55 protein-coding genes and 2 pseudogenes (1 of these 57 cut by a window edge) are annotated in these 54092 nt (G+C 71.6%); 33 read left to right on the top strand and 24 right to left on the bottom strand.

What is annotated here, in order from left to right; all coding sequences use genetic code 11:
• Positions 1 to 634, top strand: the 3' portion of a protein-coding gene (locus EAO75_RS31050; RefSeq protein WP_147998468.1) for a PIG-L deacetylase family protein. Its footprint begins 110 nt before the window's first position; only the last 634 of its 744 coding nucleotides appear in the window; its start codon lies off the left edge, out of view; it ends in the stop codon at positions 632 to 634.
• Positions 635 to 685: 51 nt separating this feature from the next.
• On the top strand, positions 686 to 1579 hold the full coding sequence (sigJ, locus tag EAO75_RS31045) for an RNA polymerase sigma factor SigJ (protein WP_147998681.1): 894 nt from the start codon (positions 686 to 688) through the stop codon (positions 1577 to 1579).
• 1 nt (position 1580) lies between these two features.
• Here the strand turns inward: sigJ and EAO75_RS31040 are convergent, their stop codons facing one another.
• Positions 1581 to 1781 carry a DUF5999 family protein gene (locus EAO75_RS31040; protein ID WP_147998467.1) on the bottom strand — a complete coding sequence of 67 codons (201 nt, stop codon included), beginning with the start codon at positions 1779 to 1781 and terminating at the stop codon, positions 1581 to 1583.
• 159 nt (positions 1782 to 1940) lie between these two features.
• Here EAO75_RS31040 and EAO75_RS31035 point away from each other — a divergent pair, with 159 nt between their 5' ends.
• On the top strand, positions 1941 to 2771 hold the full coding sequence (locus EAO75_RS31035; RefSeq protein WP_147998466.1) for a pentapeptide repeat-containing protein: 831 nt from the start codon (positions 1941 to 1943) through the stop codon (positions 2769 to 2771).
• Here EAO75_RS31035 and EAO75_RS31030 read toward each other — a convergent pair.
• Complete coding sequence (locus tag EAO75_RS31030; RefSeq protein WP_147998465.1) at positions 2733 to 4256, bottom strand: cytochrome P450; 1524 nt, start codon at positions 4254 to 4256, stop codon at positions 2733 to 2735. The two genes, EAO75_RS31035 and EAO75_RS31030, sit on opposite strands and share 39 nt — an antisense overlap.
• Positions 4257 to 4372: 116 nt before the next feature.
• Here EAO75_RS31030 and EAO75_RS31025 point away from each other — a divergent pair, with 116 nt between their 5' ends.
• Together EAO75_RS31025 and EAO75_RS31020 are read left to right on the top strand one after the other, a co-directional pair.
• On the top strand, positions 4373 to 4981 hold the full coding sequence (locus EAO75_RS31025; protein WP_147998464.1) for a TetR/AcrR family transcriptional regulator: 609 nt from the start codon (positions 4373 to 4375) through the stop codon (positions 4979 to 4981).
• Between the two features lie 104 nt (positions 4982 to 5085).
• Complete coding sequence (locus EAO75_RS31020; protein WP_147998463.1) at positions 5086 to 5811, top strand: DUF2470 domain-containing protein; 726 nt, start codon at positions 5086 to 5088, stop codon at positions 5809 to 5811.
• Here the strand turns inward: EAO75_RS31020 and EAO75_RS31015 are convergent.
• The 3 genes from EAO75_RS31015 to EAO75_RS31005 all read right to left on the bottom strand — a co-directional run bounded on the left by EAO75_RS31015 (position 5779) and on the right by EAO75_RS31005 (position 9490).
• Entirely contained in the window at positions 5779 to 6999 is a 1221-nt protein-coding gene (locus EAO75_RS31015; RefSeq protein WP_147998462.1) for a lactonase family protein, read from the bottom strand. The two genes, EAO75_RS31020 and EAO75_RS31015, sit on opposite strands and share 33 nt — an antisense overlap.
• A gap of 133 nt (positions 7000 to 7132) precedes the next feature.
• Positions 7133 to 8191, bottom strand: coding sequence for a hypothetical protein (locus EAO75_RS31010; protein ID WP_147998461.1), 1059 nt, complete (start codon positions 8189 to 8191; stop codon positions 7133 to 7135).
• A 45-nt stretch (positions 8192 to 8236) separates the two neighbouring features.
• Complete coding sequence (locus tag EAO75_RS31005) at positions 8237 to 9490, bottom strand: FUSC family protein (protein WP_147998460.1); 1254 nt, start codon at positions 9488 to 9490, stop codon at positions 8237 to 8239.
• Positions 9491 to 9750: 260 nt separating this feature from the next.
• Between EAO75_RS31005 and EAO75_RS31000 the strand changes: the two genes are divergently transcribed.
• Positions 9751 to 11088, top strand: coding sequence for an erythromycin esterase family protein (locus tag EAO75_RS31000; protein WP_147998459.1), 1338 nt, complete (start codon positions 9751 to 9753; stop codon positions 11086 to 11088).
• 7 nt (positions 11089 to 11095) lie between these two features.
• On the opposite strand, the gene EAO75_RS30995 is transcribed toward EAO75_RS31000, so the two are convergent.
• The gene (locus EAO75_RS30995) at positions 11096 to 11590 is read right to left on the bottom strand and encodes an FBP domain-containing protein (RefSeq protein WP_147998458.1); all 495 of its coding nucleotides are present in this window, start codon (positions 11588 to 11590) and stop codon (positions 11096 to 11098) included.
• A gap of 84 nt (positions 11591 to 11674) precedes the next feature.
• On the opposite strand from EAO75_RS30995, the gene EAO75_RS30990 reads away from it, so the two are divergent.
• Entirely contained in the window at positions 11675 to 12598 is a 924-nt protein-coding gene (locus tag EAO75_RS30990) for a DUF3626 domain-containing protein (protein ID WP_147998457.1), read from the top strand.
• Here EAO75_RS30990 and EAO75_RS30985 read toward each other — a convergent pair.
• The gene (locus EAO75_RS30985) at positions 12529 to 13176 is read right to left on the bottom strand and encodes a PAS domain S-box protein (protein WP_147998456.1); all 648 of its coding nucleotides are present in this window, start codon (positions 13174 to 13176) and stop codon (positions 12529 to 12531) included. The two genes, EAO75_RS30990 and EAO75_RS30985, sit on opposite strands and share 70 nt — an antisense overlap.
• 141 nt (positions 13177 to 13317) lie before the next feature.
• Between EAO75_RS30985 and EAO75_RS30980 the strand changes: the two genes are divergently transcribed.
• The 3 genes from EAO75_RS30980 (at position 13318) to EAO75_RS30970 (ending at position 18114) form a co-directional block, all read left to right on the top strand.
• A complete protein-coding gene (locus tag EAO75_RS30980; RefSeq protein WP_147998455.1) occupies positions 13318 to 16476 on the top strand; it encodes a cytochrome P450 in 3159 nt (1052 codons plus the stop codon).
• 60 nt (positions 16477 to 16536) lie between these two features.
• Complete coding sequence (locus EAO75_RS30975; RefSeq protein WP_147998454.1) at positions 16537 to 17814, top strand: ROK family transcriptional regulator; 1278 nt, start codon at positions 16537 to 16539, stop codon at positions 17812 to 17814.
• A gap of 63 nt (positions 17815 to 17877) precedes the next feature.
• Positions 17878 to 18114 carry a hypothetical protein gene (locus tag EAO75_RS30970; RefSeq protein WP_147998453.1) on the top strand — a complete coding sequence of 79 codons (237 nt, stop codon included), beginning with the start codon at positions 17878 to 17880 and terminating at the stop codon, positions 18112 to 18114.
• 25 nt (positions 18115 to 18139) lie between these two features.
• Here EAO75_RS30970 and EAO75_RS30965 read toward each other — a convergent pair whose 3' ends face one another.
• Together EAO75_RS30965 and EAO75_RS30960 are read right to left on the bottom strand one after the other, a co-directional pair.
• Positions 18140 to 19102 (bottom strand): SDR family NAD(P)-dependent oxidoreductase, encoded by a 963-nt coding sequence (locus EAO75_RS30965; RefSeq protein WP_147998452.1) that lies wholly within the window; start codon positions 19100 to 19102, stop codon positions 18140 to 18142.
• Between the two features lie 309 nt (positions 19103 to 19411).
• Positions 19412 to 20419 (bottom strand): PHP domain-containing protein, encoded by a 1008-nt coding sequence (locus EAO75_RS30960; RefSeq protein ID WP_147998451.1) that lies wholly within the window; start codon positions 20417 to 20419, stop codon positions 19412 to 19414.
• A 136-nt stretch (positions 20420 to 20555) separates the two neighbouring features.
• Between EAO75_RS30960 and EAO75_RS30955 the strand changes: the two genes are divergently transcribed.
• Entirely contained in the window at positions 20556 to 20792 is a 237-nt protein-coding gene (locus EAO75_RS30955; RefSeq protein WP_147998450.1) for a hypothetical protein, read from the top strand.
• Between the two features lie 9 nt (positions 20793 to 20801).
• Here EAO75_RS30955 and EAO75_RS30950 read toward each other — a convergent pair whose 3' ends face one another.
• Positions 20802 to 22031: a ricin-type beta-trefoil lectin domain protein gene (locus EAO75_RS30950; RefSeq protein WP_147998449.1), complete on the bottom strand. Its 1230-nt coding sequence runs from the start codon at positions 22029 to 22031 to the stop codon at positions 20802 to 20804.
• Between the two features lie 279 nt (positions 22032 to 22310).
• Between EAO75_RS30950 and EAO75_RS30945 the strand changes: the two genes are divergently transcribed.
• A complete protein-coding gene (locus EAO75_RS30945; protein ID WP_147998448.1) occupies positions 22311 to 23087 on the top strand; it encodes a sulfite exporter TauE/SafE family protein in 777 nt (258 codons plus the stop codon).
• Here EAO75_RS30945 and EAO75_RS30940 read toward each other — a convergent pair.
• Both EAO75_RS30940 and EAO75_RS30935 read right to left on the bottom strand, forming a co-directional pair.
• Positions 23084 to 23770, bottom strand: a complete 687-nt coding sequence (locus EAO75_RS30940) for a VanZ family protein (protein ID WP_187284646.1) — start codon at positions 23768 to 23770, stop codon at positions 23084 to 23086. The two genes, EAO75_RS30945 and EAO75_RS30940, sit on opposite strands and share 4 nt — an antisense overlap.
• A gap of 125 nt (positions 23771 to 23895) precedes the next feature.
• Entirely contained in the window at positions 23896 to 24558 is a 663-nt protein-coding gene (locus tag EAO75_RS30935) for a DUF4230 domain-containing protein (protein ID WP_147998447.1), read from the bottom strand.
• Positions 24559 to 24783: 225 nt separating this feature from the next.
• Between EAO75_RS30935 and EAO75_RS30930 the strand changes: the two genes are divergently transcribed.
• A complete protein-coding gene (locus tag EAO75_RS30930; protein ID WP_147998446.1) occupies positions 24784 to 25737 on the top strand; it encodes a ribose-phosphate diphosphokinase in 954 nt (317 codons plus the stop codon).
• A gap of 49 nt (positions 25738 to 25786) precedes the next feature.
• Here EAO75_RS30930 and EAO75_RS30925 read toward each other — a convergent pair whose 3' ends face one another.
• On the bottom strand, positions 25787 to 26167 hold the full coding sequence (locus tag EAO75_RS30925) for an anti-sigma factor antagonist (protein ID WP_147998445.1): 381 nt from the start codon (positions 26165 to 26167) through the stop codon (positions 25787 to 25789).
• A gap of 153 nt (positions 26168 to 26320) precedes the next feature.
• Positions 26321 to 26758: a MarR family winged helix-turn-helix transcriptional regulator gene (locus EAO75_RS30920; RefSeq protein WP_147998444.1), complete on the bottom strand. Its 438-nt coding sequence runs from the start codon at positions 26756 to 26758 to the stop codon at positions 26321 to 26323.
• A 103-nt stretch (positions 26759 to 26861) separates the two neighbouring features.
• Here EAO75_RS30920 and EAO75_RS30915 point away from each other — a divergent pair, with 103 nt between their 5' ends.
• Both EAO75_RS30915 and EAO75_RS30910 read left to right on the top strand, forming a co-directional pair.
• A complete protein-coding gene (locus EAO75_RS30915; RefSeq protein ID WP_147998443.1) occupies positions 26862 to 28313 on the top strand; it encodes an aldehyde dehydrogenase family protein in 1452 nt (483 codons plus the stop codon).
• 24 nt (positions 28314 to 28337) lie between these two features.
• Complete coding sequence (locus tag EAO75_RS30910; RefSeq protein ID WP_147998442.1) at positions 28338 to 29444, top strand: NAD(P)-dependent alcohol dehydrogenase; 1107 nt, start codon at positions 28338 to 28340, stop codon at positions 29442 to 29444.
• Position 29445: 1 nt separating this feature from the next.
• Here the strand turns inward: EAO75_RS30910 and EAO75_RS30905 are convergent, their stop codons facing one another.
• A complete protein-coding gene (locus tag EAO75_RS30905; RefSeq protein WP_147998441.1) occupies positions 29446 to 30396 on the bottom strand; it encodes an NADP-dependent oxidoreductase in 951 nt (316 codons plus the stop codon).
• A gap of 71 nt (positions 30397 to 30467) precedes the next feature.
• Here EAO75_RS30905 and EAO75_RS30900 point away from each other — a divergent pair, with 71 nt between their 5' ends.
• The 6 genes from EAO75_RS30900 (at position 30468) to EAO75_RS30875 (ending at position 36060) form a co-directional block, all read left to right on the top strand.
• Complete coding sequence (locus EAO75_RS30900; protein WP_147998440.1) at positions 30468 to 31430, top strand: GlxA family transcriptional regulator; 963 nt, start codon at positions 30468 to 30470, stop codon at positions 31428 to 31430.
• Between the two features lie 265 nt (positions 31431 to 31695).
• Entirely contained in the window at positions 31696 to 33447 is a 1752-nt protein-coding gene (locus EAO75_RS30895; RefSeq protein WP_147998439.1) for an ATP-binding protein, read from the top strand.
• A gap of 4 nt (positions 33448 to 33451) precedes the next feature.
• Positions 33452 to 33862, top strand: a complete 411-nt coding sequence (locus tag EAO75_RS30890) for a roadblock/LC7 domain-containing protein (RefSeq protein WP_147998438.1) — start codon at positions 33452 to 33454, stop codon at positions 33860 to 33862.
• A complete protein-coding gene (locus EAO75_RS30885) occupies positions 33859 to 34230 on the top strand; it encodes a DUF742 domain-containing protein (protein ID WP_147998437.1) in 372 nt (123 codons plus the stop codon). The genes EAO75_RS30890 and EAO75_RS30885 overlap by 4 nt, the downstream gene beginning before the upstream one ends.
• Positions 34211 to 34816 (top strand): GTP-binding protein, encoded by a 606-nt coding sequence (locus tag EAO75_RS30880; RefSeq protein WP_147998436.1) that lies wholly within the window; start codon positions 34211 to 34213, stop codon positions 34814 to 34816. The genes EAO75_RS30885 and EAO75_RS30880 overlap by 20 nt, the downstream gene beginning before the upstream one ends.
• Positions 34813 to 36060, top strand: a complete 1248-nt coding sequence (locus EAO75_RS30875) for a cytochrome P450 (RefSeq protein WP_147998435.1) — start codon at positions 34813 to 34815, stop codon at positions 36058 to 36060. Before EAO75_RS30880 ends, EAO75_RS30875 begins: the two co-directional genes overlap by 4 nt.
• Positions 36061 to 36130: 70 nt before the next feature.
• Here the strand turns inward: EAO75_RS30875 and EAO75_RS30870 are convergent, their stop codons facing one another.
• The 3 genes from EAO75_RS30870 to EAO75_RS30860 all read right to left on the bottom strand — a co-directional run bounded on the left by EAO75_RS30870 (position 36131) and on the right by EAO75_RS30860 (position 40504).
• Positions 36131 to 37162 (bottom strand): 7-epi-alpha-eudesmol synthase, encoded by a 1032-nt coding sequence (locus EAO75_RS30870; protein ID WP_147998434.1) that lies wholly within the window; start codon positions 37160 to 37162, stop codon positions 36131 to 36133.
• 180 nt (positions 37163 to 37342) lie between these two features.
• The gene (locus tag EAO75_RS30865; protein ID WP_147998433.1) at positions 37343 to 38977 is read right to left on the bottom strand and encodes an amidohydrolase; all 1635 of its coding nucleotides are present in this window, start codon (positions 38975 to 38977) and stop codon (positions 37343 to 37345) included.
• Between the two features lie 21 nt (positions 38978 to 38998).
• Positions 38999 to 40504 carry an APC family permease gene (locus EAO75_RS30860; RefSeq protein WP_147998432.1) on the bottom strand — a complete coding sequence of 502 codons (1506 nt, stop codon included), beginning with the start codon at positions 40502 to 40504 and terminating at the stop codon, positions 38999 to 39001.
• A 124-nt stretch (positions 40505 to 40628) separates the two neighbouring features.
• On the opposite strand from EAO75_RS30860, the gene EAO75_RS30855 reads away from it, so the two are divergent.
• The 3 genes from EAO75_RS30855 to EAO75_RS30845 all read left to right on the top strand — a co-directional run bounded on the left by EAO75_RS30855 (position 40629) and on the right by EAO75_RS30845 (position 42340).
• Positions 40629 to 41387, top strand: coding sequence for a TetR/AcrR family transcriptional regulator (locus EAO75_RS30855; protein WP_147998431.1), 759 nt, complete (start codon positions 40629 to 40631; stop codon positions 41385 to 41387).
• Between the two features lie 15 nt (positions 41388 to 41402).
• The gene (locus EAO75_RS30850; RefSeq protein ID WP_147998430.1) at positions 41403 to 41867 is read left to right on the top strand and encodes a pyridoxamine 5'-phosphate oxidase family protein; all 465 of its coding nucleotides are present in this window, start codon (positions 41403 to 41405) and stop codon (positions 41865 to 41867) included.
• A gap of 80 nt (positions 41868 to 41947) precedes the next feature.
• A complete protein-coding gene (locus EAO75_RS30845) occupies positions 41948 to 42340 on the top strand; it encodes a VOC family protein (RefSeq protein WP_147998429.1) in 393 nt (130 codons plus the stop codon).
• A 154-nt stretch (positions 42341 to 42494) separates the two neighbouring features.
• Here EAO75_RS30845 and EAO75_RS30840 read toward each other — a convergent pair whose 3' ends face one another.
• On the bottom strand, positions 42495 to 42803 hold the full coding sequence (locus EAO75_RS30840; RefSeq protein WP_147998428.1) for a DUF4235 domain-containing protein: 309 nt from the start codon (positions 42801 to 42803) through the stop codon (positions 42495 to 42497).
• A gap of 202 nt (positions 42804 to 43005) precedes the next feature.
• Positions 43006 to 43236: pseudogene (locus EAO75_RS47720) on the bottom strand (glutathione S-transferase family protein); the annotation flags it as partial.
• Here EAO75_RS47720 and EAO75_RS46110 point away from each other — a divergent pair.
• Both EAO75_RS46110 and EAO75_RS30830 read left to right on the top strand, forming a co-directional pair.
• The gene (locus EAO75_RS46110; RefSeq protein WP_187284645.1) at positions 43172 to 43309 is read left to right on the top strand and encodes a hypothetical protein; all 138 of its coding nucleotides are present in this window, start codon (positions 43172 to 43174) and stop codon (positions 43307 to 43309) included. The pseudogene EAO75_RS47720 and the gene EAO75_RS46110 overlap by 65 nt on opposite strands.
• 29 nt (positions 43310 to 43338) lie before the next feature.
• Positions 43339 to 44310 (top strand): cation diffusion facilitator family transporter, encoded by a 972-nt coding sequence (locus tag EAO75_RS30830; RefSeq protein WP_147998427.1) that lies wholly within the window; start codon positions 43339 to 43341, stop codon positions 44308 to 44310.
• Between the two features lie 64 nt (positions 44311 to 44374).
• Here the strand turns inward: EAO75_RS30830 and EAO75_RS30825 are convergent, their stop codons facing one another.
• Together EAO75_RS30825 and EAO75_RS30820 are read right to left on the bottom strand one after the other, a co-directional pair.
• Positions 44375 to 44824 carry a nitroreductase family deazaflavin-dependent oxidoreductase gene (locus EAO75_RS30825; RefSeq protein ID WP_147998426.1) on the bottom strand — a complete coding sequence of 150 codons (450 nt, stop codon included), beginning with the start codon at positions 44822 to 44824 and terminating at the stop codon, positions 44375 to 44377.
• Positions 44825 to 44905: 81 nt separating this feature from the next.
• Positions 44906 to 45529 (bottom strand): LysE/ArgO family amino acid transporter, encoded by a 624-nt coding sequence (locus EAO75_RS30820; protein ID WP_147998425.1) that lies wholly within the window; start codon positions 45527 to 45529, stop codon positions 44906 to 44908.
• Between the two features lie 318 nt (positions 45530 to 45847).
• On the opposite strand from EAO75_RS30820, the gene EAO75_RS30815 reads away from it, so the two are divergent.
• A complete protein-coding gene (locus tag EAO75_RS30815; RefSeq protein WP_187284644.1) occupies positions 45848 to 47056 on the top strand; it encodes a cytochrome P450 in 1209 nt (402 codons plus the stop codon).
• 42 nt (positions 47057 to 47098) lie between these two features.
• Positions 47099 to 47299, top strand: coding sequence for a ferredoxin (locus EAO75_RS30810; RefSeq protein ID WP_147998679.1), 201 nt, complete (start codon positions 47099 to 47101; stop codon positions 47297 to 47299).
• A gap of 774 nt (positions 47300 to 48073) precedes the next feature.
• Here EAO75_RS30810 and EAO75_RS30805 read toward each other — a convergent pair.
• Complete coding sequence (locus EAO75_RS30805; RefSeq protein WP_147998423.1) at positions 48074 to 48625, bottom strand: TetR/AcrR family transcriptional regulator; 552 nt, start codon at positions 48623 to 48625, stop codon at positions 48074 to 48076.
• Positions 48626 to 48732: 107 nt separating this feature from the next.
• Here EAO75_RS30805 and EAO75_RS30800 point away from each other — a divergent pair, with 107 nt between their 5' ends.
• The 3 genes from EAO75_RS30800 to EAO75_RS30790 all read left to right on the top strand — a co-directional run bounded on the left by EAO75_RS30800 (position 48733) and on the right by EAO75_RS30790 (position 50828).
• Positions 48733 to 49191, top strand: a complete 459-nt coding sequence (locus tag EAO75_RS30800; RefSeq protein ID WP_147998422.1) for a DUF1348 family protein — start codon at positions 48733 to 48735, stop codon at positions 49189 to 49191.
• Between the two features lie 22 nt (positions 49192 to 49213).
• Positions 49214 to 49762, top strand: coding sequence for a flavoprotein (locus tag EAO75_RS30795; RefSeq protein WP_147998421.1), 549 nt, complete (start codon positions 49214 to 49216; stop codon positions 49760 to 49762).
• 97 nt (positions 49763 to 49859) lie between these two features.
• Positions 49860 to 50828 (top strand): aldo/keto reductase, encoded by a 969-nt coding sequence (locus EAO75_RS30790; RefSeq protein WP_147998420.1) that lies wholly within the window; start codon positions 49860 to 49862, stop codon positions 50826 to 50828.
• A 28-nt stretch (positions 50829 to 50856) separates the two neighbouring features.
• Here EAO75_RS30790 and EAO75_RS30785 read toward each other — a convergent pair whose 3' ends face one another.
• On the bottom strand, positions 50857 to 51678 hold the full coding sequence (locus EAO75_RS30785) for a phytanoyl-CoA dioxygenase family protein (RefSeq protein ID WP_147998419.1): 822 nt from the start codon (positions 51676 to 51678) through the stop codon (positions 50857 to 50859).
• A gap of 63 nt (positions 51679 to 51741) precedes the next feature.
• On the opposite strand from EAO75_RS30785, the gene EAO75_RS30780 reads away from it, so the two are divergent.
• Both EAO75_RS30780 and EAO75_RS30775 read left to right on the top strand, forming a co-directional pair.
• A complete protein-coding gene (locus EAO75_RS30780; protein WP_147998418.1) occupies positions 51742 to 52665 on the top strand; it encodes a helix-turn-helix domain-containing protein in 924 nt (307 codons plus the stop codon).
• 346 nt (positions 52666 to 53011) lie between these two features.
• Positions 53012 to 54092: pseudogene (locus EAO75_RS30775) on the top strand (hydrolase); the annotation flags it as partial.

Here is a 54092-nt window from a genome sequence, read left to right as displayed (position 1 = left end):
CGCCGCCTGGACCGACGCCGGCCGCGAGGTCGCCTATGTCCTGGCGACCCGCGGCGAAGCCGGCATCGACACCCTCGACCCCGAGCGGTGCGGCCCGCTCCGCGAGCGCGAGCAGCGGGCCAGCGCCGCGGTCGTGGGCGTGTCGGCGGTGGAGTTCCTCGACCACAAGGACGGCGTGATCGAATACGGCACCGCCCTGCGCCGGGACATCGCCGCCGCGATCCGCCGCCACCGGCCCGAGCTCGTGATCACGCTCAACCACCGCGACACCTGGGGCGGCGTCGCCTGGAACACGCCGGACCATGTGGCCGTCGGCCGCGCGACGCTGGACGCCGCCGGGGACGCGGGCAACCGCTGGATCTTCCCGGAGCTCACCGCGCAGGGCCTCGAGCCGTGGAACGGCGTCCGCTGGGTCGCGGTGGCCGGCTCCAGCACGCCCACGCACGCGGTCGACGCGACGCCGGGCCTGGAGCGCGCGGTGCACTCGCTGCTCGAACACCGCACCTACATCGAGGTGTTGACGGACGAGGACCCTGAAGGCTACGTCCGCGGCTTCCTCACGGCGAACGCCGAGACGACGGGGGAGCGGTTCGGCGGGAAGCCGGCCGTGGCGTTCGAGCTGTTCAGCCGGTAGCTGCGGCGGGCCGACGGAGGAGACGGGGGACCGGTGAACGACACGAACGACATGAACGACACGGAATTGCTCGCCGACCGCTTCGAGGAGCACCGAGGCCACCTCAAAGCGGTCGCCTACCGCATGCTCGGCTCGCTGGCCGAGGCGGAGGACGCCGTCCAGGAGGCCTGGCTGAAGCTGAGCCGCACGGACACGGACGGCATCGACAACCTCGGCGGCTGGCTGACCACCGTGGTCGGCCGGGTCTGCCTGGACATGCTCCGCTCCCGTACGCGCCGCCACGAGGAGCCCTTGGACGACACCTTCGTACCGGACCCTGTGATCCGTCCCCTGACGGAGATCGATCCGGAACAGGAGGTGCTCCAGGCCGACTCGGTGGGCCTGGCCCTCCTGGTGGTGCTGGAGGCGCTGGAGCCGGCAGAGCGGATCGCGTTCGTGCTGCACGACATGTTCGCGGTGCCGTTCGACGACATCGCGCCGATCGTCGAGCGGTCCTCGGCCGCCACCCGGCAGCTCGCCAGCCGAGCCCGCCGCCGGGTGAAGGGCGCCACCCCGTCGAGCGAGCCCGACCGCGGCCGGCAGCGGCAGGTGCTCGACGCCTTCATGGCCGCCGCCCGCGCGGGAGACTTCGAGGCGCTGCTCGCCGTCCTCGACCCCGAGGTGGTGCTGCGGGCCGACTCCGGGCCGCTGGTGCGTGGTGCGGCGGCGTCCAAGCTGGTGCGCGGCGCGAAGCCGGTGGCCGAACAGGCGCTGCTGTTCGCCCAGTTCGCACAGTACGCGCAGTTCGTGCTGGTCAACGGGGAGGTCGGGGTCCTGCACGCGCCCGAGGGGCAGCCGCAGTCGGTCATGGGCGTCACCATCGCCGACGGCCGGATCACCCACATGTACATCCTGGCCGACCCCGAGCGGCTCGACGGACTCGATCTGTCGGACCTCGGCGGCTGAGTCAGGCGGCCACGACGAGCGCGCCGACCGTGCGGTGCGGGCTGACCGCCCGCCCGTCCGGGAGCACCTCGCCGGTGTCGTCGAAGGCGATGGTGCCGTTGCACAGCAGGTACCAGCCCTGCTCGGGGTGGGCCGACACGATCACGGCGGCCTGACGGTCCGGGCTGTCGACGGTGGGGCACGGGGGCTGGTGGCTGCACATGACGTCTCCTCGGTTTCCTCGATGCGGTGCTGCTCCTGCTTTTCGTCGGCTCGTATCTCCGTGGTACCCGAGCTTGTTTTCCGTTGGATGAGAGGACCCCCACAGCACCGGAAACTCATCGGTGAGTTTTCGCCCCGAGCGGGACATTAGGCTGGTGACATGCAAGATCAACCCGGCGACCTCATCGACCTGCGCGGAGACTGCGCGAACTGCTTCGGGCTGTGCTGTGTCGCGCTGCCCTTCACCGCCTCGGCGGACTTCGCGCTCGACAAGGCCGCCGGGACGCCCTGCCGCAACCTCCAGGACGACCACCGCTGCGGCATCCACGCCAGGCTCCGGCAGAGCGGCTTCACCGGCTGCACGGTCTACGACTGCTTCGGCGCCGGTCAGAAGGTCTCGCAGGTCACCTTCGCCGGACAGGACTGGCGCGCGGGCTCGCGAGCGGACGCCCGGCGCATGTTCGACGTCTTTCCGGTCGTCCGCCAGCTCCACGAACTGCTCTGGTACCTGACCGAGGCGCTCACCCTGCCGGCCGCCCGCCCCCTCCAGGCCGAGCTGCGCGAACTCCTGGACGCGACGGAGGAGCTCACACGCCGCCCCCCGGAGGAACTCGCGTCCCTGGACGTGGCCGCGCACCGGCAGAAGGTCAACGTCCTGTTGCTCAGGACCAGCGAGCTGGCGCGGGCGGGTGTGCGCGGCCGCAAGAAGGAGCGCCGCGGCGCGGACCTGATGGGTGCCCGGCTGAGGGGCGCGGACCTGCGGGGCGCGAACCTGCGCGGCGCCTACCTCATAGCCGCCGACCTGACCGGCGCCGACCTGCGCGGGGCGGACCTCATCGGCGCCGACCTGCGCGACACAGACCTCACGGACGCCGATCTGACCGGCGCCTTCTTCCTCACCCAGCCCCAGCTGAACGCGGCACGGGGCAGCGCGGGCACACGGCTGCCCGAGTCAGTCGGCCGCCCCGCGCACTGGACAGCGCAGCGCTGAGGGCGCGTCCTCCTCGGCGGGGGACGAGGCGGGCTCCCTCGGCGCGGGGACGGCAGCCCGCCGCTCCAGGTTCAGCCGCAGGCCCTGCGGCATCAGCGTCAGTCGCTCCGTCACCCGCAGCCGGTACGCCGGATCGTCCCGGAACTCGTAGCGGCGCAGCAGCAGGCCCAGCACCAGCGTGGCCTCGTGCAGCGCGAACTGGCGCCCGATGCAGGCCCGCGCCCCCGTCCCGAACGGCTTGAACGTGTGCGGCGCCCGCGTCCGTACCGCCTTCGGGTCGAACCGGTCCGGGTCGAACCCGTCGGCGTCCGCGCCCCAGACCTCCGGATCGCGGTGCAGCATCGCCGTGAGCACCAGAGCCCAGGCGCCCCGCCGCATCGGATGGACCCCGCCGAGCACGGTGTCCTCGCGGGCCTCCCGGGCGAAGGCGGGCGCCGTCGGCCACAGCCGCAGCGCCTCGTCGAGCACTCGGCGCACATAGCGCAGCCGCGCCACCTGGTCGTAGCCGGGCGTCGCCGTGGCGCCCCAGACGCGGTCCACCTCGGCGCGGGCGCGGGCCGCGACGTCGGGGTGCCGGGAGAGGTAGTGCAGGGCGAAGGAGAGCGCGCCCGAGGTCGTCTCGTGGCCGGCCACCAGGAAGGTGATCACCTGTCGGCGGACGTTCTCCGCGGAGAGCCGTTCGCCGGTCCGCGGGTGCGAGGTCTCCAGCATGCGGTCCAGCAGGTCCCCGTCCCCGGGCCCGTGCGCGATGCGGGCGCGCACCAGGTCGTCGACGGTGTCGTTGAGATGGGCGATGTCGGCCTCGTTGCGGCGCGCTGCCTTGCGCAGCAGGAGCGGCCACGGCACGGTGTTCAGCCGCTGCGCGTAGGTCAGGGTGCCGACCATCGCGGTCACGAAGGGGTGCGGGCGGGCGCGTTCGAACGAGCCGAAGTCGTGCCCGAACCCGGTGCGCGCGATGGTCTCCAGGGTCAGCTTGGTCATGTCGCCGGGCACGTCCACCGCCCGGCCCGCCGTCAGCGCGCGGTCCCAGTGGTCCATGAGCCGGTCGGTCACGGCCAGCATCATCGGGTGGTAGCCGGCCATCGCCTCCCGGCTGAACCCCGGTGCCAGGACGTCGTGCGCCAGCTGCCAGTTCGGCTCGTGGTTGTACGCCGTGAACAGGCCGTCGCCGGCGACCGGCCGCAGATTGGCGACGCCGAGCCCGACATGCTTGGCGAAGCGCGACTCGTCCGCCATGTCGGCCGCGAGTTCGGAGCCCCACACGAACACGAACTCCTTGTTGAAAGCCCGGCGTCGGAAGATCGGCCCCAGCTCCCGGGCGAACCGCACGGAGTCCTGCACCGGCGTACGCCTGCTGGCTCCCAGCACATCGCCGAGCAGCGGGAGCCGGTGCGGGGGACGCGGTATGCGGTACAGCTCCGGCCAGCCCTGCTCGGCACTGCGGAAGCCCTTGGGAAGTCCGGTCCCGGTCGTCGTCTCCGCCATGACGCGATCTCCCTTGATCCGGCGACACCTTGCGACGCGGCGCTCGTTGTACGTGAGTTCAATAGCGCGATTCAGTCTGATCCGGCTGTTGAATCCACGTCAAGTAAAGTGCGGGCATGGCTGCGAACCAGGGTGGGCGCACACGCCGCCGACTCAGCACCGAGGAGCGCCGTGAGCAGCTTCTCTCGGTCGGGGCGCGGCTGTTCTCGGAGAGTCCGTACGACGAGGTCTGGATCGAGCAGGTCGCCGAGATAGCCGGTGTCTCGCGCGGGCTGCTCTATCACTACTTCCCGACCAAGCGGGACTTCTTCGCGGCCGTCGTCGAGCGCGAGAGCGTGCGCATGCTGCGGATGACGGCCGCCGTGCCGGGGGTTGCGGTGCGCGAGCAGCTTGCCGCGGGCCTCGACACCTTCCTGGAGTACGTCGAGGCCCACGCCCACGGCTACCGCGCCTTCCATCGCGCCGACGCGGCCGGCGACCAGGCCGTGCGCAAGGTGTATCAACGGGCCCTGGCCGCACAGGAGCAGCAGATTCTCGCGGCGATGGCGGCGGACCCCGAGTTCGGCCCGCTCTACGCGGAGCGGCCCGAGGTCCCGGTCGCGGTGCGGGGTTGGCTGGCGTTCACGACGGCTGTCTGTCTTGAGTGGCTGCGGGGCTCGGACCTCTCCCGGGACCAGGTGCGCGACCTGTGTGCCCGTGCCCTGCTGGGCGTCGTCGCCCCCTGAGCGCCCCTCGCTCCCGCAAAGAGATCGCACAGGATCGGTGGGGCTGGTTGGCCTGCGGCTCGATCTTCGATAGGTTAGGCAAGGCTTACCTAAGGAGGTATGGGATGGGTGACAGCCAAGCCTGGACGGCGGCTCCTTCCGCGGCGGAAAGTGCCCGGTCGGTGCTCGCCGGCGCGTGGTCCTGCGGGGTGACCGCGGAGAGCTGCCGTGAGGAGCTCGTCGGCGCGCACACCGTGACCGAGGACGGTCGTGTCCTGCTGGAGGTGCCGGAGGACAGTGTGCTCGTCACGGCCGCGATCTGCGCGCCCCGCGGAGAGCCGTCGGCCGTCCTGGAGTTCGCCGACGTCGCCCCCGTGCCCGTCCGTAAGCGGATCCGCACCCGGCTCTGGCTCTCCGGCTGGTTCACCCCCGATGAGGGCAAACTCGCGTTCAACGCGACCCGCGTGGTGCTGCGCCGGCCGTCCGGTGCCGTGGTCGTGGACCTCGACGAGTTCGCCGAGGCCGCGCCCGACCCGCTGGCCACCGCGGAGGCCCGGCTGCTCACCCATCTGGCCGACTGCCACCCGGACGCCGTCGAGCGGCTCACTCGACTCGTCGACTCCGACAGCCTGCACGGCGTCGTCCGCGTCCAGCCCCTCGCCGTCGACCGGCACGGACTCACGCTGCGCATCGAACGCGCCAGCTCCCACGGCGACGTACGGCTGCCGTTCCACCGGCCCGCCGACGACGTCGCGCAGCTCACCGAGCGCATGCACATCCTGCTCGCGCAGGCCAGCGCCGCTTCCTGCCCGCGCGCCCTACAGCGGCAGCGCACAGACGGCGACGGGTGACCCGAACGGCTCGCCCGCGAGCCGCAGTTCACCGCTCGCCTCGTCGACATGGAAGACGCTGACGGTGCTCGACCGCTGGTTCGCCGCGAACAGCAGCGCGCCGTCCGGTGAGAGGGCGATCTGCCGCGGGAAGTCCCCGGACACCGGCACCGTGTCGAGCAGCCGGAGCCGGGCGCCCTTCGCCTCCACCGCATAACGCGCGAGGCTGTTGTGGCCCCGGTTGGCGAGATAGGCGTATCGGCCGTTCGGCGTCACCACCAGCTGCGCCGGATAGCTCGTGCCCGAGCCTGTGCCCGTGTCCTGCTCCTCGCCGATGGCCAGCCGGCCCGTGCCGGGGTCGTACGCGCAGACCGCGACGCTGTTGTCGACCTCGTTGGCCAGGTAGGCGTACCGGCCGCCCGGGTGGAAGGTGAGATGACGCGGGCCCGCACCCGGCTTGGCCTGCGCTCGCGCCACCTCGCCGAGCGTGCCCGCCTTCTGGTCGAGGCGGTAGGTGTACACGGTGTCCGTGCCCAGGTCGACGGCGAGCACATGGCGGCCGTCGGGGCTCGTGACGAACTGGTGGGCGTGCGGACCGTCCTGGCCGGGGCCGGGTGCCGGACTGGAGTGCGTGACCAGCTCGGTGCGCTCGCCCAGCGCGCCCGAGGCGTCGATCGGGTGCACGGCCACGCTGCCCGTGCCGTAGTTGGCGCTCAGCAGCCAGCGTCCGCTCGGATGCACCGACAGATGGCAGGGCGCCGCCCCGCCGGTGCTCCGGCTCCCCAGAACCTTGCGGTCGGCCAGGCGTACGGCGGTCACGGCGCCGTCCTCGCGCTCGTTCACCGCGTACAGCGTCCGGCCGTCGGGGTGCAGTGCCAGATACGACGGGTCGGCGACGCCGGGAATCGTCCCGGTGCCGGTGACGGCGCCCGTGGCCGGGTCGTACGTGGCGAGGCCGATGCCCTGGCCGCCGCCCTGCACGGAGGTGTAGGTGCCGAGGTAGAGGGGGTGCGGGCCGGACGGCTCGCGGCTCTCGGTCTGGGCGCTCGGGCGCGTCGCGGGACCGGTCGACTCCGAGGTCGCCGCGTCGGCGGTGTCCGCAGGGGCCGGCGCGTCGTCGCACGCGGTGGCCGCCGGGAGCGTCACACCGGCGGCCGATCCCGCGAGGGTTCCGACGAATCGGCGCCTGCTCAGCCCACCACTGCCCATGTCCACACCTCAGGTCGTCGGTCGTCGTGGTCGCGACAGCAACCTTGGCGTGGATCGCCTGTCGAGCGCAAGAAGAGCAACGGTAGTTGCATCCTGTGCAATGACGCTGGGGTGGTGGGCCGTCTCGTGCCGTCTACCAGTCGCCGTCCTCCACCGGCTTGCCCTGCGCGTCCTTCAACGGCACCACCTGGCCCGGCGTCGGCGCCTGCCAGGGCTCGTGGTCGTCGCCGAGCCAGTCGCCGACCGGCTGGACCGCGCCCAGCGTGTCGGTGGGGGCGAGATCGCCGGCGTCCTCGTCGTAGTAGTCGAACCAGGGCAGCCCCGCGCGCGTGTACGCCGCCCGGTCGACCGGCGACGGCGGGGGAGCCTCACCGGTGATCCGGCGCCACTCCGGCGGCGTCACCAGATGGACGAAGACCCGGCCGCCGGGTGTCTCGGCCCAGTCCGACAGCTGGCGGTCGTCCTCGTAGACCTCCTGGCGCATGGATCCGCCGACGCCGAGGCCCATCGCCGCGGCGGCCCGGGGCGCCCCGCCCGCAGGGGCGGAGGCGGGCGCCGGGGCCGAGCCCGGGGCGGGTGGCGCGGCCATGGGCATCGCGGCGCCGTAGCCGCCGAACTGCGGCATCGCCCGCGCCCGCTCGGCCCGGCGCCGCTCCTCCTCGCGCCACTTCGCCAGCCGCGGCTCCTTCAGCGCGAACGACTGAAGCTGTACGCCGCCCCAGACCTCCTCGCCGGTGACCTGGCCCTCGACGGTCGCGCCCAGCCCCAGCGGCACCGCCACGAACTGGCGGACCGTGCCCTTGCCGGAGTTGATGCCGTCCAGCCACGGCTGGCGGGGCAGTACGACGTAGTTCTGCGGCTTGCGGGCGAGCCGGTCGCTCCACGGCTTCCCCGAGACGGCGCACACCTTGCCCACCCCGACCTGCAGGGCCGCCGGCTCCGTCGTGCCCCCGAAACTCAGCCACATGGCCTCGCGCAGATACACCGGGAGCATCACCCCGCCACGCGCCCGCCACGCCTCGGGAACGGTGTCCGGGAAGTCCGCCACCCGCCGGACCGGGAACTCGCCGAGCCCCGGCGGCAGCGGATGGGTGCCCGACTCGGGCAGCCGCAACGTGCGAATGAACCGCACCGCCACACCGCCCGGCAGCCGCAGGGTGTTTCCGTCGATCCGCACAGTGGTGTCCGCCATCGGCCCGCTCCCTCGCATCCGGCGCCGGCCCGTCCCGGCGTTCCCCTACCGAGAACGCGTGTCCATCCCGGTACGGTTCCGCCACAGCTGCTCCTGGACGCCCATGCGTTCGCGCAGCCGGGTCAGCCGCGGCAGCCGTACCCGCTGCTCCTGCGACACACGGTCCAGCTCCTCCAGTAGCCGACGCGAGCGGTGCTCGGTGTCGAGCTCGTCGATCATGCGGTTCACCTCGGTCAGCACGGCGCCGAGCAGCTGCCAGCGGTCCGTCTCGCGCTCCGCCTCCTCGCGCAGCAGCAGGGCGAGCTTGTCGCGGGTGCCCGCCGCGGTGCGCAGCTCGGCCGACAGCCGGGACTCCGCCGCGTCGGCGTTGCTGCTGACGTGCGTGGTGACCAGCACCGAGAAGCTGACGACCGCGTCGGCGATCTCGGAGAGCAACTGCTCCACGACGCTGCCCGTCTCCTTCGCGAACAGCGGCTCGGGCTCGCGTTCCTTCGCGAGGTCGGTGAGGGTGCGCGCGAGCACCCGCAGGACGACCGTGCAGATCTCCAGCGTGTCCAGTCCGGTGCGCAGCACCACGCGGTGCAGCAGGCTGTCACGCACGCGTGGATTGAGCCGCAGGCTGTCCTCGGCCTGTCTGAGCGCGGCGTCCACCTCGACGATGTCGTGGTCGAGCCGGCGCGCCTCGTGCAGCCGGGCCGCGGCCTGCTCGACCGGCAGCCGGCCGGAGGCCTCCTCGCCGATGCGCAGCATCAACTGCCGCAGCCGACGGGCCAGTCCCTCCATGGACTCACCGGCCTCGTCCACCCACACCGGCGGCGCGAGCAGAAGATTGAAGCCGAGCCCGACCACCGCGCCGATCAGCGTCTCCAGGATCCGCGCCCACGCCGTGTCCCCGACGGTCGTGACCCCGAGGACCAGCATCGCGCTGATCGCCACCTCGGGCACGTACTCGTCGACCCGCACCAGATGCCCGACCGCCAGCGAGGCCACGATCAGCAGCGCGAGGCTCCACCAGGTCAGGCCGACCAGGAGGCTGAAGGCGATGGCCACCAGGACGCCCGCCACCACCGAGTTCACCCGGCGGATGCCGTTGGTGAGCGTGGCGTACAGGGTGACCTGGACGACCAGCAGCGCCGTCAGGGGCGCGGTCAGCGGCGCGGCCTCCGGGCTCAGGCGCAGCGCGATGACATACGCGATCGTCGCCGCGGCCGCCGACCGCAGCGTCTGGACGACCACGGGGTCCCGGCGCAGCCTCGCCAGCCGCTCCAGGTACGGCGTCTCCTCACGTGCCACTCGCATCCTCGGGCTGTTCCCTTTCCGCCGATGCATCCCACACACCGCTTGCGGAACGTAACGGTCCGCAAGGAACCCCAGATTGATCGCAACGGGCGCGCTACGGCAAGAGGCTGGGCCGGTGATCGTCGACACCCGCGCGAGGCCGGGCGGCCGACCGGGTCCGGGTCGGGGGAAATCCCCCCGCCGTCCCCCCGGGTTGTCCGCATCGGAGAACGGAGGACCGCCGGATGGTCCCCCGCCGGCCGGAGCGCAAGCCTTGGATCATGAGACGGCATCGGACCGGATTAGTACTGACCCTGTTCATCATCCTCGCCGCCCTGACGACCGGCATCCCGGCCACGGCGGCGCCGACCCCCACCACCACGGTCGTCGCGGCGCTCGACCGCGCGGCACATCCGCTGCGCACCGTCGAACCGGGCGGCGACAGCAGCGATCTGCGCCCCCTGGACCGGATGATCGGCGACGCCCGGGTCGTGGGCCTCGGCGAGGCCACACACAGCTCGCACGACTTCTTCGCCCTCAAGGACCGCGTCTTCCGTCATCTCGTCGGGACGAAGGGCCTGCGCACCTTCGCCCTGGAGACCCCCTGGAGCACCGGACAGCGCCTCAACGACTACGTCCTGTACGGCAAGGGCGATCCCCGGCGCGTCATGCGCGAGGAGTTCCAGCGGGACTACCTGTGGTGGAACAACACCGACTATCTGCGGCTGGTCGAGTGGATGCGCGCCTACAACGTCGGCCACCCCGGCGATCCCGTCCGCTTCATGGGCGACGACATCGCCTGGACGGGACCCGAGTTGTACGACGCCGTCGAGGACTACGCGGCCGGCGCCCACCCCGAGCTGAGCGCACGGCTCGCCGAGCTCTACCGAGGGCTGCGGCCCACGGTGCAGACCGGCGCGTACATCGAGGCGTATCTCAAGCTGCCGTACGCCGAACGAAAGGACCGTGCGAACCGCACGGGCGAGGCGCTTCGGCTGCTTCAGCGGCAGGCTCCGGCCGCCGAGCGCGACGCGTACGACCGGGCCGTCCAGGACGCGCGGGTGATCGACCAGACCGCCCGGCAGTACGCCTTCGACTTCACCGACCCGGCCGGGATCGCCGAGGCCATGCGCTACCGCGACGGGGCGATGGCGGCCAATGTGGTGTGGTGGCAGAAGCACACCGGTACCAAGGTGCTGCTGTCCGCGCACAACAACCACGTCGGCTATGTGCCGGAGAAGCCGGCCGAGAACCCGAAGGTGCAGGGCGCGTTCCTGCGCGAGAGCCTCGGCGCGGGCTATGTCAGCGTCGGCCTGACCTTCGACCACGGTTCGTTCAACGCCACCGGTCAGGACGACGAGGTCATCCGCCGCTGGACGCTGGGACAGGCGGACCCGGGCAGCAACGAGCGGACCATCGACCGGGTGCGGTACCGCGACTACCTGCTCGACATGCGGTCCGTCGCAGCGCCGGCCGGCGCCTGGTTGCGGCAGGCGCGGCCGACGCGCAGCATCGGCACGGCCTACCCGGACGGCCCGCACGACATCGCGCTCGCCCGCAGCCATGACGTCCTGATCCATCTCCACCGGGTGGAGGCGGCGCGGCTGCGGGACCGGTAGGGGCCCGTCAGACGTACAGCTTGTCGAGGAAGGAGGACAGATTGCCCGTCGTCCGGGCGATCTGTTCCTCCAGTGTCAGGCTCTCCTCGAAGCGGCTCCCCGACTGCGGGACCTTCTTCCCGCGCACGTACAGGGAGCACGCCAGGTCGGTGCACATGTACAGGCCCACCGAATTGCCCTCGCGCCCTGCCGCACCCGCCTTGCGGGCCGTCATCAGCGAGACACCGCCGCCCGGATGGGTCGTCAGACACAGGGAGCACATGCTGCGGTGCAGGAACCCGCGCTGCGAGGACGGAAAGCGCAGGGTGATGCCCACGGGGCCGCCCTCCCGCTCGGTCACCAGATAGCTGCGGTCGGGTGCCCCCGGATCCCGCCAGCCGAGGAAGTCGAGGTCGTCCCAGGGGCGTTCGTCGAGATCGCGGGGGAGGGACACCCGCTTGGCCTCCCCCTTCGAGCAGTTGATAAATGAGTTGCGGATGTCCTGCTCGGCGAGTGGCCTCATGGGGAGCCTCCTGGGAGTCGGTCTGCGAAACCTAGGAGTCCTAGGTTTGCGCCTAGATTAGGCAGGCTGGATGAAAGGGAGCCAGTGAATTTCAGCGATCCCGGGTCACCTCGGTCCCGGGCGGCCCTGCGGCATGTCGCGGACTCCTCCACGGGGCCGGCCCTCGACCCCGATGTGCGTGTCACCCTCAACTTCCATCCGGACCGGCTCGTGCGGACGGTACCGATCCTGCGCGCGCTGGCCGAGGACGGCACGTACCACTCGCAGTTCGTCACCGGCACCAGCAACGGCGGGCTCACGGCCCACCCCGACGGCGACCGGTGGCGCTGGGAGAGTCGGATCTTCGGCGGGATGTACGACGACGCGAGCGCGCCCGAGCGGCCCGTGTACGGCGCGCTGAACTTCCGGCGCCAAGTCGTCGGCGCCGCCCCGAGGTTCGGCTCGGCGCACTTCCGCCTGACCGGCGAGGCCCTCGCCCGTGCCACCTTCTGCTACCCCGACAGCGCGGCCGAACCGACCGACTTCGGGGTCGCCGCGGGCATGCACCTGGTCGCCCTCGCCGAGACCGACGACCGGGACGCCCTCGACGACTACATCGAGGCGCAGATCCACGGCGCGGTGGTCCTCGCACGTGACGTGGAGGCCGTCGTCCTGGACGCCTGCTACCGCGGCACCCCGGTCGAGACCGCGGCCCGCCTCTTGCCCTGCCCCGTCGAATGGCACCCCGGCTACCGCCTCACCGTGCCCGAACTGCGCCGCCACGCGGACTACCGCGGCCAGGAGTACGTCGATCTCGGCGCCCGGATCGCCGAGGACGGCCGTGTCGACCCGCGCGTCATCGGGGACGCCGCGCGCACCGGACGGTACGAGCTCCAGGACCTGAAGAAGGTCTGGCACACCCTGGCGCGCTTCGGTGCCCCCAAGGGCGCGGGCACGGCCTACTCCGACCCGGCCGAGGCCGTGGGCGCCGGCGGCCACACCCCGGGGGCGAGCACGCCCAGTGCATAGGCGCGGGCGACCAGTTCCGTACGGTTGGCCGCGCTCCACCGTGCCGACAGGCGCCGCAGGTGGTAGTTCACGCCGTCCACCGTCAGGTCGGTCTCCCGGGCGGCCCGCGCAGTGGTGGCGCCCCCGGCGAGCAGCGCCAGGATGCGCGCCTCCATAGGCGTGACCCGCGTGGGCGGCGATTCGGGAGACGGCTCGCGCTCACCCAGCACACGGAGCATCACCAGCAGCGCCGGCGTCTCCTCCACGGTGTCGCTCACCGGGTCAGCCGTGAGCTCCCCGTAGCGCTCCGCACCGTCGGGAGCCCGCCAGCGCACCGACACCTGATAGCGCGAACGGTGTCGCAGCCGCAGCGCCTCGACGATCCGCTTGACCTGCGTCGCCTCCTGCGGCCGGAACAGCTCCAGCACATCCCGGCCGCGCAGCCGCCCCGGGGTCGTACCGCACTCCGCCGCCATCGCGGGGTTGGCCAGCTGGACCGCGCCGTACACATCACAGACCGCGACCGGCACGGCGACGCGGTCGAAGACCATCAGGGCGCGGTTGCGCCACACGACGGCCTCCGGGTGGGTCCGGTCCATCAGCACCTCCGGAGACCCGCTGCAAGAGCGGCTCATGGCTGTGCACTACATAATCATGTAGTTCCGGCGCTCCGGCGGGCGGGACCCGTCGACCAACCTGGATCGCAGTACTCCCGTACCGCGAAAGGCAGTTGTCGCGCCATGCCCCCCACCGCGCTCGACCCGCAGACCGCAGACGCCCTCCCGGGCGTCCCCGTCGCCGACATCTCCGCCACCGGACCCGGCGGCACACCCGTCCAGCAGGCCATGGAGCTGATGCGCGAGCACGGGCCCGTGTTCGTGCGGCGGCTGTACGGGCGGGACGCCCTGTTCGTGGGCGACCTGGACCTGGTGGCCGAGCTCGCCGACGAGCGGCGGTTCGCCAAGCACATCGGGCCCGGTCTGGAGAACGTCCGCGAGTTCGCCGCGGACGGCCTGTTCACCGCGTACAACGACGAGCCCAACTGGGCCAAGGCGCACGACATCCTCATGCCCGCCTTCGCGCTCGGCTCGATGCGCACCTACCACCCCGTGATGCTGAAGGTGGCCCGCCGGCTCATCGACTCCTGGGACCGCGACGCCCGCGCCGGACGGCCGGTGAACGTCCCCGACGACATGACCCGCATGACCCTGGACACCATCGGGCTCGCCGGGTTCGACTACGACTTCGGCTCCTTCGAGCGGCCCGAGCCGCACCCCTTCGTCGAGTCGATGGTCCGCTGCCTGGAATGGAGCATGACCCGGCTCGCCCGGGTCCCCGGCCGGGACTACTCGGCGGCCGACGCGGCCTTCCGGGACGACGCCGCCTACCTCGCCCAGGTCGTCGACGACGTCATCGCCGCCCGCACCGGCACCGACCAGAGCGCCGCCGAGGACCTCCTGGGCCTGATGCTCACCGCCGCGCACCCGGCCGACGGCACCACCCTCGACACCGCCAACATCCGCAACCAGGTCATCACCTTCCTGATCGCCGGGCACGAGACCACCTCCGGCGCGATGTCCTTCGCCCTGTACTACCTCGCCAAGCATCCGACGGCCCTGGAACTCGTACGGCGCGAGGTGGACGCGCTGTGGGGCGACCAGGCCGACCCGGAGCCGGCGTACGACGAGATCGGCAGGCTGACGTACACCCGCCAGGTCCTCAACGAGGCGCTGCGGCTGTGGCCGACGGCCGCCGTGTTCTCCCGGCAGGCCCGCGAGGACACCTTGCTCGGCGGACGCATCCCGCTGCGCGCCGGACAGGCCGCCCTCGTGCTCACCCCGATGCTCCACCGGCAGCCCGTCTGGGGCGACAACCCCGAGCTGTTCGACCCCTCACGCTTCACGCCCGAGGCCGAGGAGGCCCGGCCCGTGCACGCCTTCAAGCCGTTCGGGACCGGTGAACGCGCCTGCATCGGGCGGCAGTTCGCGCTGCACGAGGCCACCATGCTGCTGGCGATGCTCGTCCACCGCTACCGGCTGCGCGACCACGCCGACTACCGCCTCACCGTCAAGGAGACCCTCACCCTCAAGCCCGAGGGCTTCACCCTGACCCTGACTCCGCGCACCACCGCCGAACGCATCCACGCGCCGCTGCCGGGAAGCCTGCATGCCGAGGCACCGGGGGACACCGAGACCGCGGCACTGCCCGCCCGCGTCCGCCCGGGCACCCGCGCGCTCTTCCTGCACGGCAGCAACTACGGCACCTGCCGCGAGTTCGCCGCGTCCCTCGCCGACGAGGCCGCCGCCGTCGGCTGCGAGACCGAGGTCGCGCCGCTGGACGCCTACGCGGGCGGCCTGCCCACCGACCGGCCCGTCGTGATCACCGCCGCCTCCTACAACGGCCGCCCCACCGACGACGCCACCGCCTTCACCGCCCGGCTGGAGGAGCCCGGCGACGCCACGGACGTCACCTACGCCGTCCTCGGCGTCGGCGACCGCAACTGGGCCGCCACCTACCAGCAGGTCCCCACCCGCATCGACGACCGCCTCGCCGACCTCGGCGCCACCCGCCTCCTCGACCGCGCCGCCGCCGACGCCTCGGGCGACCTGACCGGCGCCGTCCGCGACTTCACGACCCGCCTGCGGACGGCCCTGCTGGAGCGCTACGGCGACCCCGACGCGGCCGCCACCGCCGAGGAACCCACAGCGGCCTACGAGGTCCGTGCCCTGACCGGCGGCCCGCTGGACGCCCTCGCCGAACGGCACGGACTCGTCCCCATGACGGTCACCGAGGCGTACGACCTCACCGCCCCCGACCACCCGCGTCGCAAGCGCTTCGTCCGTCTCGCCCTCCCCGAAGGCGTCACCTACCGCACCGCCGACCACCTCACCGTCCTGCCCGCCAATTCCCCGGCCCTGGTCGAGCGATGCGCCGCCGCGCTCGGCGTCGACCTCGACACCGTCCTGGACATCCGCGCCACCCGCCCCCGCCGCGACGGCCTGGCGGTCGACCGGCCGCTGACCGTACGCCAACTCCTCACCCGCCACGTCGAGTTGCAGGAGCGCCCCAGCACCGCCCAGCTGTCCGCGCTGGCCGCCGCCAACCCCTGCCCGCCGGAGCGCGTCGCGCTGACAGAGCTGCGCGACGATCCGCGCACCCTGGTCGAGCTGATCGAGGACTTCCCCGCCCTGCGCGGCGCCCTGGACTGGCCGACGCTCCTCGACCTGCTCACCCCGCTGCGCCCCCGCCACTACTCGATCTCCTCCTCGCCCGCCGTCGACCCCGGCCACGCGGACCTGATGATCTCCCTGCTTCAGGCCCCCGCGCGCTCGGGCAGGGGCGTCCACCGAGGTACGGGATCCGGCCACCTCACCGACGTCCGGCCCGGCGACACGGTGTACGCCCGCGTCCAGCCGTGCCGGGAAGCCTTCCGGATCGACGCCGGAACACCGGTCGTCATGGTGGCCGCCGGCACCGGCCTCGCCCCGTTCCGCGGCGCCGTCGCCGACCGTACGGCGGCCCTCGCGGCCGGCGACGAACTCGCCCCGGCCCTGTGCTACTTCGGCTGCGACGCCCCCGACGCCGACTTCCTGCACGCCGAGGAGCTGCACGCCGCCGACTCGGCCGGAGCCGTCTCGCTGCGACCGGCCTTCAGCACCGCCGGTACATTCGTCCAGCACCGCATCGCGGCCGAGGCCGACGACGTCTGGAAGCTGCTCGGCGCCGGCGCCCGGGTGTACGTCTGCGGCGACGGCTCCCGCATGGCACCGGGCGTGCGGGAGGCCTTCCGTACGCTGTACCGGGAGCGCACGCCGGGCGCCGACGACGCGGCGGCCGAGCGATGGCTGGACGCGTTGATCGCCGACGGCCGCTACGTGGAAGACGTCTACGCGGCGTAGGTCACAATGGGAGGCGGTCCGAACACGGTGGGGGACCAGGGGTGATCCGGAGGGAGCCGCATGGCGGGGCGTAATGGGCGCACGGTACGGGACCTCAGGCGGGGCAACCGTACCGCCGTACTTCAGCGCCTGTACTTCGACGGCCCCCTCAGCCGCTTCGAGCTGGGCCCGGCGACCGGGCTCAGCTCCGGTTCCGTCAGCAACGTCGTCGCCGAGCTGATCGCCGACGGCCTGGTCGAGGAGGCCGGCAGCGTCGACTCCGACGGCGGCCGGCCTCGCATCCTGCTGCGCGTCGCCCCCGGCAGCGGCCACATGATCGGCGTCGACGTGGGCGAGACCCGGGTGCGGATCGGCCTGTTCGACCTGACCCTCACCGAACTCGCCCGCGCGGAACGGCCGTTGGTGCGAGAGCGGTACGAGGTCGAGGGCATCGTCGGCCACGTGCGCGACGGCATCGCCGAGGTTCTCGCGGAGGCCGGTATCGGGCCCGAGCGGCTGCTCGGCGTCGGCATCGGCGTCCCCGGCATCGTCGAGGACACCGGCGAGCTCGGGGCCGTGGTGCACGGGCAGACCATCGGCTGGGACGCCGTACCGCTGGAGAAGCTCCTGCGCGACGGCTCCCAACTACCGGACGGCGTCCCGTACTTCATCGACAACGGCGCCCGGACCCTCGGCCAGGCCGAGATGTGGTTCGGCGGCGGGCGCGGCGCCCGCAATGCCGTCGTCGTGCTCTTCGGCTCCGGCGTCGGCGCCTGCCTGGTCACCCCCGAGGTGGAGCACGGGCGGGCCGTCGAGTGGGGTCATCTGACGGTACGGGTCAGGGGGCGCCGCTGCCGGTGCGGTGCCCTCGGCTGCCTGGAGGCCTACGCGGGCGCCGAGTCGCTCATCGACCGCTGGCGCGAGCAGGGTGGGAGCGTGCCCAAGGACGCCGACGAGGAGACCGCGCTGACGGCGATGCTGGCCGGCGCGTATCCGGCCGAGGGCCGGGAGGCCGACCCGGTGGCCGTCGGCGTGCTGGAGGAGACCGCCGAGTACGTGGGCGCGGGCCTGTCCGACCTGATCAACCTCTTTCAGCCCGAGCGCATCCTCATCGGCGGCTGGGCCGGACTCCAGCTCGGCGCCCGCTTCCTGCCCGACGTACGCCGGCACGCGGCCTCGTACGCCCTGCGGCATCCCGCCCACAAGGTCACCATCGACCTCGGCAGGCTCGGCCCGGACGCGGTCACCGTCGGCGCCGCGATCCTGCCGCTCGCCGACTTCTTCGCCCACGGCGGCAGGCGCGCCGAGCCCGCGCCGGACACTCGGCCCACCGAGCTTGCGGAGCGAGTGCCGACCTGAGGTTTCGCCGCCTGCGGGGACGGTACTCGCGGGGCCCTTGGACGACGCGAGGGAGGTGCAGCCATGGACGACCATCGTCGTGAGGCGCCGGGCGGGTCCGCGGATCCGGTACCCAGGGACCCGCCGGACCAGCAGGCGGGCGCGGGGGAGGACCCCTGGGAGGTGCCCGTGAAGCCCGCGGACGAAGCGGAAGCGGACGACGTCCCGGACACGGACGAGGCGGGCACGGGCCGCAAGGGCGCACCACGGTCCGGCACGGTCCACCCTGAACATCCGACGCCTCAGGAGCCGCCTGCTTGAGTCCGCTCGAACGCGCCCTCCCGCACTACCCGGCGAACGCGTCGACGCCCGTCAGCTCCGCGGACAGCTCCCACAGCCGGGCCGCCTGCGCCGGGTCGACCGCCCAGTCCTTGACGCCGCTGCGCTCCTCGCCTTCGACGGCGAGCTCGGCGATGTCGCAGTCCTCCAGGTAGACGCCGCCCATGCCGTCCAGCTGGGGCGAGGTCGCCGCCCACACCTGTGTGGCCGCGCCCTGCTCCGGCGTCTTGAAGGCCTCGGGATGGAGCAGGTTGCCCTGCTCGTCGATCCAGCCGCGCTCGACCATCTCCTCCCTGGGGAGGTGGCGCTGCAGCGGGGTGAGGATGCCACCGGGGTGGAGGGCGAAGGCCCGTACGCCGCGGTCGGCACCGAGCTTGTCGAGGTGGACGGCGAACAGGACGTTCGCGGTCTTGGCCTGACCGTACGCGTCCCACTTGTCGTAGCCGTGCCGCCAGTGGATGTCGTCCCAGTGGATCCCGGACTGGTGGTGGCCGCGCGAGGACACGGACACCACGCGGGCGCCGCCCGGCTCGATCGCCGGCCACAGGCGGTTGACCAGGGCGAAGTGCCCGAGGTGGTTGGTGGCGAACTGCGCCTCCCAGCCGGGCCCGACCCGGGTCTCCGGGCAGGCCATGATCCCGGCGTTGTCGATCACGAAGTCGACCGTGCGGCCGGACGCGAGGAACCGCTCGGCGAAGCCGCGCACACTCTCCAGGTCACCGAGGTCCAGCTCGTCCACCTCGACCCCGTCCAGGCCCTGCAGGGCCTCGCGCGCGGTGTCCGGACGACGGGCGGGCACGACGACCCGGGCGCCGGCCTTCGTGAGGGCACGCGTGGTCTCCAGACCCAGCCCCGAGTAGCCGCCGGTGACGATGGCGAGCTTGCCGGACAGGTCGATGCCGCTGAGTACGTCGTCGGCGGTGCTGCGGGCGCCGAAGCCCGAACCGATCTTGTGCTGTGCAGTGCTCATGTCCGGAACGCTACGAATTAGAGTGCTCTCGAAGTCAAGCCGACCCGGAGGAAGTGCCTCCGCACAGAGAAAAGCCCCGGCCGGACGGGGGATTCCGGACGGGGCGGTCAGAGGTGGGTGCGGATGGCGGTCGCCTCTCGGCGAAAGGCTCCACAGGGCTTCAGCCGAACGATCTTCCCTGTGGGCGAAAGGTGAGGCCCGGGGACACTGTTCCATCCACACCCACGGCTGGTTCAACGGGAAACTACCGGCGGGTGTTCCTGGGTTTGCCGCTGTGGGCGGTGATCTGTGTCACGCAGTCGGACGCGGTCACTTCTCGCACGTCCACGCCAGCAGCTCGTCCGCCGTCCAGGTGGTGAGGACCCGCTCGGCGGGCACCCCGCACTCCTCGGCGCGGGCACAGCCGTAGCGCTGCCAGTCCAACTGCCCGGGTGCGTGCGCGTCGGTGTCGACGGAGAACAGCACGCCCGCCCCGACGGCCCGGCGCAGCAGCCGCCGCGGCGGGTCCAGCCGCTCGGGCCGGCTGTTGATCTCCACCGCCGTACCGGATTCGGCGCAGGCCGCGAACACCTCGTCCGCGTCGAACTCCGACTCCGGCCGGCCCCGCCCCGTGATCAGCCGTCCGGTGCAGTGGCCGAGGATGTCCGCGTGCGGATCGCGTACGGCGGTGACCATGCGGCGGGTCATCGCGCGGGCGTCCATGCGCAGCTTGGAGTGCACGGACACCACCACCACGTCGAGCCGCTCCAGCAGCTCGGGCTCCTGGTCCAGGGAGCCGTCTTCGAGGATGTCGCACTCGATGCCGGTGAGCAGCCGGAAGGGCGCCCAGGTCGCATTCAGCCGCGCCACCACGTCCAGCTGCTCACGCAGCCGGTCGGCCGACAGTCCCCGGGCGACGGTGAGCCGGGGTGAGTGGTCGGTCAGCACCGCCCACTCGTGCCCGAGCTCGGCCGCCGTGCGGCCCATCTCCTCGATCGGGCTGCCGCCGTCCGACCAGTCGGAGTGCAGATGGCAGTCCCCGCGCAGCAGCTCCCACAGCGGCCCGCCGTCGGGCGGCTCGGCCGCGGGCCGTTCCTCCAGGTCCGACAGGTACCCCGGCACCTGACCGGCCAGCGCCTCGCGCACCACCTTCGCCGTCTTCGGGCCGACACCCCGCAGCGACTCCAGCGTCCCGGCCTGCGCGCGCGCCCGAACCTCGTCCTCGGGCAGCTCCGCCAGGACCCGCGCCGCCGTACGGAAGGCGCGTACGCGATACGTCGGCTCCAGGGACCGCTCCAGCAGGAAGGCGATCCGGTTCAGCGCCTGCACGGGGTCCATCGCCACCTCCACCTCCAGGGTTCCCCGGCCCCGCCGCGCCCGCACGGCGGCGGGGGGCAGGGCTCGGGTCCCCGATTCGAGATGTCCGGATGGTCTGAAGGATCCCTTGACGCGGGTAGCGCTCTACGCTCTATTCATGACCGAAAGCGCGAGCCCGCACATCTCACAGCCGCGGATCTTGGTGCTCGGGGTTCAGCCGGGCAAGCCTCCGTTCCGCATCATGGAGATCGACGGTGAGGTCGTCGGTATGCCGAGGACCATCACGGACGTCCTGGAGACTGCCGCGTACCACGGCATCAGGGTCCACGACCTGGACGACCCGGACGTGATCCGCTGGGTCGGCGGAGACAAGTTCACCTGGCGTCACCACTAGCCGGCCGGGTCACCCGACCGTCCACTTCTGGTTGGCGCCGCCGGAGCAGGTCCAGATCTGCAGCCGGGTTCCGTTGGCCGAGTTGTTCCCGGTGACATCGAGGCACTTGTCGGCCTGCGGATTGACGATGTCGCGTGCCGCTGTGACGGTCCATCTCTGATTGGGGCCGCCTGAGCAGTCCCACAGCTGGACGGTCGTGCCGTTGGCCGTGCCGTTGCCGGTGGCGTCCAGGCACTTGCCGAGCGCGCGGAGCGTGCCGTCCGAGCCGGCGGTCCACTGCTGGGCGCCGCTGCCGTTGCAGTCGTAGAGCTGTACGGGCGTGCCGTTGGCGGAGCTCGCCCCGGCCACGTCGACGCACTTGCCGCCGAGCCCCCTGATCGCGCCGCCGCCCGCGCTGTCACTGGTCGTCACCGAGACGTTGTCCACCACGAGCTGCTGCGGGAACACCGTGGAGCCGTTCGGGTCGCCGGGCCAGTAGCCGCCCACGGCGAGGTTCAGGATCAGGAAGAACGGCTTGTTGAAGACCCACTGCCTGCCGCCCAGGTCGGCGGGCGTGCGCCGCTGGTAGACGTTGCCGTCCACGGACCAGGTGATCGAGTCGGGCGCCCAGTCGATGGCGAAGGTGTGGAAGGCGTCGGCGAAGGCCTGGCCGTTCGGCAGGGAGTAGCCGGCGCCTATGCCGCCCGACCCGGAGTAGCCGGGGCCGTGGATGGTGCCGTGCACGGTCGAGGGCTCGAAGCCGACGTTCTCCATGATGTCGATCTCGCCCGAGTCCGGCCAGTTCACCGGTGTGCCGAGCATCCAGAACGCGGGCCACATGCCCTGTCCCCGCGGGACCTTCATGCGCGCCTCGACGTGCCCGTACTGGGCGGTGAACTTCCCGGAGGTGTTCAGCCGGGCCGAGGTGTACTGGCACGTGCCGTACCAGCACTGGTAGTTGGCTGGATTCTCGCGCCGGGCGGTGATGACCAGGTGACCCTGGCCGTCCAGTGCCGCGTTCTTGTTGCCCGACGTGTAGTACTGCCGCTCGTGGTTGTTGACGTTGTCGCCGGTCTCGATCTGCCACTTCGACGAGTCGACGGCGGCGCCCGCGGGCCCGTCGAAGGAGTCGGAGAACGTCACCGCCGCAGCCGAGACGTCCGGTGGTTCGGCCTGCGCGGGGCCGATCGCGGCGGAGGCGACCAGGACGGCCGACAGTGCGGCGACGAGACACGTGCGGAGCAGGCGTGGGGAGGCCATCGTGCTCCCTTCCGTACGGCGACCCGATGGACGGGATGCGCCGACCGAGGTGGGGGGTGAAGGTGTCGCCACTTGATTTAAGGAGTGAGATAAGAGGGCGTCAATACCTTGGTACGGACCAGTAGTTGATGAGGTAGGTCGATGAGGCAGGTTGATGAGGCCGGCAACCGTCGCCGTCAGGCCGGTCCGCGCGGGCCGTACGGCGTGTGGCCCGACCACGGGTGTGCGGCGTCCACCCTTCGTCCACCGCCGAACTGTTGAATTCCTAGGCTTCTCGTCATGAACGCCGCACACATCGGTGAGCTGCTCGCCGTCCTGGGCGCCGGCACAGCAGCCGGCGCCGTCAACGCCGTCGTCGGGTCGGGCACGCTGATCACCTTCCCGGTGCTCCTCGCGACCGGCCTGCCGCCCGTCACCGCCACGGTCTCCAACGCGCTCGGCCTGATCCCCGGCTCGATCAGCGGCGCCATCGGGTACCGGCGCGAACTGCGCGGCCAGCGTCGGCGCATTCTGAAGTGGGGCGCCGGCGCCCTGCTCGGCGGGCTCACCGGCGCGGCGCTGCTGCTGGCCCTGCCCGCCTCGGCGTTCGAACGGATCGTGCCGGTCCTGGTCGGGCTCGCCCTCGTGCTGGTCGTCCTCCAACCGCTGATCAGCAGAAGGCTGCGTGACCGCCGGGCCCGCACGGGCAGGTCCGCACGGCCCGACGGCGGCCCCCTGCTGCTGGTCGGACTGACCCTGGCCAGCGTCTACGGCGGCTACTTCGCGGCCGCCCAGGGCATCATCTACGTCGCCTTGATGGGCATGCTCCTCGACGACAGCCTGCAACGCCTCACCGCGGTCAAGAACGTGCTCGTCGCCGTGGTCAACTCCGTCGCCGCGCTGTTCTTCCTGGTCGTCGCCGACTTCGACTGGACGGCCGTGGCCCTTCTCGCGGTCGGGTCCGCGGCCGGCGGCCACTTCGGAGCCACCGTGGGCCGCCGGCTGCGTCCCGCTGTACTGCGCGCGTTCATCGTGGTGGTCGGCACGGTCGCGATCGTCCAGCTGGTGCTGCGTTAGGAGGAGCGGGGCGCACGGGCGTGCACCACGCGGCTCAGCCGCCGTCCCAGCAGGAGGTAGCCGACCAGGGCTCCGGTCGTGTTGAGGATGACGTCGTCGATGTCGAAGGCGCGCCCCGTCACCAGTGCTCCCTGTGCGAACTCGACGAGCAGCATCACGGTCGCCGTCAGCAGCAGGACCCGCAGGACGCCGCGCGTACTCGGCGCGACGACGGGGACCAGGACGCCGAACGGGATGCCCAGCAGCACATTGCCGCCGATCTGCCGGACGGCGTCACGCAGTTCGGGCTGGTCGAGGTAGGCCCGCAGCGTGCTGCCCGGCCGCAGGTTGGTGTGCGTCAGTGCCTCCGACGCGGGCGAGGGTTGCAGGGTGAGCTTCGCCAGTACGACGGCGAAGGCGACCATGAACGTGAAGGCGCACAGCATCGCCAGCAGCCGGGCCACGAAGCGCAGCGGACTCCGTCCGGAACGCGGTGTGCGCCGGGGCTTGGTGGAGCGTTCGGTCTTCGCGGTGCCCTTCGACTTGGCCGAGCCCTTCGGCTTCGCGGAGTTTTTCGACGCGGCGGAACCTTTCGATGGGGAGGAGCCCTTCGATGAGGAGGAGCCCTTCGACTTGGCGGTGCCTGCGGACTTGGGAGTGCCGGGGTGCAACGCGGCACGCGAACGTGGGGTTCCACGGGCCATGCGATCCTCCAGTCTTCAACTTCCCTGAGTAGTACGGGGTTACCCCGGTTCCGCGATGCGATGCCGCCGACCCGCCGACAGGCCGGCGGTCATCACCCGCCATGCCGAGTCCCTCGGCATGGACGTCAGGCCCCGTACGTCACCTTCACCTCCTTGAAGCCCAGGGAGTGCAGCAGCCCTTCGAGCATGTCGGACGTGTTGGTCTCGGCACGCGCGGTCAGCGCGCTCTCCTTCGCGGCGTCGCCGATGTGGCGTACCGCCAGCTTCTGCACGGCCTGTTCGCTGTTCGGGTTGTCCGAGAAGAGGTCGCCGAGGCGGTCGAGCAGACCACGCTGCTTGGAGACGGCGTAGGAGCGGTCGGGGTCGAGGGACGGTTCGCCGAGGGCGGCGTGCGGCAGACGGAGCGTGGCGGACGTACGGTCGTCGTTGACCGTGACGTCGTCCTCGCCGACCTTGCCGAGGTCGACATAGGCGTCCACGGTGCCCGCGCCGACGTACAGCGTGCGGGTGCCGCGGATCGCGTCGGGCAGGAACTTGGCGTCCTTCTCCAGATCGACGACGATCTGGAAGTTGCCGGAGGCGGCGTCGTAACGGCTCATGTCCTGGATGGACTGGAGCAGCGCCGGACCGGAGCGGTCGTTGGTCTCGGTGCCGAACAGGTCCTTGAGACCGGGGAGTACGCTCAGCCGGATCCCGGCGAAGAAGACCACGAGCACCAGTACCAGGGCGCTCACCGCCTTCGCCCAGCCGGGCATGCGCTTGTTGATGCGCTTGATGGAAGTCGTCATGTCGACGTTCCTCCTTCCCTATGTTCGGGGTACCCCCAAATCCCGTTCCGGACCTGTCCGTTGGCCGATTGCCTTCGGCGCCGGCCCCCACTACTGCCTGGGCGCCTGGCTCGCCGGCCTGAACTCGAACTCGCCCTGCACTGCGCGCACAGGTGGGCAGCAACGTTTCTGCTGAGGTAAGTAGCATGAGTCCGCCACCCGGAGTGATCATGCGAGGAGCGGTTCGTGCGAGAGATCGCCGTGTTCAGCGGTAGTGCCCACCCCGAGCTGGCGGCGGAGGTCTGCGCACACCTGGGGGTGCCGCTGAGCCCCACCCGGGTCAGCCGGTTCGCCAACGACTGCCTGGAGGTACAGCTTCAGGCCAACTGCCGCGAGCGGGACGTCTTCCTGATCCAGCCGCTGGTCCGGCCCGTCCAGGAGCACCTCGTCGAGCTGCTGCTGATGTGCGACGCCGCACGCGGGGCGTCGGCACGCCGGATCACCGTGGTCATGCCGCACTACTCCTACGCCCGCTCCGACAAGAAGGACGCGCCCCGCATCTCGCTGGGCGGCCGGCTCGTCGCCGATCTGATGGTGTCGGCCGGCGCGAGCCGTGTCCTCGCCATGACCCTGCACTCGCCCCAGGTGCACGGCTTCTTCACGGTGCCGGTCAACCACCTGCACGCGCTGCGTGAACTAGCCGCACACTTCCGGCGCCACGACCTGACCCGTACGACCGTGGTCTCGCCGGACCTCGGCAACGCCAAGGAGGCCGCCGCGTTCGCGCGGCTGATCGGCGCCCAAGTCGCCGCCGGCGCCAAGCAGCGGTTCGCCGACGACCGGGTCAGCATCAGCTCCGTCATAGGCGACGTGACCGGGCGCGACGTCATCATCCTGGACGATGAGATCGCCAAGGGCAGCACTGTCCTGGAACTCCTCGACCGGCTGCGGGAGTTGGGCCCGCGCTCGATCCGCGTGGCCTGTACGCACGGCCTGTTCGCGTCCGGCGCGCTGAAGCGGATCGGCGAGCAGCCGGACGTACTGGAGATCGTGTGCACCAACACCGTGCCGATTCCGGCGGAGGAGCGCACCGAGAAGCTGCAGGTCCTGTCGATCGCCCCCGCGCTCGCCGAGGCTGTGCGCCGCATTCACAACGGGGAGTCCGTCAGCGCCCTGTTCGACGCGCCGGCAACCGAATAGGCAGCGAGTCAGCGGAGCAACGCTCGGCATCACCCAAGCCGCGCGGCGCTCATAACGAGCCGGACTTGGCCTCGGGCCGGCCCAGGGCCGCGTCCGGCGTCGGATGCGGGGGCAGCAGGCGGGACAGACCGGTGATCCTGAGCATGCGCAGGGTCAGCGGGTGGGTGCAGACCAGGTGCACCTGGCCGCCGTGGTCCAGGGCCCGGCTGCGGGCCCGGTACAGCAGACGCAGTCCGGAGCAGTCGAAGAACTCGATGTTCCTGAGGTCGATCACGACGCGTGCGTCGGGGTGTGCCGTCACGCGGTCCAGGTAAGGGGCGATCTCCACCGCGGCCGCGATGTCGATCTCGCCGCGGAACTCCAGCACCGTGTGGTCCCGGTGCCGGTGGACGCGCAGATGCCGGCTGAACGGCGCGGGATCCTGCTGCATGACGACATCGCCTCCAACCTGGCCCCCTGCGGCGGGCTGCTCAAATCCTGTCCCCGCACTGCAAGTTACCCTCGATTGAGCGAATCTGAGCATGTTCGATTGACATATGTCTTTGAATTGCGACAGATGCTTCGCGTGATGTGCGGGACGTGGCTACGACAGCGCGTGCCAGGCTCTGGAGAGTGCCTGGCGGAACTGCTCGGTCTGATGAGCCGTGAGGTCTCGTACCATCCGCTCCTCCAGTTCCCGCACGGGTCCCTCGTGTCGGGCCAGCAGTTCGCGGGCGGGGTCGGTGAGCAGGATCAGCAGCTCGCGGCGGTTGTGCGGATTGCGCTTCCGGCGGACGAGCCCGCGGTTCTCCAGACTCCGTACCAGGTCGGCGATCGACTGTGCCGTGACGAACGAGTCGCGGGCCAGCTGGGCGGCCGACAGCCCGTCGTGCCGCTGGAGCACGGTGAGCGCCGTGTACTGAAGCGCTGTGATCCCGGACGGTTTGACCAGCTCGTCCAGGTGTGAGCGCACCACGAGCTCCACCTGTTTCACCATGTAGAGCAGCGACGGCGGTGCCTTGGTCTCCTGGGCGTCGAGCATGGGTTCAGCCTAGAGCATTGACAGGAATCCTGTCTGTAAAGAGACTGCGGACCAACAGGAATCCTGTTGGTTGAAATCTTGGCGATGAGGCTGAGGAGTGGCGATGACCACCTTCGAGATCGAACCCGGTCGTCTGTTCATCGGGGGCGGGTGGCACGAGGCCGCCGACGGAGCGCGCACCGAGGTGGTCGACCCGTCCCGCGGCACGGTCGTCACCACCGTCGCCGATGCCGGCGGCGCCGACGTGGACGCGGCCGTGCGCGCCGCGCGGGACGCCTTCGACGACGGCGCCTGGTCCGGGCTGAGCGGCCGTGAACGCGGCCGGGTGCTGCACCGGGTCGCCGAGCTGATCCGGGAGAACGCCGACCGGATAGCCGAGCTGGAGAGCCGTGACGTCGGCAAGCCGATCACGCTCGCCCACGCCGTCGACGTCACCAACGCGGCCAACGACTACGAGCACTTCGCCGCCCTCGCCCACTGTTTGGACGGTTCTGTCCGCGACACCCCGATGAACGCCCTCGCCTACGTCCGGCGCCGGCCGATCGGCGTGGTCGCCGCGATCACGCCGTACAACTTCCCGCTGATCCTGGCCGGTTCCAAGATCGCCCCCGCGCTGGCGGCCGGCAACACGGTGGTGCACAAGCCGGCCGAGGAGACCCCGCTGAGCGCCCTCTACATGGCCGAACTCTTCAAGAAGGCCGGTGTCCCCGACGGTGTGGTCAACGTCGTCACCGGCGGACCCGCGGCCGGCGAGGCGCTGCTGCGGCACTCCGGCGTCGACAAGGTCGCCTTCACCGGTTCGACCGCCGTCGGCCGGAGGGTCGCGGCCATCGCCGGCGAGGCGCTCAAGCCGGTCACCATGGAGCTCGGCGGCAACGCGGCCCACGTCGTCTTCGAGGACGCCGACCTGGAGAAGGCCGTCGGCGCGATCATCAAGGGCTTCGTCTTCAACACCGGGCAGTTCTGCATGGGCGGACCCCGGCTGCTGGTGGCGCGGCAGGTCTACAGCACGCTGCTCGGCATCCTTGCCGACGCGGTGCCCGGCGTGCCGCTGGGCGACCCGCGCAAGCCCGAGACCGTGATCGGCCCGATGGCAGGGGAGCGGCATCTGCGCAAGGTCGAGGAGTACGTCGAACTGGCCCGCAAGGAGGGCGGCCGCATCGTCTGCGGCGGTGAGCGGCTCGACCTCGACGGCGGCTACTACTACCGGCCCACCGTCATCGCCGACCTGCCGAACGACTCCCGGGTGATCCAGGAGGAGATCTTCGGCCCCGTCCTCACCGTCCAGCCCTTCGACTCCGAGGACGAGGCCGTCGAGCTCGCCAACTCCACGCCGTACGGCCTGGCCTCGGGCGTGCAGACCCGGCACCTGGCCCGCGCCCACCGCGTCGCCGACCGGCTGGCCGCCGGCATCGTCTGGGTCAACGACTGGGCGATGCTCGACCCGGCCGTCCCCTTCGGCGGCGTCAAGGACTCCGGCTTCGGCCGCGAGTACGGGCCCGAGGCGCTGGACGCCTACACCACCACCAAGTCCGTCGTCGTCTCGCTCGACTGAGCGCACCGCCAAGGAGATCCCCGGATGCCCATCCGCACACGCGCCGCCGTCGTCGAGTCCGGCGGAGCCCCCTTCACCCTGTCCGACGTGGAGCTTGACGAACCCGGGCCGCACGAGGCCGTCGTCCGCATGGTGGCGACCGGTCTGTGTCACACCGACCTCGGCGTGGCGAGCGGAGCACTGCCCTTCCCGCTGCCCGGGGTCCTCGGCCACGAGGGCGCGGGCGTCGTCGAGGCCGTCGGCCCGGCCGTCACCGGCGTCGTGCCGGGCGACCATGTCGTGCTGTCCTTCACCTCCTGCGGCGGCTGCCGCAACTGCCGGGGCGGCCACCCGGCGTACTGCGCGACCTGGCTGCCGCTCAACCTCATCGGCGGCCGCCGGGCCGACGGCACCGGCACCATCAGCCGGGGCGGCGAGGAACTCGGCGGCCACTTCTTCGGCCAGTCCTCCTTCGCCGAGCGGGCGTTGGTGGACGAGCGCAGCCTGGTGAAGGTCGACCCGGAGGTGCCGCTCGCGTCGATCGCCCCGCTGGGCTGCGGGGTGCAGACCGGGGTCGGCGCCGTCTGGAACGTACTCGAGCCGGTCACCGGCAGCACGGTCGTCGTCCTCGGTGCCGGAGCGGTCGGCCTGTCCGCCGTCATGGCCGCCGCCCTGAGTCCCGCCACCAACATCGTCGCCGTCGACCGGGTCGGCGAACGCCTGTCACTCGCAAGGGAGTTGGGTGCCACCCACACCGTCGACGCGGCCGAGGCGGACCTCGCCGAGGCGCTCGCCGAGATCACCGGCGGGCAGGGTGCTGACGGCGTCGTGGAGACCACGGGCAACGTCGGCGTCCTGCGCCAGGGGGTCGACGCGCTCGCCGCCCGCGGCACCCTCGTCGTCGTGGGCGCACCGCCGTTCGGCACCGAGGTCGCCCTGGACGTCAACGGACTGCTCGGCGGCAAGCGGATCGTCGGCCTCACCCTCGGCGACGCCGAGACGCAAGGTTTCATCCCGGCGCTGGTCCGGCTGGTGAAGGAAGGCCGGCTCCCGCTGCACCGCCTGATCAGCACCTATCCGTTCACGGACATCGACCAGGCGGTACGGGACATGAGCGCGGGCAAGGCGATCAAGCCCGTGCTCACGTTCTGACTCAGTCGACGGTCAGGACCAGCTTCCCCGTCGTCCGGCCGGTGTCGCCCAGCGCGTGCGCCTCGGCGGCATCGGCCAGCGGGAAGGTCCCGGCGATCTCGGGGCGCAGCTTGCCCTGCTCGACCAGGTCCACGATCGCCCGCATGCCGGCACGGTCGGCGTCCACGAGCATCCGCACGGCCCGCACACCCAGCCGCTCGGCCTCCTCGCCGAACTCGTCCGAACCGATCGGCAGGATCGAGACGACGACGCCACCCGGACGCAACACGCGCAGCGAGCGCACGGACGTCTCACCGCCGAGGGTGTCCAGGACGACGTCCACGTCCTTGACGGCCTCGGTGAAATCCGTCTCCCGGTAGTCGATCAGCTCGTCCGCGCCCAGGTCGCGCAGGAAGTCGTGCTTGCCCGCGCTCGCCGTGCCGATCACATACGCGCCCCGCGCCTTGGCGATCTGCACGGCCACGTGCCCGACCCCACCGGCCGCCGCGTGGATCAGCACCCGCTGCCCCGGCCGGACGTCGGCGTGCTCGGTCAGGGCCTGCCATGCGGTGAGGGACACCAGCGGGAGCGCCGCCGCCCGGGTGTGGTCGAGCACGGACGGCTTGTGGGTCAGGGCGCGCACCGGCGCGATGACGTACTCGGCGTGCGAGCCGTGGCCGAAGGGGTACGGCAGCATGCCGAAGACCTCGTCGCCGGGCCGGAAGGCGGCGACGCCGATGCCGACCGCCTCGACCACACCGGAGACGTCCCAGCCCAGGACGAACGGCGGCTTGCCCAGGAAGCCGCCGTTCGTGCGGTGCTTCCAGTCGGTGGGGTTCAGGCCGGCCGCCCGCACCCGGACCAGTACCTGGTTCGGGCCCGGCTCGGGGCGCTCCAGCTCGACTTCCTTCAAGGCCTCGGGACCGCCGAGGACGTCCTGGCTGATGGCTCGCATCGTGTTCACAGTGCTCATGGTGAAAGAGCCTGCCGGGGTCCGCAGCACCAGGAAATGGCATGATTGCCAACCTTCGATAGAATCGTGCCATGCGTGGTGAACGACAGGTGGAACGGGTCGTGGTGCTGGCCCTGGACGGCGTCTATCCCTTCGAGCTGGGCATCCCCAGCCGGATCTTCGGCGCCGCCGACGGCCGGTACGAGGTCCTGACGTGCAGCGTCGACGGCCGGCCGGTCCGTAGTAACGCCGACTTCACGATCGGCGTCGAGCACGGGCCGGAGATCCTCGCCACCGCCGACACCGTGGTGGTCGCCTCGGTCGGCGTGGCGTACATCCCCGCGGAGCTGTCTCCCGAGGCCGTCGCCGCGCTCGCGCGGATCCGCCCGGACGCGCGCATCGTGTCGATCTGCACCGCCGCGTTCGTCCTCGCGGCGGCGGGCCTGCTGGACGGCCGACGCGCCACCACGCACTGGCATGTGACCGACCTGTTCCGGCGCCGCTACCCGCACGTCGAGCTGGATCCGGACGTCCTCTTCGTCCATGACGGCCGCGTCCTCACCTCCGCCGGCGCCGCCTCCGGCATTGATGTGTGCCTGCACATCGTCCGCACCGACCACGGCAGCGAACTGGCCAACGCGGTCGCCCGGCGCTGTGTCGTGCCCCCCTTCCGGGACGGCGGCCAGGCCCAGTACATCGAGCAGCCCGTCCCGGAGAGCGGGGCCGCGAGCACCGCCGCCACTCGCGCCTGGGCCCTGGAGCACCTCGACGAGCCCCTCACCCTGGCCGACCTCGCCACCCACGCCCGGATGAGCCTGCGCACCTTCGCCCGCCGCTTCAGCGACGAGGTGGGCCTCAGTCCCGGCCGCTGGCTGATCCAGCAGCGCGTCGTCCGCGCCCGCCACCTGCTGGAGTCCAGCGACCTCTCGGTGGACCGGATCGCCGGCGAGGTCGGCTTCGCCACCGGCGCCTCGCTGCGCCAGCACCTGCACGCCGCGATCGGGGTGTCACCGCAGGCGTACCGCCGCACGTTCCAGACGACGGCCGTCCGCTAGCCCCGAGGCCCCCGCGGGGGCGTTGGCCGATCGGTCAACTTGTGGGTCGGTAAGAGCATTTATCGATTTTCGCTCCCTGGCGGAGAGTGACGGAATCCTCACGTCCGTCAACCCTCGAGGTTGATCCTTTTGTGTCCAAACCCGATAAGCTCCCGTTCAGCACTGCGGGTTGACTCAGTCGTGATCGGTCACTTCGCGGTGCGTACTCATGAGTGCGATCGCCAGCACACCCCCCATTGTTCGATCGTCGCCTCGAAGGATGCAGATGGAACTCGCCACACCGCCGTCGGCGGCGCGGCCCCCTGTCGCCTGGTACAGCTGGTGGCTGATGCCACTGGCCTTGGGAGGAGGGACCGTTGCCGCCACGTTCATGAGCTCGGAGCGAATAACCACCGCCGTCGCCGGCGTCGCGGCCACCACCGCCGGCACCGTGTGCGTACGTCTGCTGCTGCGCACCCGGGCGCAGTTGCGCCGGACGGAGAGCGAGTTCCGCACCTCGCAGGCCGAGCACTCCCAGCAGTGGCAGCAGCACGTGGCGGGCCTGGAGCGGAAGTTCAGCGCCGACCGCTCCGCCCTTGAGGGCCGCCTCGCCGAGCAGTCCGGTGCCTACGAGGCCCAACTGGCCGAGCAGGCCCGCGCCTACGAGGGGCGACTGGCCGAGACGAGCGGCTCCTACGAGGAGCGGCTGGCCCACGAGAGCACTTCCTACGAGGAGCGGATCGCCGCCCAGGCCCGGTCCTACGAGGCCCAGCTCGCCGACCAGGCAGAGATCTGGCAGGAGCAGTTGGCCCATCAGCTGTCCGCCGTCGCCCGCCTTGCCGACGAGCAACTGCCTGACGGGCTGCGCCGGTTGCGCGAGGGCGAGGCCATCGACGACGTCCTGCCGTCGGTCAACCAGTGCGCCAAGGTCGGCGCCGAACTTCAGGCCAATCTGCGCAAGGTCCTGCGGACCTCGCTCATCGGCGTCGAGGAGGAGTTCGACCGCTCCACCTCCGCCGAGCAGGCCGTGGTCGGCATCGGCAACCGCATCCACGTCCTGACCAGCAAGCTCCGCGGCCGGCTCCACGAACTCCAGGGTGAGCACGGACGTCTGCCCGCCGTCGCCCGGGGCCTGATGGAGCTCGACCAGGCGATCGGCCCCGCCGACTGTCTCGCCGCCAGCATCGGAGTCCTCGGCGGCTCCGACCGACCCGGCCGCCAGTGGCAGGAGCCGCAGCGCCTGCTGAGCGTGGTCCGCGGCGGCATCGGCCGGATCAAGGACTTCCAGCGGATCGACGTACGCCACCTGCCCGAACTCGGCGTCGACGGCGGCCTGGTGGACCATCTGACGCTGATCTTCGCCCACCTCCTGGACAACGCCGCGCGCTACTCGCCGCCCACCGAGCCGGTCATCGTCTCCGGCAAGGAGGTCCCGAACGGCGTCGGCATCGAGATCCAGGACTCCGGCAAGGGTCTGAGCGAGGAGAAGAAGCGCGAGGCCGATCACGCCCTGTCGGGCACCGCGCCCGGCGCCGGTCTCGGCGGAGTGTCCGAGGACGCCAACATCGGTCTGCGCGTCGTCGGCATCCTCGCCCGCCGGTACGGCATCCGCGTCACCTTCGCGGACTCACCGTGGCTCGGCACCTCGGTGGTCGTCGTGGTCCCGCACAAGTACTTCAGCCCGCTGCCCGCCTCCGCCTCCCCGGCACCGGCCACCACCCCGACGGCACCGGCCCGCGAGCCGGCCGTCGTCGCCGAGACGGCAGACCCGGCCGACCTCGCCCAGGCCGAGGCCATGGACACCACGCCCGGCGGCCTGCCCCGGCGCCGCAGCAGGCGGCACGAGGAGCCGCGCCACGAGCCCACGGTGCGCCCGGAGGGGATGGACAGGACGACCAGTGTCGCCGCCGTTCCGCCCGACGCGTCCTTCGCCGGGCTGGCCGCCTTCGCCACCGCGGGCCGCGAGGCCGGCGAGGAAGGCGCGACGGCCCACGGCCGCGAGTCCACCGAGCAGCACCGCACCGAAGAGAGCGACTAGTCCCATGACGCAGCAGGGAACCGACGTGAGCTGGGCGCTCCGCGACCTGGTGGAGAGCATCCAGGAGATCAACTTCGCCCTGGTGGCCTCCAGCGACGGCAAGGCCATCACCTCCTACGGCGCCGAGGACCCCGACGACGTGGACCGCTTCGCGGCCGTCGTCGCGGGCCTGCAGGCGCTGGCGCAGCCGGTCGCCGAGCAGTTCCCCAAGTACGCGGGACAGCTCAGGCTGGCGATGATCGAGGTCGACGGCGGCCACCTCTTCGTCGTACGGGCCGGTGTGGAGACCTATCTCGGCGTCCTCGCCCGGGAGGGCCTCGACCAGGGCCTGCTCGGCCACCAGATGAGGGACCTGGCGCGCAGGATGGGCGAGTTGCTCGGCACCACCGCGCGCCTGGAGGAGCACTCTGGATGAGTGCTCCCCGCCGGCCCTCGAACCCCTCCGGTCTGGAGCGCTACTACGTCCTCACCCAGGGGCGCAGCGGACCGGGCGGTTCGGCGTCGAGTCTCGACGTGGCGACCCTCGTCGTCTCCCGCACCGCCCCCGCAGCGGGGATGCAGCATGAGCACGAGGAGATCCTCCGGCGCTGCCGCGATCCGCTGTCGGTGGCCGAACTCGGCGCCCACCTCGGACTGCCCTTCAACATTCTTGCGGTGCTGCTGACGGATCTGCTGGAGGCAGGCCATGTCGAAGCCCGTGATCCCATCCCGGCGCACTCCGCCGGTCGCGGGCCCGACCTCGCGCTCCTTGAGGAGGTACTCAGTGGACTTCAAAGGCTTTGACGGGCCCGGCGGGCCCGGTGCCGGTGACACCCGCTCGGTGAAGGTGATGATCGCCGGCGGCTTCGGCACCGGGAAGACCACGATGGTCCGCTCGGTGAGCGACATCAAGCCGCTCACCACCGAGGAGACGCTCACCCAGGCCAGTGCCGACGTCGACCGTCTCATCGGCGTCGCCGACAAGACGCAGACCACCGTCAGCCTGGACTTCGGCAAGATCAGCCTCAACGACAGCCTGATGCTGTACCTGTTCGGCACCCCCGGGCAGGAGCGCTTCTGGTTCCTGTGGAACGGCCTGTTCAAGGGAGCCCTGGGCGCGGTCGTCCTGGTGGACACCCGCCGGCTCGCCTCCAGCTTCCGGGCGATCGAGGAGATGGAGCGCCAGCACGTCCCGTTCGTCGTGGCGCTGAACGTCTTCCCCGACTCCAAGGGCTACCCGGTCGAGGAGATCAGGGACGCCCTGGACATCCCCCCGCACACCCCGGTCGTGACCTTCGACGCCCGCGACCGGGCCTCCAGCCGTGACGTGCTCGTCGCCCTGATACGTCACTTGAAGGACCGCTCCGCCGTCGCACTGGAGTCCCGATGAACGCCCAGCCCTCGAACGATCCCGACGCGCCCCGCAGTTGCCCGCTCGGCCACGGGTCCGAGCTCACGCGGCTGTTCGGGCCGGAGGCGTCGACCGACCCGGGCGCCACGTACGAGCGGCTGCGCAAGGAGCACGGCTCCGTGGCACCGGTGCTGCTGGAAGGCGACGTCCCGGCCTGGCTGGTGCTGGGCTACCGCGACAACCGGCGGGTGCTCGACAATCCCCGGCAGTTCACCCGGGACGCGCGGACCTGGCGGGACTGGCGGGAAGGACGCGTCGACGACACCTCGCCGCTGATCCCGATGATCGGCTGGCGTCCCGACTGTGTCTCCCAGGACGGCGAGCCGCACCGCAGACTGCGCGGCGCGGTCACGGACGGGCTCCAGGCCGCGGCCGACCGCGGTGTGCGGCGGCACGCCACGCACTTCGCCAACAAGCAGATCGACGCGTTCGCCGAGGCCGGCCGCGCCGACCTCGTCTCGGACTACGCCGAACACCTGCCGATGCTCGTGCTCACCCGCATCCTCGGGCTGCCCCAGGGGGAGGGGCGCCGACTCGCCGAGTCCAGCGCGCACGTCCTCAAGGGCGGCGAGGACGCGCTCACGCACAACGACCGCATCATGGAGATCCTCTCCGCGCTCGCGGAGCGCAAGCGGGCCGAGCCCGGGTCGGACTTCACCACCGCCCTCATCGAGCACCACGCCGGTCTCGACGAGGACGAGGTCGTCAACCATCTGCGGCTGGTGCTCATCGCCGCGCACACCACGACCAGCAACCTGCTGGCCCGCGTGCTGCAGCTGATCCTCACCGACACCACCCGGCTCAGCGGGCTGATCAGCGGTGAGCTCGACATCTCCGCGGTGGTGCAGGAGGCGATGTGGAACACGCCGCCGCTCGCCGTGCTGCCGGGGCGTGTCGCGACCGCCGACCTGGAACTGGGCGGCCACCGGATCCAGGAGGGCGATCTCATGGTCCTGGGGCTCGCCGCGGGCAACGTGGATCCCGAGGTCCGGCCGGACCTCGGGGTGTCGGTCCAGGGCAACGACGCGCACCTGGCGTTCAGTTCCGGCCCCCACGAGTGTCCCGGGCAGGGGATCGGCATGGCCATCGTCGAGATCGCGGTCGACGTGCTGCTGCACCGGCTGCCGGGCCTGCGTCTGGGCGTCGCGGCGGAGGAACTCAGCTCCACCGCCTTCACCTGGGAGTCCCGACTGGACAGCCTGCCGGTCGAGTTCCCCGCATAACGGTCACAAGCGGGCCGTCCGGCCGGTTTGTCCCGGTCGGACGGCCGCGTCGTTCTCCACGTGGGCGGGCCTATACCGCGAGCAGGTCGTCCACCGAGCCGCGCCCGGCCAACTCGGCGGCGGCAGCGGGGCCTTCCTTCGCCGCGTGGTAGCGGCCCGTCACCAGCGCCCATTCGTAGTTGCCGTTGATCCAGTGCTGGATGGCCTCCACGCCCTTCCGCACCTCGTCCCGCGCCGTGGCGTCGAGGCCGAGCTCGTCGCACATCTGCGGGACGCTCGCCTCCAGTTCGAGGTACTGGTCGAGGCACGCGAGGGTCATCCGGTACGCCTCGTCGGCCGCCTCCTCCCACGAGCAGCGCCGCTCCCGGTGCAGTACGGCGATCAGGTTGTGGCCGTCGCCCCGGCGCTTCTCGCGCTCGAAGGAGTGGATGTCGTTCATGAATCCGATGGTGTCCGCGGCGAGGTCCCGCATCCGTTCCATCAGCGGATGCGCCATCACCTGGGCGGGCACCATGAAGCGCCGGCTGCGCTCGCCCGCGTCGATGCTGTGGTGGATGCCGACGGTTCGGCGCCGGAAGAGCGCGTACTCGTCGAGATCCAGCGTGCCCTCCAGCCCGCGGGATGCCAGGTCGACCTCCTCGCAGTGCGCCATGAGGAAGCGGCCCCAGGAGGCGGCGAACCGGGTCTGCCATGTCAAGGGCATGCCATCCGAAAGGTGCTTCCAGACCTCCGCCCAGGCCAGCGTGATCGGGCAGACCACACGGGGCCGGGTGCCCGCCGGGCGCAACGGCGTGACGATCAGCTCGCGCGCGACCTCGGCTATGCGGTCGGCGCGGTCGGGTTGGCCGGCGTCGAACTGGTCGTCGAAGAGGAAGGCCAGGGAGAACCAGTTCATCAGGACGACCAGGTCGTCCGCCGAGGCGTGCGGGTAGGTACGGGCGGCGGCCTGCGGCAGGTCCCAGGACTTGTACTCCTCGAAACCCGCCTTGCTGCGGATCAGGTCCATGTCCCAGATCCAGCGCAGATGCCGCGCCCGGGCATGCTCCAGATGCTCACTGACGGGCGTGTCGAAGGGCAGCTCGAACCTGACGTCCTGAGGCATGTGTTTCCTTCCGGGAGACGAAACGCAGAGTCCCCCCTGCCCCTGCGAACGGGCGGTCGCGACGACCGCCCGCGCACTCGAACTGGGCTTCGCGGTGTGAAAGTTGAACCGAGAAGCGGTACGAGGCTGCCCAGAGCGTAAATGATCTACGCGTGCCCCTGCCGTGATCTCCGTTACTGCTTATGCCTCTTGAGCTGCGTACACTCGCGCGCCTCCCACATATGTCCGCGCCACCCGCGTCTGCGCGATCGCCTCCACCGGCCCGTCGAACGGATCGCGGTCCAGGACCACGAGATCGGCCAGCGCCCCCACTCGCACCTCGCCCGTGTCGTCGAGATGGTTCGCATACGCCGAGCCGGCCGTGTAGGCCGCCAGCGCGTCGGCGAGTCCGATCCGCTCGCCGGGCAGGAACACCGGCGCCTCGGCACTCTCCGGCACCACCCGGTTGACCGCCACATGGACGCCGTGCAGCGGATCGGGGCTGCTCACCGGCCAGTCGCTGCCCGCCGCGAGCCGGGCACCCGAGCGCAGCAGAGTGCCGAACGGGTACTGCCACGCGGTCCGTTCGGGGCCCAGGAAGGGAATCGTCAGCTCGTCCATCTGCGGCTCGTGCGCGGCCCACAGCGGCTGGATGTTCGCGATCGCCCCGAGCCGGGCGAAGCGCGGCACGTCGGCGGGCTGGACTACCTGGAGATGGGCCAGATGGGGCCGCGTGTCGCTCGGCCCGTTGGCGGCCCGCGCGGCCTCGATCGCGTCCAGCGCGTCGCGTACGGCCCGGTCGCCCAGGGCGTGGAAGTGGCACTGGAACCCCAGCGCATCCAACTCGGTGACGTACTTGGGCAGTTGCTCCGGGTCGATGAAGCTGGTGCCGCGGTTGGCGGTGGCGCAGCCGCACTTGTCGAGATACGGGTCCACCAGCGCGGCGGTGCCGGTCTCGGCGACACCGTCCAGCATCAGCTTGACGCTGGTCGCGCGGAACCTGCCGTGGCTCAACGCCTCCCGGCGCTCGACCAGTTCGGGAATCTGCTCGGCGCCGCGCTCACGGTCCCACCACAGCGCGCCGACGACGCGCGCGGTGAGCGAGCCGTCCCGCGCGGCCGCCGCATACGCCTGCCCCGGATCGTCCATGCCGAGGAAGTCCCCGACGAGCGCGTCCTGCCAGGCGGTGATGCCGAGCGCGTGCAGCCGGCGCTGGGCATGCAGCAGGGCGGCCACCCGGTCGGCCTGCGTGGCGGGCGGGGTGAGCCGCCCCACCAGCTGCATCGCGCCCTCCTGGAGGGACCCGCTCGGCTCGCCGGAGGCATCCCGGTCGATCCGCCCGTCGGCCGGGTCGGGCGTGTCGCGCGTGATGCCGGCGAGCGCCAGGGCGCGGCTGTTCACCCAGGCGCCGTGATGGTCGCGGTTGGGCAGATACACCGGCCGGTCGGGCACCACCGCGTCCAGCAGCTCCTTCGTCGGCGTACCGCCCTCGAAGGCCTCCATCGACCAGCCTCCGCCGGTGATCCACTCCCGCTCGGGGTGCGCGTCGGCGTAGGCGCGCACCACGGCGAGGGTCTCGTCCGCCGTCCTGGTTGCCGTCAGATCGCACTGGGTGAGTTCCAGGCCGGCCGGCACCGGATGCACATGCGCGTCCTGGAACCCGGGCAGCAGCAGCCGCCCGGCGAGGTCCACCACCTCGGTCCGCGGTCCGGCGAGATCGTGCACCTCCTGACGCCCTACGGCCGTGATGCGGTCGCCGGTGACGGCCACGGCGGTCGCGGTGCGGCCCTCGGGCGTGAGGACGGGGCCGCCGGTGAAGAGGAGATCTGCGTGCATGTTCCTTTTCCTGTCGGGGAGTTATCGCGAGGTGGCGAGCAGCTGGGGCGCGTCGGCGTCGGTGCCCTTGCCGGTCTGGAAGTACGGCGACCTGCGCACCCACCTGGCCCACGCGGCGGCCACGAAGCCGGACGCGATCATCGCCAGGGGAGTGGACAGCAGGAACCACCCGTTGTCCGCGCTGACTTCGAAGTGGTCGGTGGAGGAGTAGAAGGACCAGCCGAGGTAACCGCCGAGGCCCAGCAGCGCGAACGCGCTCAGCGTCGGCAGGACCACCGCGCGCACCCCCTGCCGCCAGTCCTCGCGCAACAGCGAGCGGAAGCGGACGGCGGCCGCGAGAGCGGTGAGGGCGTACGACAGGGCGACCACGATGCCCACGGCGCTCACCGTCGCCATGATCATGTCGGCGAGCCGCGGGATGACCAGCGCGAGCGCCGCGACCGCCGCGGCCAGCGCGCCGATCAGCACCGTGCCGACGGCCGGAGTCCCGTACCGGGGGCTGATCCTGGACCACACCGGCCCGAGCGTACGGTCCCGGCTCATCGCGAACATCCCACGAGCCGTCGGGATCACCCCGGCCTGTAGCGAGGCGACCGCCGAGAACATCAGGGCGACCAGGGGAAGCGCGGCCCACGGCTGGGACGCCAGCCGCTCGCCGAAGAACGCGAGCCCCTCGGGGCCGTGGCCGACCAACTCCTCCTCGGACAGCACGCGTTGGAAGGCGACCGAGCCGAGCAGGAACAGCGCCAGCATGGTGAACAGGGTGATGATGCCGGCCCGGGACGCGTCGCGCGGGTCGCGCACCTCCTCGTTGACGGTGTACGCCGACTCGAAGCCCCAGTAGCAGAACACCGACAGCAGCATGCCCTGCGCGAGCGCGGTCGCCGACGGGATCGCGAACGGGTCGAACCAGCTCAGGCTGAAATCGTGCGGGCCGGTGACGATGCCGTATCCGCAAAAGCCCAGCAGGACGACGTACTCGAAGACCAGCAGTCCGGCCTGGAGGCGCGCGGCGGTGCGGACGCCGGTGACCGCGGTCAGCGTGACCGCGACCAGGACCAGGATGCCGACCGCCGTCGTCTGCGCGGTCGACCCGGGGTCCAGCGCGAGGCCGCCCACCCGGTGCAGCCCGGCGTCCCCGGCCAGCTGGAGCAGGGCCGAGCCGGTGACGGCCGTGGTGTACGCGAGGAACGCCACCACGGCCACGATGGTCACCCAGCCCACCATGAAGCCGAGCCACGGGGTGAGCGAACGGCCCACCCACACATAGCCGTTGCCCGCGTTCGGCTCGACCTTGTTGAGCCGGGAGTAGGCACCCGCGATGCCTAGGACGGGCAGGAACGCCAGCAGCATGATCGCCGGCAGATGCAGGCCGACCACGCCCGCGGTGACCCCGAGGCCGATGCCGATGCTGGTGGTCGCGGCCGTGCTGGACGCGGCGATGGCGATGCCGTCCAGGACGCCGAGGGACTTGCGCAGCTCGGGCCGCGCCGGTGGGGCGACGCTGTGGGACTGCTGGTCGGGCATGGCAGGTCTCCGCTCGCATCGGGGGCCCGGGCGGCCCCGATGAGCGGACATGAAACTGAACGAGGGCTTAACAAGTCAACGGTGTTGTCGTAAGGTGCGGGCACCGGCCCGAGGGAGGCAGTCCATGAGCGAGCGCGTCGTCCCGCCCGCCGAGCGCCGGCGCAGGCGCCCCACCAAGCAGGGCGTCGTCCTGTCCGAGGCCCTGATCGTCGAGACGGCCCTGCGGCTCATCGAGGAGCACGGCGCCGACGCCCTGTCGGTGCGCCGCCTCGGGCGGGCCCTCGGCGCCGACCCCAGTTCGCTGTACCGGTACTTCCGGCACACCGACGACCTGATGCTCGCCATCGCCGACGAACTCATCGGCCGTACGCTGCGCGCCTGGCGCCCCACCGGCAACTGGTGCGCCGACCTGCGGGACCTGGGCCTGCGCATGCACGAGGGCGCCCTCGCACACCCCCGGGCGGCGGTGCTCAGCTCGTACCGGGTGACCGGGCGGGCGTACGAGATCCAGGCCGTCGAGACCATGCTCGGCGTGCTGCGCCGGGCCGGTTTCCCCGACCCCGAGGCGGTGCGGATCTACCACGCCTTCGTCGACCAGGCCCTCGCCTACGGCGCCCTCGACTCGGCGAGCGTGGCGATGCCGAAGGCCGCGCGGGACGCGGAGGTGGCCGTCTGGCGGGGGACGTACGCGCGGCTGCCCGCCGACACCCACCCGCACATCGCCGCCACGGCCCGGCACCTCGTGGCGGACATGCCGCGCAGCTCCTACCCGGCGGCTCTGGACCTGCTGCTCAGCGCTGCCGCGGCCCGGCTGGCGGAAATCCGTTCCCGGGCCGGACATCCGACGGCCACACTGGACACGTCCGTCAACGCCGCCCCGTGAGGAGACCGTTCGCCGATGACCCAGCCACCCGCACGTTCCGCCGAGCAGCGCAAGCGGGACACCCTGCACCGTCTGGCACACGACGAGGACGTGTGGGTCGCCACCGCCGACGCCGACGGGGGAGTGCCGTATCTCGTGCCGCTCTCCTTCCTCTGGGACGGCTCGACCCTGCTCCTGGCGACTCCGGCCGCGAGCCCGACGGGCCGCAACCTGAGGGCGACCGGCAGGACGCGCCTCGGTATCGGTCCGACCCGTGACGTCGTCATGATCGAGGGCACGGTCGAGACGATCACACAGGCCGAGCTGTCCGGGGAGGAGGGCGACCGCTTCGCGGCCAGGACGGGTTTCGACCCGCGTCAACTGCGCACGCCCTACCTGTACTTCCGTGTCCTGCCCAGCCGGGTGCAGGCCTGGCGGGAGGCCGATGAACTGGACGGGCGGGAGCTGATGCGGGACGGGAAGTGGCTGGTGGCGGACTGAAACGGCCCGACCGGGAGACCCGTGGGGGACAGGGCGGCGGGACACGACCGTCCCGCGCCCAGGACCCCTGCGGAGGAAGCATGCCACTGGTGAAAGCGGGCTTCGTGGTGCTCGACTGCGCCGAGCCCGAGAAGCTCGCCGTGTTCTATACCGAACTGCTGCAAGGCGAGCAGACGGACGCGACCGCCAACCGCGTCGAGATCAGGGGCGCCGACGGCACCCGGCTCGCGTTCCGCCGCGACACGAACGCGACCCCGCCGAGCTGGCCACGCCCCGAGAACTCCCTCCAGGCCCACCTGGACTTCGTGGTGGAGGACCTGGACGAGGCGGAGCGCCGGATCGTCGGCCTCGGCGGCCGCCCCATCGAGGCAAAGGACGCACGGGGCGCACACGAGGAGCGCGGCTACGCCGACCCGTCCGGCCACTCCTTCACCCTGCGCCGTGTGGCGGCTACGGCACCGAAGCAGGGGTGAGGCGGCAGGGCGGGTCGGGGTGGGTCGCGGTCCCGGCCGCTCGCGCCTCGGTGGGGTGGGCAGCTCGGCGGGGTGTCCAGGTCCTCCACCACGAAGTCCAGGTGGGCAGCAGGGCCGTTCCCCAGCCACAACCGCCCCCGCCCACACGGCCTCCTCAGTCCCGCCCGCCGTCGGTGACCGGCCACACTCCCGTTGAGCGTTCGATCGCCTTCGCTCCCGTGCGGTCCGCCACGCTTCGGGCCACCGCGAAGAGGGCGCCCTGGACCGCGGCGGCGAGCAGGATCTCGCCCCAGCCGCGCTCGCGGTCCAGCGCGTCGGGGGCGTCCTCCTCGTGCCGGAGCGCCATCCAGGTCTTGCGGAAGGCGAGGCCGGCCAGCGTCCCGCTCGCCCAGCCGAGGGCGAACCCCATGGGCTTGTAGGCGAGGGGGAGTTTCAGCTTCTTCTGCTTGTTCTTCTTCGCCATGCGCGCCTGCGCCTCCTTCGTCCGTCTGGGCTGCCCGCGCGGCGGAACCCGCTCACCCTCGGGCACCGGCCCGAGGGGCACGCGATTCCGGTCGGGTTGATGCCGCTGTGCACCTGGTGGCAGTGCCGCTTGATGGGGGCGAAGTCGACGGTGTCACCGAATCCCGCTGCCCGGTAGAGGTCGCGGACGTACGCCGCTCCGCGTCCTGGAGGGGGTCGGCGATCGCCGGCGACAGGGCGTCCTCCAGCCCGAGCCGCCGCCGGGCCACCAGCGCCCGGCTCGCCCACGGACAGGCACGGCTGTCCATCGGACGGTAGCGGCCCGCCTCCACCGGCCACCCGTCCCGGTCGTCCGCCGTCATCCGGTCCGTGAAGCGCGGCCTCGACCGCTGGAACGGCTTCCTCCCGTACGCGGTGTGGTCCCCGCCGCTCATGCCGCGCTCCTCTCAGCACCCCGGCTACCCCGAGCCCCCGAGTCCCCCGATTTCCGTCGACGGCACCGTGTGAGGCCGATCCATCTGGGGAGTCGGCGAGAGATGAGCAGGACGACCGAGACACCGAAGACGGACCGCAGGACCCGTGTCACCGTCCTGGTGGCCCTCGCCGCCAACCTCGTCATCGCCGTGGCCAAGGCGGTCGGCGGGATCTTCGCCCACTCGCCGGCGCTCCTGTCGGAGGCGGCACACTCCGTGGCGGACAGCATGAACGAGGTCTTCCTGCTGGCCGCGCTGCGCCGCAGCCGTCGCCCCGCCGACGCGCGCCATCCCTTCGGCTACGGCAAGGAGCGCTTCTTCTGGTCGCTGCTCGCAGCCGTCGGCATCTTCGTGATGGGCGGCTGCTTCTCCGTCTTCCAGGGCATCGAGGCGTTGCGCAGCGGCGGCGGGGAGCAGTTCAGCGGCTATGTGGCGGGCATGATCGTGCTCGGGATCGCCTTCGTCGCCGAGGGCCTGTCACTGGTGCGGGCGCTGCACCAGGTGCACCGGCAGGGCGGCCTCGCCGACGGGCTGCGCGACCCGGCCCTGCGCACCGTCGTAGCGGAGGACGCCACCGCGGTGATCGGCGTGACCCTCGCCTTCACGGGCATGGCACTGCACATGATCACCGGGCAGGTCGTGTGGGAGGCGTCCGCCTCGCTCGCGATCGGCGCGCTGCTCGTCTACGTCGCCTACCGGCTGGGCCGCGACGCCCGCGACCAGCTGATCGGGGAGGCAGCCGACCCCGAGGCCGACGCCCGGATCCGTGCGCTGCTGGCGGCCCAGCCCGAGATCGACAGCGTGGAGGCGCTGTTCACGATGAAGACGGGCCTGGAGACGGCCCTGGTGGCGGCCCGCGTCGACCTGGTGCCCGGCCTCGACAGCGAACAGGTCGAGGAGGTGGCCGTCCGCATCAAACGGTCCATCGGCTTCGCGGTGGCCGAGGCGGACCAGGTCTTCCTCGACGTGACCGAACGCTCGGCCCACGAGGCAGAGGGAAGCCCCGCCGCGACGGGGGAGCGCGGCGGGGCCTGACGCACGTGTGCCCGGCCGATGCCGGTTCATGCGTACCGGTGGGAAAATTCTTTCGGAGCCCGGATCAGTCCTCGTCGAGGGGTTCCAGGACGAACACCGGGATCACCCGGTCCGTCTTCGTCTGGTAGTCCGCGTACGGCGGATACGCCTCGACGGCCCGCTCCCACCACTCGTCCTTCTCCGCGCCGGTGATCTCGCGGGCCTTCATGTCCCGCAGCTCCGGCCCGTCCCTGAGCTCCACATGAGGGTCGGCCTTGACGTTGTGGTACCAGACCGGGTGCTTGGGCGCCCCGCCCAGTGAAGCCACGACGGCGTAGCGGCCCCCGTGCTCCACGCGCATCAGGGGCGTCTTGCGGATCTTGCCGCTCTGGGCACCCCGGGTGGTGAGCAGGATCACGGGCATCCCCGTGTCCATCAGGGTCGTGCCCTGGGTGCCGCCGGAGCTCTCGTACAACTCGACCTGCTTGCGCACCCAATCGGTCGGGCTGGGCTCGTACTCGCCCTCAAGAGGCATGACATCGGTCCCATCGTCGTGTCCTGGTGCTGACTGCAACATTCCTCAACACCGGCCGGTGCGGGATTCATCCTGCCGGTGCTACACCAGCATTCTCACGGCCAGCGCCAGGATCACGCCGCTCGACACCAGCGCCGTCACCAATCGTCCCCGCAACCCCGTCAGCACCCGTCCCAGCAGCGCTCCGCCCCCGGCGAGCAGCAGCTGCCAGCTCGCCGACGCGGCGAACGCGGCCAGGACGAACACGCCCTGTTCCAGGGGCGATACGGCTTGCGTCGTGCGGGTGCCGAGGACCAGGGCCGCGAAGTAGATCACGGTGGCCGGGTTGAGCAGGGTGATGCCGAGCAGCGCCAGGTAGGCACGCGTCGGGCTCGGGGGAGGGGGAGCGGAGCGGGTGGTGAGGCGGTGGCCGCGGTAGTGCCGTACGGCGGTCACCGCACCCCGTACCGCGAGGACCGTCAGCACCAGGGCGCAGGCCCAGCGCAACGGCCCCAGCACCGGACGCAGCGCCGTGGCCAGGGCGGAGCCGCCGAGGGTGGCCGCCAGGGCGTAGAGCCCGTCGGCGGTCGCGACGCCGAGCGCGGCGCAGATCCCGGTCCGCAGCGACGAACGGGCGGTGAGGGAGACGAGATACGTCGCGACCGCGCCTACGGGGACGGCGATGCCGTAGCCCGCGAGCAGCCCCGCGACGAGCGCGGCGGTCACGACGTGGGAAGCGAGGGCCTCCGGGGTCGGCCGGGCTGCTGCTGGGACCGCACCGGACGGGCGGCGACGGTCGGCGGCAGGAAGGCGAGGGTCGTAGGCATGGCCGGATTCTGTGGGTGGCGGGGGCTCCTCGACAAGCGAGTTTCGCGGCAGGGCCGCGGATCACCGGTCGGGCGTCCGCCCGGCCGAAGCTCTGTGCGACGATCCCCGGCCAGATTGCCCGCGCGCCTGATCTGGCCGAACTTGGCGTCGTCAGCTAGATGCCCCAGGCATCTAATGAAGATCGGCACGACGCACTCTTCGGCTGCGAGGTCTTCCATGACGGACATGACGGAACCCCACACCGTCGCCTTCCCCCAGAACCGCACCTGCCCCTACCACCCGCCCACGGCCTACGACCCCCTGCGCGACGCGCGCCCACTGGCCCGCATCACCCTCTACGACGGACGCCCGGCCTGGCTGGTCACCGGACACGCCCTCGCCCGCACGCTGCTCGCCGACTCGCGGCTGTCCTCCGATCGCATGCGCCCCGGCTTCCCCGCGCCCACGGAGCGGTTCGCGGCAGTCCGCGACCGCAAGTCCGCGCTGCTGGGTGTCGACGACCCCGAGCACCGGGTCCAGCGGCGGATGATGGTCCCGAGCTTCACGCTCCGGCGCGCCGTCGAGCTGCGCCCGGAGATCCAGCGGATCGTGGACGAACGACTCGACGCGATGATCGCCCAGGGGGCACCCGCCGACCTGGTGAGCGCCTTCGCGCTGCCTGTGCCCTCGATGGTCATCTGCGCTCTGCTGGGCGTGCCCTACGCCGACCACGACTTCTTCGAGGGACAGTCACGACGGCTGCTGCGCGGCCCTACGGCCGCCGACACCAGGGACGCCCGTGACCGGCTGGAGGCCTACTTCGCCGAGCTGATCGAGAGGAAACAGAAACAGCGGGAGCCCGGTGACGGTGTGCTGGACGAACTCGTCCACCAGCAGCTCCGCGACGGCGACCTGGACCACGAGGAACTCATCGCCCTCGCGACCATCCTGCTGGTCGCCGGCCACGAGACGACCGCCAACATGATCTCCCTGGGCACCTTCGCCCTGCTCCAACACCCCGCACAACTGGCCGAGTTGCGCGCCGACGCCGGGCTGCTGCCCACCGCGGTCGAGGAGCTCATGCGGATGCTGTCGATCGCCGACGGGCTGCTGCGGGTCGCCGCCGAGGACATCGAGGCGGGCGGCGAGACGATCCGGACGGGTGACGGCGTGGTCTTCTCGACGTCGGTCATCAACCGCGACGAGTCCGTCTACCCCGACCCCGACGCCATGGACTGGCACCGCCCGGCCCGCCACCACGTCGCCTTCGGGTTCGGCATCCACCAGTGCCTCGGCCAGAACCTGGCCCGCGCCGAGATGGAGATCGCCCTGCGCACCCTCTTCGACCGCCTGCCGACCCTGCGGCTGGCCGTCCCGGCGGAGGAAATCCCCTTCAAACCCGGCGACACGATCCAGGGGATGCTGGAACTCCCCGTGACCTGGTAAGAGGCTCCGGTCATGCACAACGAAACGCACGAATCACGCCATATCCACATCGACATCGACCACGACCTCTGTATCGGCGCCGGCCAGTGCGCTCTGGCCGCCCCGTCCGTCTTCACCCAGGACGACGACGGCTTCAGCGCCCTGCTGCCGGGCCGGGAGGACGGCGGCGGCGACCCGATGGTGCGGGAGGCCGCCCGGGCCTGCCCGGTCAGCGCCATCACCGTGTCGGACGAGGGGAGTTGACGGCCACCACCTCACACGTCGCCAGTGGCAATGGGCGGGCCCGCACCCGATGCGGGCCCGCCACCCGCGGCACGTTTACCGCCCGCGGCACGGATTCCGTCCGCGGCACGTATACCGCCCGCGGTGCAGATGCCGGCCATCGCGCAGGCCCGCCAGCGGAGCGGCCACCGCACGACCTCAGCGCGCCGCCGCCAGTGCCCGCGCCGTCTCCCACGCCTTGGTTGCCGGGCCCGCACCCCTATGCGGGCCTGCTGCCCGCGGTACGGATACCGCCCGCGGTGCAGAGACCGCGCTGTCTCGGCGTGCCGCCGGCCGCACCCGCGCCGTCTCCCGGGCCCCGGCCGCCGGGCCCGCACCCGTTGCGGGCCCGGCGCCCGTGGCGCAGATGCCGCCCGCGGTGCAGATGCCGGCTCCAGGCCCGCCAACCGCGGTGCAGAGACTGGGCTTGGCACACAGGCCCGCCCGCGGTGCAGCGACCGCGCTGTCTCGGCGTGCCTCCAGCGCACCCGCGCCGTCTCCCGAGCCTCGGCCGCCGGGCCCGCACCCGTTGCGGGCCCGGCGCCCGTGGCGCAGATGCCGCCCGCGGTGCAGATGCCAGCCCCAGGCCCGCCAACCGCGGTGCAGAGACTGGGCTTGGCACACAGGCCCGCCCGCGGAGCACCGACCGCGCCGTCTCAGCGTGCCTCCAGCGCACCCGCGCCGTCTCCCGAGCCTCGCCCGCCGTGCTCGCACCCCTTGCGGGCCCGCCGCCCGCGGAGCAGCGGCCGCGCCGTCTCAGCGTGCCGCCAGCAGCGTCCGTGCCGCCTCCCGGGCCTCGGTCGCCGGGCGTGTGTTGCTCGTTATCCCCGCCGTGACCATGGCGCCCTCGGCCAGCAGGTACAGCGGCCCGGTCAGGGCGTCGGGGAGCCCGGCCTCGGTCACCAGTGAGGCGAGGTAGTCGCGGAACGCCCGCTTGTGCGCCCGGACCTGGTCCGCCACCCGTTCCGACCGCGCGCCCAGCTCGCCGTAGGAGTTGATCCAGGCGCAGCCTCGGAAGTCCTCCTCGGCGAACCACTCCTCCAGCCAGTCGAAGACGGCGATGATCCGCTCCTCGGGGTCGCTCCGCCGTTCCACGTATGCGGCGAGCCCACCGCGCCAGCGCACGTCGCGCCGTTCCAGATACGCCTCGACCAGCTGCTCCTTCGCCGGGAAGAGCTGGTAGAGCCGCTTGAGCGAGACCCCGGACGCGCCCCGGATGTCGTCCATGCCGACGGACTGGATACCGCGTCCGTAGAACAGCGTCTCCGCGGCGTCCAGTGCCTGCTCCCGGGCGGTTGCGGTGTCCATGGGCGACCTCTCCTTGACGTGAGAACGTGCGTTCTCCTACGGTAGCAGTCATGCGGAGAACGCKCGTTCTCCCCTCGCTCTCGCCGCCGATACGCCCGGAGGATGACATGTCCGACCGACCGCCCCTGCCCCCGTTCACCCGAGAGACCGCCGTGCAGAAGGTGCAGGCCGCCGAGGACGCCTGGAACACCCGCGACCCGCACAAGGTGTCGCTCGCCTACTCCGAGGACTCGGTGTGGCGCAACCGCGACACCTTCGTCACCGGGCGCGCCGAGATCGTCGAGCTCCTCACCGCGAAGTGGGCGCGCGAGCGGGAGTACGCGCTGCGCAAGGACCTGTGGGCCTTCGACGGCAACCGCATCGCGGTCCGCTTCCAGTACGAGTGCCAGGACGCCGACGGCCGGTGGTGGCGGTCGTACGGCAACGAGCTGTGGGAGTTCGACGAGCACGGGCTGATGACCCGTCGGGAGGCGAGCATCAACGACGTGCCGATCGAGGAGAAGGACCGCCGTCTCTTCGGCCCGCGGCCGGAGAACGAGCGCGGGCTGACCTTCCCGGTGCGCTAGGGCCGTTGAGTAGGGTTCCCGGGTGACCGAACAGGCCCAAAAACCCTTCCTCTACGTCGTCGTCTGCGCCGCAGGGATCGCCGTGGACGTCAGCAAACTGATCGGCGCCGCGCAGGAGCGGGACTGGGAGGTCGGGGTCATCGCGACCCCGGTCGCCCTGAACGGCTTCTTCGACACCGCCGCCGTGGAGGCCCTGACGGGCCGCCCGATCCGCTCGGCGTGGCGCACCCCCGCCGATCCGCGTCCCTTCCCGCCGCCGGACGCCGTCGTCGTCGCACCGGCCACCTTCAACACCATCAACAAGTGGGCCGCCGGTATCTCCGACACCCTCGCCCTGGGCACCCTGTGCGAGGCGTACGGCCTCGGCGTCCCGATCGCCGTCCTGCCCTGCGTGGCCGACGCCCTCGCCGCCCATCCCGCCTACGGCGACAGCCTGATACGGCTGCGCGGGATGGGCGTGCGCTTCGGTGAGCCGTACACCGGCGAGGCGGGGGAGGACGGCCGGCGGCCGGAGTTCGGCTGGGGCAGGGCGCTGGACCTGCTGGAGCGCGGCCGGGGCCCCGTCGGATGACGAGAACCGGTGCTGCGCCGTGGACGGGACCGGCCTGGAGCGCACACGACCACGTACGCTCCCCAGGAACCCCACCCGGAAGGCAGGAGCAGCAAAGATGCAGTACGTGAAGCTCGGTTCGACGGGCCTGGACGTGTCGCGGATCTGTCTGGGTTGCATGACCTACGGGCTCCCCGACCGCGGCGCGCACGAGTGGACCCTCGACGAGGAGGCGTCACGGCCGTTGATCCGGCAGGCACTGGACGCCGGGATCAACTTCTTCGACACCGCCAACGTGTACTCCGACGGCACCAGCGAGGAGATCGTCGGCAAGGCGCTGCGCGACTTCGCGGACCGTGACGAGATCGTGCTGGCGACCAAGTTGAACGGCCGGATGCGGCCCGGCCCCAACGGCGCCGGTCTCTCCCGCAAGGCCATCATGACGGAGATCGACCACAGCCTCACCCGCCTCGGCACCGACTACGTCGACCTGTACCAGATCCACCGCTTCGACCCGAACACCCCGGTCGAGGAGACGATGGAGGCCCTGCACGACCTGGTGAAGGCGGGCAAGGTGCGCTACATCGGGGCGAGTTCGATGTACGCGTGGCAGTTCTCCAAGATGCAGTACACGGCCGAGCGGCACGGCTGGACCAAGTTCGTCTCGATGCAGAACCACTACAACCTCGTCTACCGCGAGGAAGAGCGCGAGATGCTGCCGCTGTGCGCGGACCAGGGCGTCGGCGTGCTGCCGTGGAGCCCGCTGGCCCGTGGCCGGCTCACCAGGGACTGGGGCACGGTCACCGAGCGCAGCGCCAACGACAACTTCGGCAGCCGCCTCTACGTCGACAGCGACCGGGTCGTCGTCGAGGCCGTCACCCGCATCGCGAACGAACGAGGGGTCCCGCGCGCCCAGGTCGCCCTCGCCTGGTTGCTGCAGCAGGCCCCCGTGACGGCCCCGATCATCGGCGCGGCCAAGCCGCAGCACATCGAGGACGCGACGGCAGCGGTCGAACTGGAGCTGAGCGAAAAGGAGTTGGACGAGCTCCAGCAGCCCTACGCACCGCATCCGGTCATCGGCCACTGAAGCACCCCGAGAACGGGCGCGGGGCGCACTAGTGGGGTCCGTGCGGCGCGAACTCGGTGCCGCACGGACCCGCCCCCTCACTCTCGGCCAACGGCACACGGTCACCGCTCATCGACACCGTCCGGTAGTACGCGCCGATCCGCTCCGCCGAACGCCCCACGTAGTGACCGATGAACGACCGCCGGAAGCGATCCTGCGTACGGTTCGGCTGCGACCCGTGCACCAGACTCCCGTTGAAGAACAGGACGTCCCCCGGCTCCATGTCGACCGGCACGGCCGCCGAACCGGCCGGCGGCGCCACGTACTCCCGGGCGAAGGACACCTCCGCGTCCGCCGTTTCCGGACAGAACAGGTCCATGGCATGCGTGCCGGGGACGACTTCGAGACCGCCGTTGTCCCGGTCGATCACCTCGCAGGCGATCCACGCCGCCACACACGTGCCCGGCTCGACCCGCAGATAGAAGTTGTCCTGGTGCAGCGCCTGCCCCCTGGCTCCCGGCGGCTTGAAGTAGAACATGCTCTGCGCCGCCAGCACCTCCTCCCCGAGCAGCACCTCCAGCACACCGCGCAGCCGGGGATCGAGCAGCACCCGCAGCGCCACTTCGTCGATCTCGTGCGGCTGCATCACCCGCGGATACCCGCTCAGCGGATCGCCTCGCACCGGCCTGGGCTCGAAGTGCCCGGGCACCGGCCCGCCCGCGTGCAGCGCCGCGAACCGCTCGCACAACCGGTCGATCTCGTCGTAGCGGAACAGGCCGCGTACGACGGTGAAACCCTCCTCCCGGAACCGGTGCAGCCCGGCCTCGGGCAGGATGGGGGCGCCCGCGGCGCCGATGTCCGTGGCTGTCATGCGTCCACTCCTCGATGAGGTGTCCTCGGCCTGCCACGCTAGGCCGACACACGCTTCAGGAGGATGACCGTGAGCGCTGACGGATTGCCCGAGACTGCTGCCACGCCCGGTGCTCCTTCCCCGCCGCCCGGCCTGGTGGTGGTCGGGCACTTCGACCAGCCGCCCGGGTACGGGGTCGACCGGCCGCGCGGCGCGGACAGCTGGCTGTTCACCTGGACGACCGGGGGCCGGGGCCGACTGCGGCAAGGCCGCGCCGAGGCACGGGCCGGGGAGGGGGACCTGGTGGTGCTCGCGCCGGGCGCGGCGCACGGCTACGGCGTCGAACCGGGCGCGCCCCACTGGGAGTTCTGGTGGGCGCACTGCCAGGCCCGCCCGACCTGGCGGTCCTGGCTGCGCCCGTACGACGCCGGTGAGGGTCTGTACGTCGTCACGCCGACGCCGGTTGCGGTGCGCGGCCGGGTCGAGGCGGCGTTCCGCCGGATGCTCGCCGACGCCCGCTGGACCGGCACGGAGGCGCCGCCCGCCCCGGCGGCGGGGGAGGAGCCGGTCGCCGTCGCCCACGGCGCCGCGGCCCGCGAACTCGCCCTGTGCTCACTGGAAGAGGTCGTCCTGCTCACCGCAGGCACCGCGCGACCGGCGTCGCCCCGCCCCGGAGTCGACGCCCGGGTGCGGCGGGCGCAGGCGCTGATCGACGCCGACCCGGCCGCCCCGCACACGGTCCGCTCGCTCGCGGAGCACGTCGCGCTCTCGCCCTCCCGGTTCGCCCACCTCTTCACCGGGCAACTCGGCCAGTCGCCGATGGGCGTGTTGCGCGAGGCACGTCTGCGACACGCCGCCCGGCTGCTGGAGAGCACCGGCCTGTCCGTGGAGCGTGTGGCGGCCGCCTCGGGATTCGCCAGTCCCCCTCACTTCAACCGGGTGTTCCGGGAGCGGTACGGACGGCCGCCGGGTGCGTACCGGTCGGGTGGTCCAATGGTTGGCGCCTGACTTGTGAAGACGCGGTGAAGGCACGCTCGTCCGTATGACCAGGCAGGAAAGTTGAAGGGCGGACGTTCAATGGTTTGTGCGTGGGTCCGGGGGTCGGTGGGTGATTACCATTTCCAAATTGCTCCGCCGCGCATTTCGTAATGATCGAGGCGCGCTATTGACCACTCGTCAAATAGTGATCGCCGCGCACGCCGTGCACAAAGACCGGAATCGCTTGTTCTCTGCCCCTGACCTGTGCAAAGGTGTGCCTCGCTCCCTTAAGCCCCACGCTTCACAAGAGCCGTGCCCGGAGCCTATCCCTTGGTATGGACCTTTAATGCCGCATGCCCTCCGGAGGAATGCCGCCGTGCATGACGCAGGCCTGTCGAATTCCCCGACCGACGCCCGCATCTTTGAAGTCACCGACGCTCAGCTGAGCGCCGAACTCAAGAAGTGGACGGGGGTGTCACCGGCGCTGCACCCGGTCGGTGAACTTCTCGACCGGCACTGGGAAGCGGGCTTCGCCTATGCGCGGCTGTGCACCGCGGACGCCCGCTCGGCGGGCATGCTCACCACGGCGGCGTTCACCCGGCTCTTCGGCGAGACTCTGCGGCAGACCGGCCCGACGGCCGCCTGGCGCCCCCAACTCCTCGTCACCGTGCGCCGTATCGCGGCGGAGTGGGACACCGACCGCAGACGGGAGCTGCTCCACCCCGAGCTGCGGTCCGAGGCGCAGGGCGCGGAGCGCGTCGCCGCACGGTTGCTGCCGCCGGCGAACCGCAGGCTGCTGTCCGGGGCCTTCCAGCGGCTTCCCCAGTCGGCGCGCTGCCTGCTGTGGCACACCGAGGTAGAGGCCGAACCGCTGTCCGTACCCGCCGGACTCCTGGGCCTCGACGAGGAGTCCGGCCGCCTCGAACTCGGCCGCGCCTGCGATCGGTTGCGCGAGGAGTGCCTCCAGGTCCACAGCGAGCTCGCCCCCGAGCACGAATGCCGCCAGTACCTGCGGATGCTGGACGTGACCTACCGGCGTGGCGGCGTCGACATCGACCCCGACCTGCGCGGCCACTTGAACCGCTGCGCGCACTGCGGCGACACCGCCGACCAGCTGACCTTCTTCAACGACGGGCTCGGCGTCGCACTGGCCGAGGCGGTGCTCGGCTGGGGCGCGAGAGAGTACCTGGTGGCCAGAGCGAGCCTGGCCGACGGCACGGCCGACGCCGAGTCGGTGGCGCCGCCCGCTCCGAAGCCGGCCGCGGCGACGGAGATCGCGGGCGAGTCCTTCTTCGCCGACGTCGCCGCCCCCGCTCCGCCGCGCCACGCCGGTAGGTCACGTCCAGCATCCGCAGGTACTGGCGGCATTCGTGCTCGGGGGCGAGCTCGCTGTGGACCTGGAGGCACTCCTCGCGCAACCGATCGCAGGCGCGGCCGAGTTCGAGGCGGCCGGACTC

It is taken from the genome of Streptomyces sp. UW30, assembly GCF_008042075.1.
In the GTDB taxonomy this organism is placed as follows: domain Bacteria; phylum Actinomycetota; class Actinomycetes; order Streptomycetales; family Streptomycetaceae; genus Streptomyces.
The sequence above is the reverse complement of the archived record's forward strand: the minus strand, read 5'-3'. Positions and strand labels throughout refer to the sequence as shown.

Excerpts from the sequence above, each read along its gene's own strand:
- sigJ (WP_147998681.1), top strand. The coding sequence starts at position 686 with ATGAACGACACGGAATTGCTCGCCGACCGCTTCGAGGAGCACCGAGGC.
- EAO75_RS31040 (WP_147998467.1), bottom strand. The coding sequence starts at position 1,781 with ATGTGCAGCCACCAGCCCCCGTGCCCCACCGTCGACAGCCCGGACCGT.
- EAO75_RS31035 (WP_147998466.1), top strand. The coding sequence starts at position 1,941 with ATGCAAGATCAACCCGGCGACCTCATCGACCTGCGCGGAGACTGCGCG.
- EAO75_RS31030 (WP_147998465.1), bottom strand. The coding sequence starts at position 4,256 with ATGGCGGAGACGACGACCGGGACCGGACTTCCCAAGGGCTTCCGCAGT.
- EAO75_RS31025 (WP_147998464.1), top strand. The coding sequence starts at position 4,373 with ATGGCTGCGAACCAGGGTGGGCGCACACGCCGCCGACTCAGCACCGAG.
- EAO75_RS31020 (WP_147998463.1), top strand. The coding sequence starts at position 5,086 with ATGGGTGACAGCCAAGCCTGGACGGCGGCTCCTTCCGCGGCGGAAAGT.
- EAO75_RS31015 (WP_147998462.1), bottom strand. The coding sequence starts at position 6,999 with ATGGGCAGTGGTGGGCTGAGCAGGCGCCGATTCGTCGGAACCCTCGCG.
- EAO75_RS31010 (WP_147998461.1), bottom strand. The coding sequence starts at position 8,191 with ATGGCGGACACCACTGTGCGGATCGACGGAAACACCCTGCGGCTGCCG.
- EAO75_RS31005 (WP_147998460.1), bottom strand. The coding sequence starts at position 9,490 with ATGCGAGTGGCACGTGAGGAGACGCCGTACCTGGAGCGGCTGGCGAGG.
- EAO75_RS31000 (WP_147998459.1), top strand. The coding sequence starts at position 9,751 with ATGAGACGGCATCGGACCGGATTAGTACTGACCCTGTTCATCATCCTC.
- EAO75_RS30995 (WP_147998458.1), bottom strand. The coding sequence starts at position 11,590 with ATGAGGCCACTCGCCGAGCAGGACATCCGCAACTCATTTATCAACTGC.
- EAO75_RS30985 (WP_147998456.1), bottom strand. The coding sequence starts at position 13,176 with ATGGACCGGACCCACCCGGAGGCCGTCGTGTGGCGCAACCGCGCCCTG.
- EAO75_RS30980 (WP_147998455.1), top strand. The coding sequence starts at position 13,318 with ATGCCCCCCACCGCGCTCGACCCGCAGACCGCAGACGCCCTCCCGGGC.
- EAO75_RS30975 (WP_147998454.1), top strand. The coding sequence starts at position 16,537 with ATGGCGGGGCGTAATGGGCGCACGGTACGGGACCTCAGGCGGGGCAAC.
- EAO75_RS30970 (WP_147998453.1), top strand. The coding sequence starts at position 17,878 with ATGGACGACCATCGTCGTGAGGCGCCGGGCGGGTCCGCGGATCCGGTA.
- EAO75_RS30965 (WP_147998452.1), bottom strand. The coding sequence starts at position 19,102 with ATGAGCACTGCACAGCACAAGATCGGTTCGGGCTTCGGCGCCCGCAGC.
- EAO75_RS30960 (WP_147998451.1), bottom strand. The coding sequence starts at position 20,419 with ATGGACCCCGTGCAGGCGCTGAACCGGATCGCCTTCCTGCTGGAGCGG.
- EAO75_RS30955 (WP_147998450.1), top strand. The coding sequence starts at position 20,556 with ATGACCGAAAGCGCGAGCCCGCACATCTCACAGCCGCGGATCTTGGTG.
- EAO75_RS30950 (WP_147998449.1), bottom strand. The coding sequence starts at position 22,031 with ATGGCCTCCCCACGCCTGCTCCGCACGTGTCTCGTCGCCGCACTGTCG.
- EAO75_RS30945 (WP_147998448.1), top strand. The coding sequence starts at position 22,311 with ATGAACGCCGCACACATCGGTGAGCTGCTCGCCGTCCTGGGCGCCGGC.
- EAO75_RS30940 (WP_187284646.1), bottom strand. The coding sequence starts at position 23,770 with ATGGCCCGTGGAACCCCACGTTCGCGTGCCGCGTTGCACCCCGGCACT.
- EAO75_RS30935 (WP_147998447.1), bottom strand. The coding sequence starts at position 24,558 with ATGACGACTTCCATCAAGCGCATCAACAAGCGCATGCCCGGCTGGGCG.
- EAO75_RS30925 (WP_147998445.1), bottom strand. The coding sequence starts at position 26,167 with ATGCAGCAGGATCCCGCGCCGTTCAGCCGGCATCTGCGCGTCCACCGG.
- EAO75_RS30920 (WP_147998444.1), bottom strand. The coding sequence starts at position 26,758 with ATGCTCGACGCCCAGGAGACCAAGGCACCGCCGTCGCTGCTCTACATG.
- EAO75_RS30915 (WP_147998443.1), top strand. The coding sequence starts at position 26,862 with ATGACCACCTTCGAGATCGAACCCGGTCGTCTGTTCATCGGGGGCGGG.
- EAO75_RS30910 (WP_147998442.1), top strand. The coding sequence starts at position 28,338 with ATGCCCATCCGCACACGCGCCGCCGTCGTCGAGTCCGGCGGAGCCCCC.
- EAO75_RS30905 (WP_147998441.1), bottom strand. The coding sequence starts at position 30,396 with ATGAGCACTGTGAACACGATGCGAGCCATCAGCCAGGACGTCCTCGGC.
- EAO75_RS30900 (WP_147998440.1), top strand. The coding sequence starts at position 30,468 with ATGCGTGGTGAACGACAGGTGGAACGGGTCGTGGTGCTGGCCCTGGAC.
- EAO75_RS30895 (WP_147998439.1), top strand. The coding sequence starts at position 31,696 with ATGGAACTCGCCACACCGCCGTCGGCGGCGCGGCCCCCTGTCGCCTGG.
- EAO75_RS30890 (WP_147998438.1), top strand. The coding sequence starts at position 33,452 with ATGACGCAGCAGGGAACCGACGTGAGCTGGGCGCTCCGCGACCTGGTG.
- EAO75_RS30885 (WP_147998437.1), top strand. The coding sequence starts at position 33,859 with ATGAGTGCTCCCCGCCGGCCCTCGAACCCCTCCGGTCTGGAGCGCTAC.
- EAO75_RS30875 (WP_147998435.1), top strand. The coding sequence starts at position 34,813 with ATGAACGCCCAGCCCTCGAACGATCCCGACGCGCCCCGCAGTTGCCCG.
- EAO75_RS30870 (WP_147998434.1), bottom strand. The coding sequence starts at position 37,162 with ATGCCTCAGGACGTCAGGTTCGAGCTGCCCTTCGACACGCCCGTCAGT.
- EAO75_RS30865 (WP_147998433.1), bottom strand. The coding sequence starts at position 38,977 with ATGCACGCAGATCTCCTCTTCACCGGCGGCCCCGTCCTCACGCCCGAG.
- EAO75_RS30860 (WP_147998432.1), bottom strand. The coding sequence starts at position 40,504 with ATGCCCGACCAGCAGTCCCACAGCGTCGCCCCACCGGCGCGGCCCGAG.
- EAO75_RS30855 (WP_147998431.1), top strand. The coding sequence starts at position 40,629 with ATGAGCGAGCGCGTCGTCCCGCCCGCCGAGCGCCGGCGCAGGCGCCCC.
- EAO75_RS30850 (WP_147998430.1), top strand. The coding sequence starts at position 41,403 with ATGACCCAGCCACCCGCACGTTCCGCCGAGCAGCGCAAGCGGGACACC.
- EAO75_RS30845 (WP_147998429.1), top strand. The coding sequence starts at position 41,948 with ATGCCACTGGTGAAAGCGGGCTTCGTGGTGCTCGACTGCGCCGAGCCC.
- EAO75_RS30840 (WP_147998428.1), bottom strand. The coding sequence starts at position 42,803 with ATGGCGAAGAAGAACAAGCAGAAGAAGCTGAAACTCCCCCTCGCCTAC.
- EAO75_RS30830 (WP_147998427.1), top strand. The coding sequence starts at position 43,339 with ATGAGCAGGACGACCGAGACACCGAAGACGGACCGCAGGACCCGTGTC.
- EAO75_RS30825 (WP_147998426.1), bottom strand. The coding sequence starts at position 44,824 with ATGCCTCTTGAGGGCGAGTACGAGCCCAGCCCGACCGATTGGGTGCGC.
- EAO75_RS30815 (WP_187284644.1), top strand. The coding sequence starts at position 45,848 with ATGACGGACATGACGGAACCCCACACCGTCGCCTTCCCCCAGAACCGC.
- EAO75_RS30805 (WP_147998423.1), bottom strand. The coding sequence starts at position 48,625 with ATGGACACCGCAACCGCCCGGGAGCAGGCACTGGACGCCGCGGAGACG.
- EAO75_RS30800 (WP_147998422.1), top strand. The coding sequence starts at position 48,733 with ATGTCCGACCGACCGCCCCTGCCCCCGTTCACCCGAGAGACCGCCGTG.
- EAO75_RS30790 (WP_147998420.1), top strand. The coding sequence starts at position 49,860 with ATGCAGTACGTGAAGCTCGGTTCGACGGGCCTGGACGTGTCGCGGATC.
- EAO75_RS30785 (WP_147998419.1), bottom strand. The coding sequence starts at position 51,678 with ATGACAGCCACGGACATCGGCGCCGCGGGCGCCCCCATCCTGCCCGAG.
- EAO75_RS30780 (WP_147998418.1), top strand. The coding sequence starts at position 51,742 with ATGACCGTGAGCGCTGACGGATTGCCCGAGACTGCTGCCACGCCCGGT.